The organism is Prodigiosinella confusarubida (assembly GCF_002847015.1).
GTDB classification, from domain to species: domain Bacteria; phylum Pseudomonadota; class Gammaproteobacteria; order Enterobacterales; family Enterobacteriaceae; genus Prodigiosinella; species Prodigiosinella aquatilis.
Window position 1 is genome coordinate 403,701 of record NZ_CP025085.1, and the last position, 57,671, is coordinate 461,371.

A 57,671-nucleotide genomic window follows, 5' to 3' on the forward strand; every position below is an offset into this window, starting at 1 on the left:
ATGCGATTGTGGTCGATATTCGCAATCGTGATGACTATCGTCGCGGGCACATTGCCAATGCGATTAACCTGATCCCCAACGACATTAAAAGCGGCAATCTGGGTGAGCTGGAAAAACATAAGTCTCAGCCAATCATTGTGGTCTGCGCCAATGGCCTGTCCTCCCGAGAATCGGCGGAAAACCTGCTCAAGGCGGGTTTTGTACGCGCGATGACGCTCAAGGATGGATTGACCGGCTGGAGTGGTGAAAACCTTCCGTTGGTCCGCGGTAAGCAATGATGTATGACGGCCAGGTAAAGGCTATATGCAGGACTAGACTATAACAATAGGTTGGCGTCTACTCCCTGTACCTGTATAGGGTGAAGCACGTCAAGGAAATCTAACAAAGGGTATTATTTAACATGTCTGAACAAAACAACGTCGAAATGAACTTCCAGATCCAGCGTATTTATACCAAGGATATCTCTTTTGAGGCACCAAAAGCGCCTGCCGTATTCCAACAAGAATGGCAACCGGAAGTAAAACTGGATTTGGATACCACTTCAAGCCAATTGGCTGACGATGTTTATGAAGTTGTGCTGCGCGTAACTGTTACCGCCAACCTTGGCGAAGAAACCGCGTTTCTGTGTGAAGTTCAACAGGGCGGCATTTTCACCGTTGAAGGACTGGAAGGTACTCAACTGGCGCACTGTCTGGGAGCTTACTGCCCGAATCTCTTATTCCCTTACGCACGCGAATGTATCACCAGCCTGGTGTCCCGCGGGACTTTCCCACAACTAAATTTGGCACCGGTCAACTTCGACGCACTGTTCATGAACTATCTGCAACAACAGACAGATGATGAAAGTGCGGCACCGTCTCTGGATGCCTGATGAACGCTGTTGAAGCTTCCATGACCGTGATTGGTGCCGGTTCCTACGGCACCGCTCTGGCTATTACACTGGCTCGTAATGGTCACCGGGTTGTGCTCTGGGGGCACGATCCGGCGCACATTCACGCCTTGCAAACCGCTCGCTGTAATCAGGCGTTTCTGCCGGATGTTCCCTTTCCTGATTCGTTGCAACTGGAAACCGATCTGACTCGTGCCCTGGCGGCCAGCCGCAATATTCTGGTTGTGGTACCGAGCCACGTGTTCGCTGACGTATTGCGTCAAATTAAGCCGCACTTACGCGCCGATGCGCGCGTGGTATGGGCAACGAAAGGACTGGAGGCGGAAACGGGTCGTTTGTTGCAGGATGTTGCACGTGAAGCGCTGGGAAACGATATTCCACTGGCTGTCGTATCCGGGCCAACCTTCGCCAAAGAGCTGGCCGCGGGGTTACCGACAGCCATAGCACTGGCAGCAACAGATCGTGAATTTGCTGATGATCTGCAACTGTTACTGCACTGCGGCAAAAGTTTCCGGGTCTATAGCAATCCTGATTTTATTGGTGTACAGCTGGGGGGCGCGGTAAAAAACGTGATCGCCATCGGTGCCGGGATGTCAGATGGCATGGGGTTTGGTGCCAATGCCCGTACGGCGTTGATTACCCGTGGTTTGGCAGAAATGACCCGATTGGGTGTCGCATTGGGCGCCGATCCCACCACCTTTATGGGAATGGCCGGACTCGGTGATCTGGTATTGACCTGTACCGATAATCAATCGCGCAACCGCCGCTTTGGCATGATGTTGGGACAAGGCATGGATGTGGATAGTGCCCAGGCCCAGATAGGTCAGGTGGTTGAAGGTTATCGGAATACCAAAGAAGTGATGGCGCTCGCCCAACGTTATAACGTAGAAATGCCGATTACCGAGCAACTCTGGCAAGTTTTATACTGCGGTAAAGACGCTCGTGAAGCCGCGCTGAGTTTACTGGGACGAGCCAGTAAAGATGAAAGTCCCCATGTATAACACGACAACACTGATGGGCTTCCGCGAGATGGTCCAATAGTATTTCTACCTGAGCGTAAGTAACCGATTAGCGTGGGATGTAGGGTATTTCAGAGGGTTGATGCAATGTCACATGAAGAACTGGAACTGGTCTGGCGAAACATTAAGGATGAAGCCCGTTGTTTAGCTGACTGTGAACCTATGCTGGCAAGCTTTTTTCATGCCACCTTGTTAAAGCATGAAAATCTGGGAAATGCCTTGAGCTATATGCTGGCAAATAAGCTGGCAAACGCTATTATGCCGGCCATTGCCATCCGTGAAGTAGTGGAAGAGGCATACCATGCAAACCCATCAATGATCATGTCCGCAGCCCGGGATATTCAGGCAGTATGTCTGCGTGACCCGGCGGTAGATAAATATTCCACCCCATTGCTGTACCTGAAAGGCTTTCATGCCTTACAGGCCTACCGTATCGGCCATTGGTTATGGAAGCAGGATCGTCAGGCATTGGCCATCTATTTCCAGAATCAGATTTCCGTGTCATTTGGCGTAGATATCCATCCGGCAGCCCATATCGGTTGTGGCATCATGCTGGATCACGCCACCGGCATCGTGATTGGTGAAACGGCTGTGGTGGAAAATGATGTTTCCATTCTTCAGTCCGTTACCCTCGGTGGTACAGGTAAAACCAGCGGTGACCGTCATCCCAAGATCAGAGAAGGTGTCATGATCGGTGCTGGCGCCAAGGTTCTGGGAAATATTGAGGTGGGTCGCGGTGCCAAAATTGGCGCAGGTTCGGTGGTATTACAGCCGGTTCCGCCCCACACCACCGTCGCAGGTGTTCCGGCCCGTATCGTCGGCCGTCCAGACAGCGATAAACCCGCCATGGATATGGACCAGTATTTCAACGGCACCAATCGTAGCTTCGAATATGGTGATGGTATTTAATCCAACGACCGATTAAGTCTGCTTTTCTATCTGACCATCCGAAACCGGGTGGTTTTTATTTTAAAGTTAAAAACCCTTCTAAAAAAACCAGGAGTCAGATCATCTGTCGAATTTCAGTATTGGAGGCTATTACCTTTGGCATCAGTAAACGACCAACGGCTGTCTTTTCAGGTGAAATGCATTCCCGACACTTATCACAACGACAGTGTGTTTTTTACCTGGCTGTGAGTTTTAACCATTCACACGCCGATTACCCGAACACAAGTGGACAAGTGGTTTAAATTAATACAAATGTAAACCATGTTGGCTGAAATTCATGCGGTAAAATCTATTACAATAGCGCCTTATACTACGTGTTATTGAGTGAGTCACACTTGTGCCATTACTGATTCTTACTACCATTCTATGGGCTTTTTCATTCAGTCTGATAGGTGAATATCTTGCCGGTCATGTGGATAGCTGGTTCTCCGTGCTGATGCGTGTTGGCCTGGCCGCTCTGGTCTTTCTGCCTTTTCTGCGCTGGCGCGGATATCAGCCTAAAGTCATTGGGTTATATCTGTTAGTGGGCGCATGTCAGCTCGGCATTATGTATCTATTTGTATTCCAGGCTTATCTCTACCTGTCAGTACCGGAGTTTCTGCTATTCACCGTGATGACCCCCCTTTATGTCACGCTGATTTACGATCTGCTGGGGCGTCAGCGTCTGCGCTGGGGCTACGCACTGAGCGCCCTGCTGGCGGTACTGGGCGCGGCGGTGATCCGCTACGATAGCGTCAATGGACAATTCTGGTGGGGATTGTTGCTGGTACAGGCGGCGAATATCTTTTTTGCAATGGGACAGGTGGGCTACAAACGTCTGATGGAAGTCTACCCCATGCCGCAGCACAGTGCATTTTCCTGGTTTTATCTCGGTGCACTGGCGGTTTCCGTGGTGGCCTGGTTACTGTTTGGTAATCCCCATAAACTCCCCACCACATCATTGCAGTGGGGTGTGTTGATTTGGTTGGGCATTGGAGCATCTGGCCTGGGATATTTCATGTGGAACTATGGTGCGACACAAGTGGATGCCGGCACGCTCGGCATTATGAATAACTTTCATGTCCCGGCCGGACTGCTGGTGAACTTTGCCATCTGGCAGGAACAGCCTCACTGGCCGAGATTTATCGTTGGTGCCGCTATCATCATATCTTCGTTATGGGTACACCGGCGCTGGGTCGTGAAGCGTCCCGCACAAACGGCAGATGCTCACAGGCATGCTGACGCGCGGAACGAATAAACGCCTCAATAACCGGTTGGCGCTGCTCGCCATCGCGTACAGCGGCGTACAATCGGCTCCATAAACCTTCTCCCAGGGTTTTGGTCACAATCAAACCCTGGCGTTCAAAACTTTCCACTACCCAATGTGGTAGCGCAGCAATCCCCATGCGAGCCGACACCATCTGAATCAGCAATAACGTATTATCAACACTTTTCAGCGACGGGCTGACACCAGCCGGTTGCAAGAAATGACGCCAGATATCCAGCCGCTGCCGCTGTACCGGGTAAATCATCAGCGTTTCCTGACTCAAATCTTCCGGCACAATGCGCTCTTTCGCTACCAGCGGATGATCCGGAGCAAGCACCAGACGAACCTCAAAATCAAATAACGGCGCATAGAACAAACCACTGCGCGGCAAAATATCAGAGGTCATCACCAGATCCAGTTCCCCCTGTTGCAGGGCCGGTTGCGGATCAAAGGTCACACCGGATTTGAAATCCATCACCACCTGTGGCCAGCTCAGATGAAAATTTTCCAGCGCCGGGGTCAACCATTGAATACAACTATGGCATTCAATCGCCAGTCGCAATGTAGTCTGATGCGGCTCATGACAAGCTTGAAGCGCTTGCTGTATCTGCGGCAATACCTGCTCGGCCAGCAGCAGCAGAATTTCACCCTGAGGTGTAAACCGTAGCGGCTGGCTCTTACGGACGAATAACCGAAATCCTAAACGTTGCTCCAAATCGCTGAACTGATGTGACAGAGCGGATTGCGTTTGATGAAGCTGTGCGGCAGCAGCGGCTAACGATCCCGTATTGCGCAGAGCCTGCAGCGTCCGTAAGTGTTTAAATTCGATCATGAGAGTCCTTCACAGTGACAGTGAATAAATTGCGCTTGTGCTTAATACACTACCTGCGGATTATAGATGTGTAAACATCTGGACGGCTAAATGGGAATCCAAGCATGACAATTTTAAATCACACCCTCGGTTTTCCACGCGTAGGGCTGCGTCGTGAACTGAAAAAAGCGCAAGAAAGCTATTGGGCAGGTAATACCACTCAGGAATCATTACTGGCAGTTGGCCGCGACCTGCGCGCCCGCCATTGGCAACAACAGAAAGACGCCGGTATCGACCTGCTGCCAGTCGGCGATTTCGCCTGGTACGATCATGTACTGACCACCAGCCTACTGCTGGGTAATGTACCAGCCCGTCATCAGAATGCCGATGGTTCCGTGGATTTGGATACGCTGTTTCGCATTGGCCGGGGCCGTGCACCGACCGGAGAACCCGCCGCCGCCGCAGAAATGACCAAATGGTTCAATACCAACTATCACTACATGGTGCCTGAATTCACCAAAGGGCAGCAGTTTAAACTGACCTGGACACAACTGCTGGATGAAGTAGACGAAGCGCTGGCGCTGGGCCACAAGGTGAAGCCGGTACTACTGGGGCCGGTTACCTACCTGTGGCTGGGTAAAGTGAAAGGTGAGTCATTTGACCGCCTGACACTGCTGAAAGACATCCTGCCAGTTTACCAACAGGTGCTGGCTGAACTGGCGAAACGCGGTATCGACTGGGTACAGATCGATGAGCCTGCGCTGGTGCTGGAACTGGAAGCCGACTGGCTGGCTGCATTCAAGCCGGCTTACGACACCCTGCAAGGTCAGGTGAAACTGCTGCTGACCACCTACTTTGACAGCATCAGCCAGAATCTGGCGACTATCAAGACACTGCCGGTACAAGGGCTGCATGTCGACCTGGTACATGGCAAAGACGACATCGCCGCACTCAATAACCAGTTACCCGCCGACTGGCTGCTCTCTTTAGGAGTTATCAATGGCCGTAATGTATGGCGAGCCGACCTGAACAACTGGTTTGATCACCTGCAACCTCTGGTGGGTAAACGCGCGCTTTGGCTGGGCAGCTCCTGCTCACTGCTGCACAGTCCAATCGACCTCAGCGTGGAAACCCGTCTGGATGATGAAGTGAAAAGCTGGTTCGCGTTTGCCCTGCAAAAATGTCAGGAACTGGCGCTGCTGACCAACGCGTTGAACAACGGTAACGGTCAGGAACTTGTCGCCTACAGCGCTCCTATTCGCGCCCGCCGCACTTCTCAGCGGGTGAACAATGCGGACGTGGCAAAACGTCTGGCGGCCATCGTGCCGCAGGATAGTCAGCGTCTGAGTGCTTATCCGGTACGCGCCAGCGCACAACGTGCTCGCTTCAATTTACCGGCATGGCCGACTACCACCATCGGTTCTTTCCCGCAAACTACGGAAATCCGCAGCCTGCGCCTGGACTTTAAACAAGGTCGTCTGGATAGTCAGAATTACCATATTGGTATTGCAGAACATATCAAGCAGGCGATAGCGGAACAGGAACGTCTGGATCTGGATGTACTGGTGCACGGTGAAGCCGAGCGTAACGATATGGTGGAATACTTCGGCGAGCATCTGGATGGCTTTGTGTTTACCCAGAATGGCTGGGTACAAAGTTATGGTTCCCGTTGTGTGAAACCACCGGTGATTATCGGCGATATCAGCCGCCCTGAACCGATTACCGTTGAGTGGGCGAAGTATGCACAATCGTTGACCGACAAACCGGTGAAGGGAATGTTGACCGGTCCGGTCACTATCCTGTGCTGGTCTTTCCCGCGTGAAGATGTCAGCCGTGAAACCATCGCCAAACAGATTGCATTGGCGCTACGAGATGAAGTGGCGGATTTGGAAAGCGCTGGTATCGGTATCATTCAAATTGATGAACCGGCTCTGCGCGAAGGGCTGCCACTGCATCGCTCTGACTGGAAAGCCTATCTGGAATGGGCGGTAGAAGCCTTCCGTTTGAATGCAGCAGTAGCGAAAGACGACACGCAGATTCACACACATATGTGTTACTGCGAATTCAACGACATCATGGATTCCATCGCCGCGCTGGATGCGGATGTGATTACCATTGAAACCTCGCGTTCCGATATGGAGTTACTGGAGTCATTTGAAGAATTCGAGTATCCGAACGAAATCGGGCCGGGTGTATATGATATCCACTCGCCGAACGTCCCGAGTGTGGCCTGGATTGAAGCGCTGCTGCGTAAAGCGGCACAGCGTATTCCCGCCGAGCGTTTGTGGGTAAACCCGGACTGTGGCCTGAAAACCCGTGGCTGGCCAGAAACCCGTCAATCACTGGCTAACATGGTGGAAGCAGCTAAACACCTGCGCGAAGCACAGGCCTGATGCTGGATATGAACCGGTGATCATGAGTGGGTGCATCAGGTGCAAAGGAAAGGGAATGCATGCGATAGTCACCAAAGGAACCCAATAGGACAACCGCTCATTACCACCACTGAATAAAACGGGGGAGACAAATGTCTCCCCGTTCTATTGCCGGGATAGTTCGATGTTAACTGAGACGGTGAAGATAAGGAGGCAGTGCAGGCTCGGGCAAAACAGACAGTACCTTCAATTTCTGTAATGTTCTGAGCTGCGCTCGTTCAAGGTGTTCATGCAAACTCATGGTAGCCAGATCCCAACTCCCTTTGAGCAACATATCATAGACAAGGCGATGTTCATCGATCATGGTGTCTTCAACGGGAACTACGAGGGTTTCGTAAAAAATGCGCGTCACGATTAACGGTGACTGGCTTTGACGCAGAATTTCGAGCATTGCCCGATTGCCCGCTGGCTCCAGGCAAAGAAGGTGCAAGTCGTCCTCGACGCGCTCCAACTCGGCTGCGGTAACCTTCCCGTTTTTTAGCTGATCCAGACGCCCCTGGCTGGCGACTATTTGTGATGGTGCGATATACGGTGCCGCCTTGCGCAACGCAGTTGTTTCCAAACTGGTACGGATTTCATAATGTTCGCGGATCTCTCTGGCCGTCAGTGGACCGGACAACCATTGGGAATAGGGTTCTTTTTCAACCAATCCCCGGTCACGCAGGCGCATCAGACTTTCACGAATGATATTTCTACTGACATTATAAAACTCCGCCGCATTTGCCTCACTGAGCTGGTAATGCCCGAACACCATGCAGGTTGACAACGCCTCTTGCAGATCGCTCAGTACCTTTTCGCCTACACTGCGGGTATCGACCAACTCCTGTTCCTGATCCCATCCCAGTAAGGTACGGTTAAGTGTGACACGCTGGGGTTCGACATCCTGCCCTTCGGATGCGACGATAAACCCTCGCCCTTCGAAACGAGTAATCAGCCCTTTTTCATGCAGCAATCCCAACGCTCGTCGCACCGGAACACGACTGGTACCGAATAATTCAGCCAGCGGCCCTTCTAACAAGACCAGCCCTGCGGGAACCGTTTTTGCCTCAATAGCTTGCAGGAGCATTTGATGGATCATCTCATACCGGGCAGCGCCCCGGACTCCGGCTTTCATACTTTCGCTTTTGTTTAACATCCTTTAGTACATTGCCCCCCGCAAGACTGAGTGCAGCATTATTACACACCATCAGGTGAAGTCAGTGACTCATGTTGGTGAAAGAACATGCATACCAATAGCACACCTGCACAACAATGGATCATTTAATTAAAAATACATTTATAAGTTATATTAACGTAACACCTTTATCTGCACTGCATGAAGTCATACCACCAAGTAAAATTCGCTTATTTCACGCATGTTTCGATACATTTATCACATAACAGAACAAATAATACTCATTTTTGTAACTATGCTGGCACCTATTTTGCTAGTTTAAAATGTACATTTAAATTAAATATACATTTAATAGGTGAATAAATGAACAAGTATGCCAATGATATTGTTACGCAAATGAGCCGAGGGAACGTTGATGCTTGTCAGTTGGCCGCGTTTTTCCGCACGGGTACGCTTTCACCCAGTTCATTGGCAGAAAAATTACTGTCCGCCGCCGCACAAGTGCCGGAAATGTTCATTGCCCTGACCCCGGAACGGGCACGGAAAGAAGCCGCAGCATCAACATTACGCTGGAAACAAGGACAACCGTTGAGCACATTAGACGGTGTACCCGTAGCGTGGAAAGATCTCTTTGATGTCAAAGGCACAATCACCACGGCGGGTTCGGCGACACGTTTGGCTATACCGCCAGCGGAAGAAGACGCCTCGCTGGTTAAACAACTCAGCCAAGCGGGCCTGGTCACCATAGGCAAAACCAACCTGAGCGAATTTGCCTTTTCAGGACTGGGATTGAACCCACATTTCGGTACCCCCTCGATTCTGGACAATCAGAACCTCCGACATGCGCCAGGCGGCTCCTCCAGTGGATCGGCCCTTGCCGTCGCCGCCGGAATTGTCCCTCTGGCAATGGGGACAGATACCGCAGGTTCGATCCGTATTCCGGCCGCGTTCAACGGATTGATCGGCTTCAGGAGCAGTCGCCATCGTTATGCCATATCTGGCGTGTTCCCACTGGCTGCCAGCCTGGATACGCTGGGGCCATTATGCAGAAGTGTGCGCGACGCCCTCGCTCTGGACGCCATTCTTTGTCCCCGGCAATATCAAACGCCATGCCAGACCACCACGCCGCTGACGCTCAGGGTGGACAGCACGCTACTTAATGCTGCCGATACCGAACCTGCTGTTCGTGAAAATCTGTATCTGTCACTGGATAAACTCGCCACTACTGGCGTAACCATCGATCTGCGCCCGGTAACAGCACTTCACGAGGCACTGGCATGGATTGCAGACCGAGGATGGCCCGGCGCCCGTGAAGCTTATCTTTTGCATAAACAACGACTCGATAGTCCGGCAGCGGACCTTATGGATCCACGGGTCAGAACCCGTTTGCTGGGTGCCCGGCATTTATCCCCGGAAATGGTCAGCGACTTTCTGCAATGCCGTTCTGATTGGCAGAAAAATATGGCGGAGGAACTGGGTAACAGCCTGCTGGTAACCCCAACGGTTTCACATACGGCTCCCACATTGCTACCCCTTGAAACTGATAATGAGTTATTCGCCCGCACGAATTTTACCACCTTGCGTCTGACGATGCCTGGCAGCCTGCTCGATATGCCGGGTATCACCCTGCCGACCGGCAAAGACCAGCGAGGTCTGGCAACCAGCATGCTGTTATCTCTGCCTTCCCGGCAGGATAGTCGTCTTCTGCTCGCCGCCAGAGATATCGAGCAAGCACTAGGGTTGTCCCCGATCATTCCTTATCCACACAGTGGCGACATAACCACTGTTATTCCGTCATACCTTCAGTAATAACCGGAGAAATAACATGGCTAAAGAAATCCTTTGTGCATTTGGTGTAGATGTTGATGCTGTTGCCGGCTGGTTAGGCTCATATGGCGGAGAAGATTCCCCCGATGATATTTCCCGTGGTCTGTTTGCCGGAGAAGTAGGCGCCCCTCGCTTACTGAAACTCTTCGCCGACAATAACCTGCGCACGACCTGGTTTATTCCCGGCCATTCAATTGAAACTTTTCCTGAGCAGATGCAGGCAGTCGCCGATGCCGGTCATGAGATTGGTGTACATGGTTATAGCCATGAGAACCCCATCGCCATGACCCCCGCACAGGAAGAGGTCATTTTGGATCACTGTATCGAGCTCGTCACCCGTCTTGCGGGTAAAAGGCCAACCGGCTACGTGGCACCGTGGTGGGAATTCAGCAATGTAACCAACGAACTGCTGCTGAAAAAAGGTATCAAGTACGACCACAGCCTGATGCACAACGATTTTCACCCTTATTACGTTCGCGTAGGTGACAGTTGGACGCGCATTGACTATAGCCAGCATCCCGATACCTGGATGAAACCACTGGTGCGCGGCGAAGAAACGGATTTGGTCGAAATTCCCGCCAACTGGTATCTCGACGATCTGCCGCCCATGATGTTCATCAAAAAATCCCCCAATAGTCATGGCTTTGTGAATCCCCGCCATCTGGAAGAAATGTGGCGCGACCAGTTTGACTGGGTATACCGCGAGAACGATTACGCCACCTTCACCATGACCATCCACCCTGACGTATCAGGACGTCCGCAAGTGCTACTGATGCTGGAGCGTCTGATTAAGTACATCAAAGGCCACGAAGGTGTTCGTTTTGTGACTTTTGATGAAATTGCCGACGACTTTCAACGGCGTAGCCCACGCAACGCGTGAATCCTTTGATCCTAATAACAAGAGTCATAACAAAATGAGCATTTACAAAAAATCGACTGTTAATGGCTGGCAGCCCCAGCAATTGACCATCAGGGATGTCAAATTTGCCACCTGGATTGCTTTTTTCGCATGGGTATTCGCCGTCTATGATTTTATTCTGTTCGGTACTCTACTGCCTGAAATAGGCAACCATTTCAGTTGGAATGAAATCGAACAGTCCGAGATAGCAACCTGGGTAGCGGTAGGTGGTGCGGTGATCGCACTGGCGATTGGTCCGTTGGTTGATAAGCTGGGACGACGTCTCGGTATTGTGGTGACCGTAGGCGGGGCCGCGATTTGTTCACTGCTGACCGCCATTGGCGGGTCGTGGGGCAAAGGGGCGCTGACCACTATCCGTTCTGTAGCCGGACTCGGTTATGCCGAACAGACTGTCAACGCCACCTATCTTACCGAGATTTATGCCGCGCTTGATGATCCGAAACTGAATAAACGTAAAGGGTTTATCTACAGTCTGGTACAAGGCGGCTGGCCGATCGGCGCATTGGTGGCCTCAGCCCTGACCGCCATTCTGATGCCAATCATTGGCTGGCAAGGCAGCTTTGTTTTTGCCGCCCTGCCCTCATTGATTATCGCCGTCCTGGCCCTGAAACTGAAAGAAACCCCGCAGTTTCAGATCCACCAGCATATTCATCACCTGCGAAACACGGGTAAAGAAGCTGACGCCCGTCAGGTTGCTCGGGATTATGGCGTTCACTATGAAGACCACCATAACGCTGGCCTCGCGGCTGCATTTCGCGGCACGTCTTTACGAGCAACGCTGGTGCTGGGAAGCGCCATCCTGCTGAACTGGTTTGCCATTCAGATCTTCAGCGTCCTTGGCACCACCGTTATCACCAAGACACACAGTGTTTCCTTTAACAACTCACTCCTGATTCTGATTTTGTCAAATCTGGTCGGGTATTGCGGCTATCTGGTGCATGGCTGGTTAGGTGATCGCTTTGGCCGCAGAAACACCATTGCCGCCGGCTGGATGATAGGGGGTATCGCTTTCGCTGGCATGCTTTTCTGCCCGGATAATTTTGCCGCTATCGTCGTGCTCTACAGCATCGGGTTATTTTTCCTGATCGGCCCGTATGCAGCGGCACTCTTTTTCATCAGCGAAAGCTTCCCGACGGCGATTCGTGCCACAGCCGGTTCGCTTATCAATGCCATGGGGCCGGTCGGTGCCATTATCGCCGGGATCGGAACCACCGCTACCCTGAGCATCGGCGGGCACTGGCAAGAAGCTGCGCTCTGGTTTGGCGCGGTGCCATGCTTTATTTCCGGCATCATTATTCTGCTGGCACGCCATGTCCCGGCACACCAGGTGAAATAAGCCCATAAAAACAAGGTAAATCAGCCAGGAGGGATGTTCCCTCCTGCCCTTTTTCTTAACAGGATCCCGTAATGACTAAACAGCTATCCTCAGCCCCCGTTGCAGTAATCAGCGGCGCTGCCAGTGGTATCGGGCTGTCACTGGCAAAAACCTATGCTCGCCACGGTGTTCGGATCGCGGCAGGCTTTTACCCAGCCGACCCGCACGACAGTGAAAAAGCGGCGGCAGAGATCATCGCAGCAGGTGGGGAGGCTATCTGGCTGCCTCTTGATGTCGCCTCGACGCCGTCGGTAGATAGGTTTGTCGAACAGGCTTGGCAACACTTTGGGCGTATTGATTACGTTATCGCCAATGCTGGCGTGTTACGTCGCTCTCCGATTGGGGAAATGAGCGACAGCCAGTGGAACGAAATGCTGAATGTCGATTTAACTGGCGTTATGCGTTGTTTTCGTGCGGCCTGCACTCACATGACCTCGGGCGGAAGCATGGTCGCAGTGTCTTCCATCGCGGGTGCGTTTTACGGCTGGCAGGATCACGCCCATTACGCCGCCGCCAAAGCGGGAGTACCGGGCATTTGCCGATCGATGGCAGTAGAACTTGCGCCTCGAGGGATTCGCTGCAACGCGGTTATTCCGGGACTGATTGAAACGCCGCAGTCACTGGATAAAGAAAACTCGTTGGGGCCGGAAGGATTGGCCAAAGCCGCCCGGTCGATCCCGTTAGGCAGGGTCGGCAAACCGGAAGAGGTTGCCAATGTCATCGGCTTTCTGACCAGTGACCAAAGCAGTTATATCACCGGCCAGAGTCTCATTATTGATGGTGGACTGACAGTACGCTGGCCAGACTGAGGAGATTATATGCAATTACAGGATAAACGCGTCGTGATCACTGGTGCAGCCAGCGGTATTGGTGCGGCCATCGCACTGCTATTTTCACGTGAAGGTGCCCGTCTGCTGCTAGCCGATCGGAATACCGTCGGCCTTGACCGTATCGTCGAGAGTTGCCGTCAGCAGGGCGCGCCATGCCATGCCAGCGTGTCTGACATCAGCACTGTCAAAGGCGCACAGCAAAGTGTTGATGACTGTATCAACCATTACGGTGGCATCGATATTCTGGTGAATAATGCTGGCATGCTGACACAAGCTCCTTGTATGGACATTACGCCCGCCATGTGGGATGACATGATGGCGGTGGATCTGCGAAGCGTCTTTATTGCTTCACAACGAGCCCTGCCGTGGATGCTTCAGCAACAGTGGGGCCGAATCATCAATATTGCCTCCCAACTGGGTATCAAGGGTGGAGCCGAGCTATGCCACTATGCCGCCGCCAAAGCTGGTGTCATCGGTTTTACCAAATCGTTGGCGCTTGAAGTCGCCAGCCAAAACGTGCTGGTGAACGCGATTGCGCCCGGCCCGATAGAAACTCCACTGATCGACGATATCAGTAGTGATTGGAAAATAGCCAAATCAGCAGAGCTGCCGCTTGGTCGGTTTGGAAAGCCGGAAGAAATTGCACCATCCGCCTTGCTGCTTGCCAGTGAACCCGGCGGAAATCTGTTTGTTGGTCAGACGATTGGCCCTAATTCCGGTGACGTGATGCCTTGATACAGGAGAAACGATATGTGCGGCATATGCGGCTTACTCGACAGCGGTCCCCAGTGGAGCGACGCGTTACAACAATCTTTACCCCGTCGCCAGCAACGACAACAGCAGTTGGCCGTGTTAAATCATGCGCTGGCGCCTTTCCGGCTGAAACTGAGTGATTTTCATGGCCATTGGATGTTAGCCAGTCCCACCGGTCAGCAAAGCATCATCAATAACATCGATCAAATCTGGAAAGAAGCTGAGGCGATGTTGAAACGAACTATTGATCCCCTTGACGATGATTATCTTTCCTCCCTGGTCGACAAGGTGTAACGATGGCAAAACAGGAAAAATTGCCGATCCATGTACTCAGCGGATTTCTGGGCAGCGGCAAAACGACACTATTACAGCGCTGGATGCGTGGTCAGAATCGAGAAGATGTGGCGCTACTGGTCAATGAATTCGGTGAAGTGGGCATTGATCATTTTCTGCTACAAGAAGTGGCACCAGATACCATCCTGCTACCCAGTGGATGTGTGTGCTGCCAGATCCGCGGGGAGCTCAAGCAGGCATTGCTGAAATTATATGAGCAACGGGAACGCGCGGAAGTACCGGCTTTCAGTAAAGTAATCCTCGAAACCACCGGGTTAGCCGACCCGGCGCCGATCCTCTCCACATTGCTGCATGACCGACAACTACAGTACCATTTTGCCCAAGGCACATTAGTCACGCTGGTGGATGCCGAACATGCCTGGGATCAGGCCCGGCGGCAACCCGAATGGCTGCTGCAAGTCGCCGCAGCAGATAGGCTCCTCATCAGCAAGGGCGATCGCGTCACGATGGATGAGATAGAAAGCCTGAAAGATTACCTGCGTCAACTCAACCCGCTGGCACAAATGATGGAAACGGGATACGCCGTTGACGAGCCTAACCAACTCTTTGCCGCACCGCTGGTACGCCACGACAAAAAAGCGCTGTATCGCTGGCTGGGAGATACGCCACCGGGTTTCGCCCTGACTAACACGGAGGGAGCGATAACCCAGAATGTAGTGCATCCGGTAACACATACCTGTGTTATTTCGCTGGAAGAAAATGTTAACTGGCCTGCTTTTGCCGTTTGGTTATCCATGTTATTACATCGACACGGTCAATCCATACTGCGCCTGAAAGGTATTCTTAAGGTGGACGAAAACCACACTCCGATTGTTATTCATGGTGTTCAGCATAGCCTTCATCCACCTGTTCATATGAATGATTGGCCGGGAACGCTGGAAATGTCTCAGTTGGTATTTATTATGCGTGACATTGAACCCACTCAGTTGAAAAAATCCTTTTTACGCTTTCAACACCCATTCATTACCAGGAATGCCACGTTATGAGTTCTGTTACCACATCCACCTCAGGTATCACACTGCGTGTATTAGGTACCTCCGTCACGCTACTGGAGCTATTGCGGCGCCGGGCCGAGCAGGATCTGGGGATTAACATCGACTATTTCGTACATAGTGTGAAAGACGCGCAGCGTATCGCCGTCATGTACCCCGATAGTTACGATCTTTACGATCAGTGGTTTCATAACATTGATTTTGTCTGGCCAGCACGGGCTATTCAACCATTGGAAATCAAACGGCTGAACTACTGGGATGAAATCAATAATCTGCCAAAACTGGGTTCACTTTTCCCCACCAATCACCTGGGAGATGGTAGCGTTCCGGTCAACCGGCTTTATGTCCAACACGATAATAATCTCGCCAGCCGACCCAGTGACTTTATCAGCATGCTGCCACTGACTCATAACGCGGACAGCTTCGCTTATCAGGCGGATCGTCTGCCAGAAATACTGAATGGTGAAGAAGAGAGCTGGGGATGGTTGCTGCATCCTGCCTTTTCCGGCCGAGTAGCGTTGCAGGACGACGCCGCGATGGGCTCGCTTGACGCGGTACTGGCCATGCAAGGTGCAGGGCTTGGGCAATTCGCCAATGTGGGGAATCTCACACTGGAAGAAATCGATACCCTCACCAGCGTACTGGCGAATCTGCGTCGGCATGGACACTTTGCCGCGTTCTGGTCTACCCATGATGAAGCAGGCGACCTGATTGAAAATCAGCACGTGGGAATACAGAGCCTATGGGCCCCGACATACTTCAAGCACCACTTTCGGCAAACTGGCTACAAACTGGCCATGCCTCGTGAAGGTTATCGAGCCTGGTATGGCGGGTTGTCATTATCACGTTGCGCCGTCGGTAAGGTAAAGGACGCCGCCTATGACTATCTCAACTGGTGGCAATCTGGCTGGCCGGGCGCGGTGATGGCAAAGCAGGGATATTACATATCAAACCCGCAGAGAAGTCGGAAATTCATGTCAGACGCCGAGTGGGATTTCTGGTATGGCGGCAAGGCCGCAACGGAAACACTGCTGGATGCTTATGGCCAACCGCTGATAAAAAAAGATGAAGTACGTGATGGTGGTTGTTATGAACAACGCATGAGCCACATTGCTGTCTGGAATTCCGTTATGGATGAGCATAATTATCTGGTCAGACGCTGGCAGGATTTTCTGCACGCCTGATAGTGTTAGTGGCTGGCAACCACAGTAATTCAAAATACAGGAAAGCGGAATGTATGATTCCGCTTTTCAGAAAGCTATCAAATCACGTTATAACGCGAAAACCATTCCAGCATGCGCTGCCAGCCATCCTGTGCTGATTCGGCATGATAACTGGGGCGGTAGTCAGCATAAAACGCGTGACCCGCATCCGGATAAACGATTATCTCAGCATTCGCATTGGCCGCTCGCAACGCCTGACGCATCGTCTCTACCTGTTCCAGCGGAATACTGTCATCCTGCGCCCCATAAAGGCCAAGCACTGGCGCCGCCAGATCTTTGGCGATATCCACCGGATGGTCCGGGTTATTCAGCGTTTTATTACCGGTCATCTTGCCATACCAGGCAACAGCCGCCTTCAACTGTGGATTGTGGGCGGCGTACAGCCAACAGATGCGTCCACCCCAACAAAAACCGGTAATACCCAGTCGGCTGGCGTCACCACCATGTTTAATCGCCCAGTTGGCGGTATGATCCAGATCAGCCATCACCTGACTATCTGGCACATTGCTGACCAGACCCGTGATCAATTGCTGAATATCGGTATACTGCTGCGCATCCCCCTGACGAAAATAGAGTTCAGGCGCAATCGCCAGATACCCCTGTTTCGCCAGACGGCGGCATACATCGCGGATATGTTCGTGGACGCCAAAAATCTCCTGTACTACCAGCACCACGGCAAACGGACCCGTTTTGTCAGCCGGTTTGGCGATATAAGCCGGTAAAGCATCGCCTTGTGAAGGAATAGTGGTTTCCCCGGCAGTGATACCCACGGTATCCGTTATTATCGCGGAAGAAGCCAGCGGTGCGACGGCGGGGGTAAATCCACTCGCTGTCGATGCAGGGATAATCAGTTCATCTGTTTTCATGGCACTTTCCTTAAATTAAACCGGGTGATTTCAAGCTTAATACAAATTCTTTCCACGCTTAAAGAATGTACAGCCAAGCGGTGTTGATTCATTATAGGAATAATGCGATTTATCATTCGCTGTCTTACCGGGAAAGTCATGCGGTACTGCTGGAAAAACCATTTACAGCGATCGGAAACCATTAATAACGTGATTTAAATAACATTACTAGTGCAAATAAAAGGTCGTTACTTTTTAACAAACGATTTATATCACTAAAAACAACAATATCTTGCGCTAGGATCAGATCGGTACCCCGACGTTAATAAATTGCCTGGGAGGCGATGATGTCTGCATCTGATGTGTTTCACCTCGGTTTGACGAAAAATGATTTACAGGGAGCAACGCTGGCGATTGTTCCCGGTGATCCGGGACGGGTGGAAAAAATTGCCCAACTGATGGATAACCCGGTATTCCTGGCGTCACAGCGTGAGTTTACCTCCTGGCGAGCCGAGCTGGCCGGGAAAGCCGTCATGGTGTGCTCCACCGGAATTGGCGGCCCCTCCACATCCATCGCCGTGGAAGAACTGGCTCAATTAGGTATTCGTACCTTTTTACGAGTCGGTACGACAGGCGCCATCCAGCCACATATTGCCGTGGGTGATGTGCTGGTTACCACGGCGGCAGTACGTCTTGATGGTGCCAGCCTGCATTTTGCTCCGCTGGAATTCCCGGCGGTGGCGGATTTCACCTGTACCTCGGCACTGGTGGAGGCGGCTCAAGAGGCAGGAACCACGTTACACATAGGTATCACCGCATCTTCAGATACTTTCTATCCGGGACAAGAGCGCTACGATACGTTTTCAGGCCGTGTGGTACGTCGCTTTCAGGGCTCAATGGCCGAGTGGCAGAGCATGGGCGTGCTGAACTATGAAATGGAGTCCGCCACGTTGTTAACCATGTGTGCCAGTCAGGGGCTGCGTGCGGGTATGGTGGCGGGGGTTATTGTTAACCGCGCTCAACAGGAGATTCCTGATACAGCGACCATGAAACTGGCAGAAACTGCGTCGGTGAATGTGGTACTGGCCGCAGCCAGTAAACTGCTGGCATGATCCGTTACTGATGATACGATAAGCACCGGGCTAGCATAACGCTAGCCTTGATGATCCAATCTCCCTGATTTTTTTACCGACGCCCCGTATTGTGCGTGGCCGTTTTCGATAACGCCAAGGAGAGATATGACTGCACCAACATTGCTCCACCCTTCTTTGCTTCCACTTAAAGGCGGAATCAATTTCCGCGATTTGGGCGGTAATCGTACCGCCGATGGTCGCTACATTCGCCACGGAAAACTATTTCGCTCCGGTTCATTAGATTTACTCAGCGAAAGTGATTGTACACATCTGGCCGGCGTTCCGGTGGCTCACGTTATCGACTACCGCGACCCGGATGAAGCGGCACTCCGACCAGATATCTTATGGTCTGGCGCGACTTATCATCCCGCGCCCGCCAATCCGATATGCCACCAAGTGACCGCCAATCTGGAGTCGCTCGGTCAGGAAACCCTGGCAGCGTTTGATTCCCGTGGATTTATGCTGGAGCTATACCGGCATCTGCCGTTTGATAATCCGGCCTACCATCATTTGGTGAAGCTGCTGCAACAGCCGGAGGAAGGCGCACTGGTACAGCATTGTGCCGTAGGAAAGGATCGCACGGGCATAGGGTCCGCACTGGTACTATTCGCTTTGGGGGCTGACGAACAAACGGTACTGGAAGATTACCTGCTGACCGAAACCACCCTGATGCCATTTCGCCAGCAGTTGTTGGAAGAATTGTCCCAGACAATGAATGGGGAAGCGCTGAAGCAGTTCTCGTTTGTGTTATCGACACAAGAGGAATTTCTGGCTACCGCATTGAATGCAATCCGTGTTCGACATGGCTCAATAGACAGCTGGCTGGAACAGGATTATGGGCTGGATCAGCAAGCACGCGAGGTATTGCAGGATAAGTATCTTATCTAGCATGTGCCTAATCAGATGCTGGCGGTGACATTGAACACCCACCGTTGTGAAAGTGTAGAAATTCCGCCACATAGCCTGCCGCCAAATACCCGTAATCAGGCAATCAATCGCACCAATGATCTCGGGCGCTCAGATTGGTTACGGGTTCGGTCAATATTTGGATTGGCACACTCGTCACTTGTTGCGTCAATATCACGACATCATCGCCTTACCACTCATGACCCGTTTTTGACCGCTTAATGAGCACGGATTGCCGCTCACTCATCTTACCTCTTCGTGCTCTTCGGGCCCGTTGTATGTTAGCTCCAGGTAAATCCTGGAGATAATAATTATGCAACATGCGATTACGTTCGTTATTGCGACCCTTTGTATTCTAGTGATTTGTTATCGTCTGTACGGTGTCTTTTTTGTACGTAAGGTGCTGCAAGCGGATGATAATGAGGTCACGCCTTCTCATGTATTTGAAGATGGTAAGAATTATGTCCCGACAAAAAAATGGGTGAATTTTGGTAGTCACTTCGCCGCCATTGCCGCAGCAGGCCCGTTGGTGGGACCGGTGCTGGCAGCGCAGTTCGGCTATCTGCCTGGTTTTTTATGGCTGTTGATTGGCTGTGTGGTAGGCGGTGCCGTACACGATACGGTGGTGTTGTTTGCCTCCATGAAACATCAGGGGAAATCCCTGTCTGAAGTCGCAAAATCTGAGCTGGGCCCGGTTGCCGGTTGGTGTACTGGTCTGGCAATGCTGTTCATCATCACCATTACCATGGCAGGCTTATCGATGGTGGTGGTACATGCGCTGGAACGTAACCCCTGGGGCACGTTCGCGGTGTTCATGACCATCCCTATTGCTATCGGTGTCGGGCTGTGGGAACGGGTGACTGGCAGCATGAAAGGCGCCACCTGGGTCGGTATCGCGGCCATCATGGCGTGCGTTATCGCTGGCCCCTATATCCAGAACTCGGCATTCGGTGAATGGCTGATGCTGAAATCTGAAACCGTCAGTGTAGTTTTGCCGATATACGCCTTCTTTGCCACGGCGTTGCCAGTGTGGATGTTGTTAACCCCGCGCGGTTATCTCTCCAGCTTTATGAAAATCGGTGTCTTCGGCGCGCTGGTGGTTGGTGTGGTGTTTATTAACCCGGAAATCCAGTTCCCGGCGGTAACCCAGTTTATCCACGGCGGTGGCCCGGTTCTGTCTGGCCCGGTATGGCCGTTTATCTCCATTACCATTGCCTGTGGCGCGATTTCCGGCTTCCATGCGTTTATCGGTTCCGGTACGACACCGAAACAGATTGATAAATGGAGCGATATCCTACCAGTCGGTTTTGGTGCCATGCTGGCGGAATGCGTGGTCGGAGTAATGGCGTTAATCGCCGCTACCGCCCTGCATCCGGCAGATTATTTTGCCATCAACTCATCGGCGGCATCCTGGCAGGCACTGGGGATGAACGTGGTGAATTTGCCGATGCTGAGTCAGGAAATCGGTCTGGATCTGTATGGCCGTACCGGCGGCGCGGTAACGCTGGCGGTAGGGATGACCGATATTTTCATTCGTGTACCTTGGTTCAGCCATCTGGCCTCGTATTTCTTCCAGTTTGTGGTGATGTTTGAAGCGGTATTTATCCTGACGGCTGTCGATTCCGGTACCCGTGTCGCTCGTTACCTGTTGCAGGATTTTCTGGGCGACCTGTGGGCACCGCTGAAACGGACTGACTGGCTGCCGGGCGCCATTGGCTGTAGCATTCTGGCCTGTGCACTATGGGGTTATCTGCTGAACTCCGGTGATATCAACTCGGTATGGGCACTGTTCGGGGTATCTAACCAGTTGATGGCCTCTGTCGGGTTGATTATCGGTGCCACCATTATCCTGCGTCTGGCAACCAAACGTATCTATATGCTGACCTGTGTGATTCCGCTAGCGTATCTGTTTGTCACCGTAAACTACGCGGGTTACTGGATGGTGAAGTACGTTTACTTCAATCCACAAGCCAAAGGCTACAACCTGTTTAACGGCTCCATCTCTATCATTATGCTGGTACTGGGCATGGTGATTCTGATTTCCGCACTGAAGAAATGGCGCGAACTGCTGAGCCGCCCGCAGACGGAACTGAGCAGCCCGGTCACCGCCAATATGTAAGCCGATCAGAATATCCATCCATAAAAAAAGCCGATCAGAATATCCGATCGGCTTTTTCATATCCGGTCAATTCAGCCGGTTCCCCGGTCTGAATACGTTATAAGTTAACCGGTGTTCCGCATACCGGCAGCCACACCGGCAATAGTAACCATCAGCGCCAGTTCCACTTCCGGCTCCGGCTGTTCCTGCTGACGAGAACGGTGCAACAGCTCTGCCTGAAGTACATTCAGCGGGTCAGTGTAAACATTACGCAACGCAATAGACTCGGCAATCCATGGCAAGTCAGCCATCAGATGATCGTCATTGGCGATAGTCAGCACCACGTTGATATCCGCCGCCAGCTGTTCACGCAGTTTTTTACCCAATGGCCACAGTTTTTCCTCCACCAGGCGCTGGTCGTAGTATTCCGCCAGCCACAAATCCGCTTTGGCAAAGACCATTTCCAGCATACCAATACGGGTGGAGAAGAACGGCCAGTCGCGGCACATGGTTTCCAACTGATCCTGCCCTCCGTCTTCAATCACTTTCTGCAATGCCGCACCGGCGCCAAGCCAGGCAGGCAACATCAGGCGGTTCTGCGTCCAGGCGAAAATCCACGGAATGGCGCGTAAACTTTCAACCCCACCGTCGGGACGACGCTTGGCCGGGCGAGAGCCCAGCGGCAATTTACCTAGCTCCAGTTCCGGTGTCGCCGCCCGGAAATACGGTACAAAATCCGGATTATCCCGTACATAACTACGGTACATATCACAGGAAACGCGGGATAACTCATCCATGACATGGTGCCACTCTTTTTTCGGCTCCGGCGGCGGCAGCAAGTTGGCTTCCAGAATGGCGCCAGTATACAGCGCCAGGCTGCTGATAGTGACTTCCGGCAAACCGAACTTGAAACGGATCATCTCGCCCTGCTCCGTTACTCGCAGGCCCCCTTTCAGGCTTCCTGGCGGTTGAGACAACAACGCCGCATGCGCCGGTGCGCCGCCGCGGCCAATAGAGCCGCCACGACCATGGAACAAGGTCAGCGCTATGCCGACTTTCTCGCAGGTTTTGATCAAGGCGTCCTGTGCACGATACTGCGCCCAGGAGGCAGCCATTCCTCCGGCATCTTTGGCGGAATCGGAATAACCGATCATCACCATCTGTTTGCCCTGAATAAAACCGCGATACCAGTCAATATTCAGCAACTGCGTCATGACACTGTCAGCGTTGTTCAGATCGTCCAACGTTTCAAACAACGGCGCCACCGGCAGAGCGAACGGGCAACCCGCTTCTTTCAACAGCAGATGCACCGCCAGCACGTCAGACGGTGTACGCGCCATGGAGATCACATAGGCGGCGATGGAACCTTGCGGGGTTTCCGCGATAACGTTGCAGGTTTCCAGCACCTCCTGCGTTTCGGCACTCGGTTTCCACTGATGTGGCAGCAGCGGGCGTTTTGAACTGAGCTCACGAATCAAGAACGCCTGCTTGTCAGACTCGGACCAGCTTTCATAGTCACCCAGTCCCAGATAACGAGTGATTTCCGCCAGCGCATCAGTATGGCGGGTACTTTCCTGACGCACGTCAATCCGCACCAGCGGGACACCAAAACAGCGCACACGGCGTAAAGTATCCAGTAATTGACCGTCGGCGATAATGCCCATGCCACAGGCATGCAGAGACTGGAAACAAGCGTAGAGCGGTTCCCATAACTGGTCATTGGTAACCAACAGGTCCTGCGGTCTTGCCCGTTGTTCACCCCTCAGCCGCGCCTCCAGATAATTAAGCGTATTAGTCAACTGGGTACGCAGATTCTTCATGACCGCCCGGTAAGGTTCCTTCTCACTCTCTCCGCCAGCTAACTGTTGTAGCTCCGGCGTACACTGTGTCATGGATAATTCGGAAACCAGGAACTGGATATCACGCAGAAACAGATCCGCCGCCTTCCAGCGGCTGAGCAACAGTACATGGCGAGTGATTGCTGACGTAACGTTTGGATTGCCATCACGATCACCGCCCATCCATGACGTAAAGCGCACGGGAACGGAATCAACCGGTAAGCGATAACCAAACGACTGTTCCAACTGTTCGTCTAACTCACGCAAAAACGCGGGAACACCTTCCCACAGACTATTTTCCACGACCGCAAAACCCCATTTGGCTTCATCCACCGGTGTAGGGCGAATTTTACGGATTTCATCCGTATGCCAGGATTGGGCAATCAGTTGCCGCAGACGACGCATGATCTGATGGCGCTCATAATCAGCCAGATCATTGTGATCCAGTTGCTTGAGGCAGGTGTTCACTTCTACCAACTTATGAATCAGGGTGCGGCGGGTAATTTCTGTCGGGTGCGCAGTGAGAACCAGCTCAATGGAGAGTGACTCCACCGCATCACGGATATTTTGCTCCGTCAATTTGTCGCAGTCTTTCAGTCGCTGAAAGACTTTTGCCAGATTTTCCGGGTTACTGACCGCTTCACCATGGGGCGAGATACTATGATATTGCTCAGCGGTGTTAGCCAGACTCAAAAACTGGCTAAATGCGCGAGCGACTGGCAACAGTTCGTCATTAGACAGATTTTGCAGTGTCGTCAGCAGTTCTTTCCGATGCTTTTCACTGCCGGCACGGGATGACTTCGATAACTTTCGGATTGTTTCAACACGCTCAAGAATGTTTTCTCCCAATGCATCCTTAATCGTATCTCCGAGCAGTTTGCCAAGCATACTGACATTGCTTCGCATTGCGGAATATTGTTCGTTCATATTTACCCTGACCCATCTCTCGTTATTTTGTAAATTTATTACACTCACAAAAAGTGTGGTTGCTGTCTTTTATCTAGCCACGCCCAGCCGTATTCGTCAATTAACGTTCATTACTCTTACAGTTGTACCTTTTTCTAGGGCATAAAGGCAATTTGTGAAATTTAATTACAAAAGCTTGCATATAAGCGAAGCTTATTATTGTGTGATAGTGATCATGTTTTTGGCCTGCACGGTGGCAGGCCGGAAAGTGGTTCAGTGCTGACAGAAATGTTGAATTAACTGGGCAATCAGCGAACGTGTCGGCTGGATAAACGCGGTATCAAGATATTCATCCGGCTGATGCGCTTGATTGATGGAACCGGGCCCCAGCACTAACGTTGGGCACATCGTCTGAATAAACGGGGCTTCAGTACAATAGTTGACCACTTCGGTCGGCACTCCCAGCAGTTTTTCCACCACTTGCGACAATGGGTGTTCAGCAGCACATTCGTAACCTGGAATCGGTGGATGCAGTTCACTGACGGTTAAACGCCCTGGCCAGCGCTCACTCACCGGGGCCAGCGCTTCGGTAACCAGCCCGTTAACATCGTTCAATGCCATACCCGGCAGTGGCCGAATATCCATGTGCAAATCACAGCAGGCGCAAATACGGTTGGAAGCATCACCACCGTGGATATGACCAAAATTCATGGAGGGGTAAGGAATATGGAATGCTGGATTGTGATAGCGCTCCTGCAATGTATTGCGCAACACCATCAGATGGGAAATCGCTTCATGCATCAGTTCAATGGCGTTAACCCCCCGCGACGGATCACTAGAGTGGCCGGATTGCCCCTGAACACGAACAGCTTTGGACATATGGCCTTTATGAGCACGCACCGGCTTCAATGACGTCGGCTCCCCGATAATGGCGCAGTCTGGACGCACCAGGGCAGATTCAGAGAAATACTTTGCTCCTGCCATGGTCGTTTCTTCATCCGCCGTAGCGAGAATATATAAAGGTTTGGTCAGCGTTGCCGGGTCAATATCCCGAATGGTATCCAGAATAAAAGCAAAAAAGCCTTTCATATCTGCCGTACCCAACCCGTATAACTTATTATCGTGTTCGGTCAAGGTGAAAGGATCTCGCGTCCAACGACCATCATCAAACGGAACGGTGTCGGTATGCCCGGCCAGCAGGAGGCCGCCAGAACCTTCCCCGATACGGGCTAACAGATTAAATTTACGATTCGTACCAGGAACCGGCTGAACGTCAACATGGAACCCCAAATCGGTAAACCAGCCGGCTAGCAAATTGATTAAGGTTTCATTACTTTGATCCAGGGCACGATCGGTCGCGCTGATGGATGGAGTAGCGATCAATGCCCGGTACAGCTCAATAAAAGGGGGTAAACTCATCTTCACTGTTGACAGCCTCTGGTTAGGATAGTATCAATATTCATGCATTTATTTTGAATAAAAATACAATAATGCTGGGTAAAAAGATATCATAAGGTTCGGTGCCGTAAAACGCACCGGACGGGTGATTTACCCGGCTTCGTGGGTGAGCAGCGTGGCTGCGCTGATGAACCCTGCTACCTGTTTCACTGAACAAGCAAGAAGGTATACAGATCCCATGCTGAATACGTTGATAGTTGGTGCAAGTGGTTATACCGGCGCAGAGCTGGCACTGTACCTGAACCGTCACCCACAGATGAACATAACCGCTTTGGCGGTTTCAGCGCAAAGTGTAGATGCAGGAAAATTGATTTCCGATCTTCATCCCCAGCTTAAAGGCATTGTTGACTTGCCCGTGCAACCCCTGATCAGCGTTGCCGACGCAGCCAAAGGTGTCGACGTGGTTTTTCTGGCCACCGACCATAAAGTCAGTCACGATTTGGCACCGCAGTTTCTGGACGCTGGCTGTACAGTCTTTGATCTCTCCGGTGCTTACCGGGTACAGGACGCTGAATTTTACCGCCGTTATTACAGTTTCGAACATCAGCATACCGACTGGCTGGCTAAAGCCGTGTACGGGCTGGCGGAATGGCAGGCGGAACACATCAAGCAGGCCCAGCTTATCGCCGTACCGGGTTGTTACCCCACCGCCGCCCAACTGGCATTAAAGCCATTGGTGGAAGCACGCCTGCTGAACAGCGATCAATGGCCGATCATCAATGCTACCAGTGGTGTGAGCGGCGCCGGACGTAAGGCCAGCATGACCAACAGTTTTTGCGAAGTCAGCCTGCATCCTTATGGTATTTTTAACCATCGCCATCACCCGGAAATTGAAAGCCATCTGGGGATCCCGGTAATTTTCACACCGCATCTGGGTAATTTCCCGCGCGGGATACTGGAGACGATCACCTGTCGTTTGCAACCGGGCGTGACCGCGCAGGATATCGCCGAGGCCTATCATAATGCCTATCACGACAAGCCGTTGGTTCGCCTGTATGCTCAGGGCGTTCCGGCTCTGAAATCCGTGGTAGGGTTACCCTTCTGTGACATTGGTTTCTCCGTACAGAATGAACATTTGATTGTTGTGGCGACCGAAGATAACCTGCTGAAAGGCGCGGCAGCACAAGCCGTACAGTGCATGAATATTCGTTTCGGATTCCCGGAAACCCAATCTTTACTCTGATAACCCCTTAGAGGCGCAAAGACCCCATGAACCCGTTAATTATCAAGCTAGGTGGCGTATTACTGGATAGCGAAGAGGCGCTGGAACGCCTGTTCACCGCGCTGGTTCAGTATCGTCAACAACATCAACGTCCGTTGGTTATCGTCCACGGCGGAGGATGTCTGGTTGACGATCTGATGAAAAAATTGTCGTTACCCACGGTGAAGAAAAATGGTCTGCGCGTCACACCCGCCGATCAGATCGATATTATCACTGGCGCACTAGCCGGTTCCGCCAATAAAACCCTACTGGCATGGGCAAAAAAACATGATATTAATGCTGTCGGATTGTGTCTGGCGGATGGCGGCAGTACCGAGGTAACCCAGTTGGATGAAGCGCTGGGTTATGTGGGCAAAGCCCAGGCTGGTTCTCCCATGCTATTAAACACACTACTGGCGTCAGGCTATCTGCCAATAGTCAGTTCTATTGGTATTACCGCACAAGGTGACCTGATGAACGTCAACGCTGATCAGGCGGCTACCGCAGTGGCGGAAACACTGGGTGCAGACCTGATATTGCTGTCAGATGTCAGCGGTATTCTGGACGGTAAAGGCCAGCGCATCGCAGAAATGACGGCGCAGAAAGCGGAACAGCTCATCACGCAGGGTATTATTACTGACGGCATGATCGTCAAAGTCAATGCCGCACTGGATGCCGCCCGCACGCTGGGCCGCCCGGTGGATATCGCCAGTTGGCGCCATGCCGATCAGCTACCGGCGCTGTTCAACGGCGAACCTATCGGCACTCGCATTGTGGGGTAATAACGACAGCAGCATCCGTTATCCCGTTGCGGGAAGGGCGGTACAGAAAACGCATTATGGAAGCGGGTCAGATCATCATACGGATGGGATTCTACCCGCATTTATTTGAATACCGGGAGTAATGTTATGGCTTTGTGGGGTGGTCGGTTTAGTCAGGCAGCAGATCAGCGTTTTAAACAGTTCAACGACTCACTGCGGTTTGATTATCGTCTGGCAGAACAAGACATCGTAGGTTCCATCGGCTGGTCCAAAGCGCTGGTTACCGTTAATGTACTGAGTGCGCAAGAACAACAACAGTTGGAACAAGCGCTAAATACACTGCTGAAAGAAGTACAGGCCGATCCGGAAGCGATTCTGCAAAGCGATGCCGAGGATATTCACAGTTGGGTGGAACAGCGCCTGATCGAAAAAGTGGGTAATCTGGGTAAAAAATTGCATACCGGACGCAGCCGTAACGATCAGGTAGCCACCGATCTGAAGCTATGGTGTAAAACGCAAATCAATGAATTGATTCAGACTATTCGCCATCTGCGCCAGGCGTTGGTCGTTACGGCAGACGCTAACCAGGATGCGGTAATGCCCGGTTATACTCACATGCAACGCGCCCAACCGGTAACCTTTGCACACTGGTGTCTGGCTTATCATGAGATGCTGGCACGAGATGAAAGTCGGCTGGAAGACACGTTGAAACGTCTGGATGTCAGCCCGTTAGGGTGTGGGGCGCTGGCGGGAACCGCTTATTCCATCGACCGTGAACAACTGGCTGGCTGGCTGGGCTTTGCGTCCGCGACCCGTAACAGTCTGGATACCGTTTCCGATCGCGATCATGTACTGGAACTGCTGGCCAATGCGTCTATCGGCATGGTGCATCTGTCACGCTTCGCCGAAGACCTGATTTTCTTCAACAGCGGTGAAGCAGCCTTTGTTGAGCTTTCAGACCGCGTCACGTCCGGTTCTTCCCTGATGCCACAGAAGAAAAATCCAGACGCCCTGGAACTGATTCGGGGTAAATGTGGCCGAGTACAAGGTGCCCTGACCGGCATGATGATGACGCTGAAAGGGCTGCCACTGGCGTACAATAAGGATATGCAGGAAGACAAAGAAGGCCTGTTTGATGCACTGGATACCTGGCGTGATTGTCTGATGATGGCGGCACTGGTGCTGGAAGGCATTCAGATCAGGCGCCCACGTTGTCAGGATGCGGCAGAGCAAGGCTATGCCAATGCCACAGAACTGGCCGACTATCTGGTTGCCAAAGGTGTGCCGTTCCGTGAAGCACACCATATTGTTGGCGAAATTGTCGTCGAAGCCATCCGTCAAGGCAACGCGCTGGAAGCACTGTCTCTCACTGATTTACAGAAATTCAGTGCGGTAATTGCCGAAGACGTTTATCCCATTTTGTCATTACAGTCCTGCCTGGATAAACGTACTGCTCAGGGCGGCGTTTCTCCTCAGCAGGTAGCGAAAGCCATCGCTGAGGCAAAACAGCGTCTGGCCTGAATATTGTAAACACCGAGTCGAATATGATTTAGATACCGGATTACAAGCGACGAACTCCAGCTTACGCAAAGATGATGGGAGCAATAAACGTCGTAGTAACTTCAAGGCATAGCATGTGCTATGCCTTTCACCTTTCAATCACCATAAAACGACACGTTGCGTCGTTATTCTTCGTCATCATCCCGCAATGGCACAATCAACATATCGATGTGAACGGTATTGATCAGTTGGCGCGCAGATGACATCAGTTTGCTCCAGAAATCCTGATGGTGACCGCACAACACCAGATCCACACCGTATTTCCGAATAGCATCCACTAATACCTGTCCTAAATCACCGCTACCACTCAGCGTTTCAGTAATCGGATAACCTGCATTCTGGGACAGATCTCGCAGTGCATTCTGCGTTTCTTCAGAAATACGCTGTTGCATATCGCCCAAATTGACATCAATCAACCCGGTATAAAGATCGGAGTAATTCACATCTACATGAATTAACGAAACTTTAGCATCATACGGCCTTGCCATTGAAACAGCTTTTTCCACTAACACCTTGCTTTCCGGTGACAGATCAACAGCGATAAGAATGTGTTTGTAAGCCATAATAAGCTCCTTCCGTAAAGACTAATTAGTGAGTCAGCAGATATTTATCCTGCCAATCTGATAATTAATGGCGATCTGTAGATTAGCACCCTTGAAGAAGAGGGATATGTTCAGCAGATCACAACGCGGTATATTCCACATCTAACAGGCAAAAATCCAATAACCTCTACTAAATATCTTGAAGTTATGGTCTGTACAAGCCGATAAAAAAAGCATCAACGTAAAACTACGCCCTTTCTTTAATGAGTGTAGTTTAAAAGTGGCATTTTTTGTGTCCAAAAATTCGGCACGGAATCACAGAGAATAGCGATGTTTTTTTTCATCAAATAACGACATCAAGGCGACGTTATAGTAAAAAAAGTGGATTCCTCTTCTACAATAAAGATTGAGGGGAGGTCTGTCATTCCGGCAAGCCACCTTGAAAAAGGAAAGCAGGGGTGAAGAAGACATAAAGGGCTTTCGTCGCGATATTCCATATCCGACCGACCGCCCGATAAAATCGCGTGAATAACGTGTGGCATAAATATTCTCAGCTGGCTGTTACCGTGATCCGGCAGCATCCAACACGCTGATGAATAACAAACCGGGAGGGGAAGCATGATGAGTACATTGGCGCTTTTCTGGGCTTTATGTGTCGTCTGTATCATCAATATGGCGCGATATTATTCTTCATTACGCGTACTACTGCTGATACTGCGGGACTGTGATCCACTCCTGTATCAATACGTAGATGGAGGCGGTTTCTTTACCTCTCACGGTCAACCAAGCAAGCAAATCCGGCTGGTACGTTATATCTACACCCAACGCTACATTGAACATCACGATCCAGAATTTATCCGCCGCTGCGAACGGGTCCGCGGCCAGTTTCTGCTGACCACCGCGCTTTGCGGACTGGTGATAGTTAGCTTGATTGCCATGTTAATCTGGTATTGATATTGGCATGTCTGGAGGAGGGAAATGCGGGAGTGTCTTTTTGGTAACCTGAAAGTAAAAGGCGACCTTTACAGGGTCGCCTTTCTTATTCTTCATGGTAAGCACATGGGCTAAATCAGTTTCAACATCAACCAATAGATCACACCAGAAAGTACCAACGATACCGGCAGCGTGAAGACCCACGCCAGCATGATATTTTTCACGGTCCTGCTCTGCACTCCGCCACCATCAACAATCATGGTTCCCGCCACGGCGGAAGAAAGAACATGAGTGGTCGATACCGGCATCCCGGTATAGCTGGCAATACCAATCGACAATGCGGCGGTTACTTGTGCGGCAAGCCCCTGCGCATACGTCATGCCTTTCTTGCCAATCTTCTCACCGATAGTCGTGGCTACACGTTTCCAGCCCACCATCGTACCCAGTGACAGCGCCATCGCTACAGCGACAATGATCCAAACCGGCGCATATTCGACCGTTTTCAGCAAATCCTTACGCAAATTGCTCAACAAGTGCTGATCTTCTAACGAAGTTTCCGGCAACTTGATGGTGCGATCAATAGAATCAGAAATACACATCAGCAAGCGACGCACTTGAGCACGACTGTCGCCAGAGAGCTCATCGTAGCTTTTCAGATTACCCAGCAGACGCATTGTGTGGTCAATCGCCATCATCACGCGGGAACTATCACAATGAAACCCCGGCAGACCGTTGCCTGGAATGGTTTCATTCGGTGACGGAATCAGCGGTTCCGAGAGAGCAATCACGTGCGCCAACTCGGCCCCATGAGACTGGTAATATTCCTGCAGGTTAAACACGGCATCACGGGTGCGGCTAATGTCATAGCCAGAAGCATTCAGATTGACGACGAACCCGGCCGGCGCCACACCAATCAGCACCAACATGATAAGACCAATACCTTTCTGGCCATCGTTCGCACCGTGGGAAAAACTCACCCCCACGGCAGACAGAATCAGCGCAGTACGAGTCCAAAACGGTGGCTTCCGTTTACCATCCTGTTTTTCGCGTTCGGCAGGCGTCATGTGAATGCGCAGCCGCTTTTTATTGCCACTCCAGTAGCGACGCAACAGATACACCAACAATCCAGCCATCACCAGGCCGACAATCGGAGAAAGGATCAACGACAGGAAAATACTGATCATTTTCGGAATGTTGAGTGCATCCACTACCGAAGTATCCGTCAGCAACGCATTGGTTAAACCAATACCGATGATGGAACCGATCAGTGTATGAGAACTGGAGGCCGGCAGACCGAAATACCAGGTCCCCAGGTTCCAGATAATCGCCGCCAGCAGCATGGAAAATACCATCACCAGACCGTGGACAGAACTGACATTCAGCAACAAATCCGTGGGAAGCAGGTGAACAATCGCATACGCGACGCTAAGCCCCCCCAGAAGTACACCAAAGAAGTTAAATACCCCGGCCATCACAACAGCAAGCTGTGCACGCATAGCGCGGGTATAGATAACGGTAGCGACCGCATTGGCTGTATCGTGGAAGCCATTAATCGCTTCATAGATCAATACAAACAACAAAGCCAGTATCAACATCAGACCGGTATGAAAATCAATGCCGGCAAATAAATGTAGCATAAGCGTTAGGCCATTAGGTGGTCATGAACGCGGCGCATTATCGGCGACAAGCAGGGGTATGGAAAAGCGAAATATGACATTATTTTGACTTACTCTACGTTAACCTTTTGCGGATATGGTATTTAATCAATAAAAATCAATGCATTAAATATTATTACCAAATTATATATTTTTTTACACTGGTCAGAGCATGCCGCGAACACTACAATTTGCCGCCCTGAAAGGCCATCAGGTTGCAGGCCGGGCCGTTATTTATTACCGGGAGAACAAGCGTGGAACAGTTTGACGTAGTGGTTATCGGTGCCGGTGCCGCCGGGCTTTTCTGTGCCGCACAGGCCGGTCAACGTGGACTACGAGTGCTACTGGTGGATAATGGTAAAAAACCCGGGCGTAAAATATTAATGTCCGGCGGCGGGCGCTGCAACTTCACCAATGTACACACCGAACCGGCTGCTTACCTGTCCCACAATCCCCATTTCTGCAAATCTGCGCTGGCACGCTACACCCAGTGGGATTTTATCGATCTGGTGAACCGCCACGGCATCGCGTACCACGAGAAAACGCTGGGACAATTGTTCTGCGATGATTCGGCACAGCAGATTGTCGATATGCTGATGAAAGAGTGTGAATATGGCAATGTCACCCTGCGGTTGCGTAGCGAAGTGTTATCGGTAGAGAAACAACAACAGTTTCAGGTTCAGCTCACACAAGAGATGGTGCAGACACCGGCGCTGGTGATTGCCAGCGGTGGACTTTCCATGCCAGGGCTTGGTGCCTCGCCGTTTGGTTATCAGTTGGCCCAGCAGTTTGGCATCAACGTACTCCCCACCCGGGCCGCACTGGTGCCCTTTACGTTGCATAAACCGCTGCTGGAACAGTTGCAAACCCTCTCTGGCGTTTCGGTACCCGCCATCGTGACAGCCGAAAACGGCACCAGCTTTCGCGAGAATATTCTGTTTACTCATCGCGGCCTCTCTGGTCCGGCGATCCTTCAGCTTTCCAGTTACTGGCAAGCGGGAGAATTCGTCACCATCAACCTGCTTCCCAACATCGATCTGGCGGCGCGTATCAATGCTGAACAACTTGCACACCCCAATCAAAGCCTGAAAAACACGCTGGCACAGTGGCTACCCAAGCGGCTGGTGGAATGCCTGCAAACGCTGGAACAACTGCCGGATATCACCCTGAAACAGCTTAATCCTGCCCAGCAGACACAATTGGAGAACGCGCTACAACGTTGGCGGGTTCAACCCAACGGCACCGAGGGTTATCGCACGGCAGAAGTGACACTGGGTGGTGTGGACACACGGGAGCTGTCCTCCAAAACCATGGTAGCCAACAAGGTTCCGGGACTTTATTTTATCGGCGAAGTGGTGGACGTCACCGGCTGGCTCGGCGGCTACAACTTCCAGTGGGCCTGGAGTTCAGCCTGGGCCTGCGCACAGGCGCTGGGGTGATTATACAAGGACAATACGTTAGATTTTCTGTGGGAACACAATATCAGTTGTTGGCATATTAACTGATCATTTTTTTGGCAATCACTTAATAGTAGCAATCGCTATAACTATGGAAAGATAAAAAATAAAAATAGAGAATTAAAAATGCATCAATGATGGACAAAGGTTTGATTTATTCAACAACGCCAATAATACCTTGAGAGATAATGCATTAATCTGTTTAATGTAATTGGGTGAGAATAGATCACGAATAAAAAAGATGAACGTTAACCAGACTCTCAGCCCCGATCTGGACGAGTGGATAAATGCGCAAAATCCTATCGTTTCTATGTCTAAAGAGTATCCAGCGGGCCACAACATTACCTTGCATCAGCACAGCCGTGGACAACTGGTTTATGGCTGCTCCGGGATGATGGAACTGCGCACCCGAGATGAGTATTGGATGCTTCCTCCCCTTCGTGGCGTCTGGATACCACCACAGGTGGATCATGCTATGGTCGCCCGAACTGCGGTATCTTTGCGTACCCTTTATGTCAATATCAAGGCGTTTTCTATTGCCTTGCCGCTTCATCCGATGGGCATTAATGTGTCACCTCTATTACGAGAGTTGCTCGCTCAGGCCTCAAAATTTCATTTAAATTATCCACCAGAAAGTTTTGAATCACGTTTACTTTCATTAACTTTGGAGGAAATGCAACGTTCCGCCGAGAATGGTCTTCGATTACCCATGGGTCGAGACAAACGGCTACGCAGCATCTGTGATGCGCTTTTTGCGCATCCAGGTGATCCACGTTCCTTATTCGAGTGGGCAAATGAGGTTGGTGCAACAACTCGGACACTCACGCGATTATTTCAAAATGAGACGGGAATGCCATTTGTCCATTGGCGTCAGCAGTTACGTATTGTCGATGCAATTCCAAGGCTCATTGCAGGCGAACGCATTAGCCAAATTGCCGATAGTTTAGGTTACAACTCCCAAGGGGCTTTTACCGTGATGTTTAAGCGAGTGACTGGCAAAGTGCCCAGTGATTATTTTAGTTGATAAGTCCGATTCGACGATAAACCTGTCTCATTCAAAAGAAACTAAAAATAGTTAATCCATATACTGTTCTGATTAATGAAAATTAATTGGGGAACAGATGAAAACCTCTCGAGTGGCAACGATAAACCAATACCTTTTGTTAGTAATCATATCCACTTTTCTACAAGGTTCCTCTTTCGTAAGCACCAAGATAGTTATGAGCGATGTCCCACCACTCTGGACAGCCTCTGCTCGTTTCTTTGTTGCGGCACTAACGTTATGCCCTTTTGTCTTTTTACTGATGCGCCGCCAACAACTAAAGTTACGTGATCTACCTTGGGTACAGCTTTTCTTAATCGGCTCATTACAAACAACGGGTGTTATGGCATTCCTGAACTTTGGATTACTGTCTACGTCTCCCTCTACTGCTGCGATTTTAATGGCAAGCAATCCCTTATTAGTCGTCCCGCTGGCATGGATTTTTCTGGGTGAGCGGTCATCAATGCTGGCGTTGGTTGGATTACTTATCGCTTTTATAGGCGTGATAATTTGTATCGGTATCAGCCATTCCGGAAACGGTATTAATTATGGTGACGGGCTGGTCATGTTGGCATCAGGGTGTTGGGCATGCTCCACGGTGCTTAATAAAAAGTTTGATTTTACCCTTTCACCATGGATAGTAACATTTTGGCAGATGTTGCTTGGAGCCTTGGTTTTGGCAATTGTTGCCATAGTAAGTAAACAACATCCCGCGCTGCCTTCCACACCTTATAAATGGGGAATGTTTTTTTGGTTGGCCATCCCAGCGTCAACAGGAGCAATGGGATTATGGTTCGCGGCCCTGAAAATTGGCGGCTCTGTACAAACCAGCGGTTTTTTGTTCCTGTGTCCATTATTTGCTGCATTAATCGCTTTCGCATTGACACGGCAAACCCCAGCGCTGCACGAAGTTATTGGTGGCGTACTAATTGGCGTTGGACTGTATATTATGTCTCGCTGGCGCTATGCCAGCGAGGAAGAGGGGGCCAAACAGAAAAAAGCATTAGAGGAAATAAACGATTAACAGCGTTCCACAATCATAGCGATGCCTTGTCCTCGGACAGCTCTAATTCCGCTTTTGAGCATACTTGTTGAGCAGCCATACTATGAGTAGCACACAACATTCCAATACCAAACCCAGTCATTTGCATCAGTGTTAACAAACTAAATATCGGTAATCGTAGGCTCTCAGGTTCGTTTTGTACTCGCGAAATGAGGCTCACTTTTGCCAGGCCATTGCCGATTCCAGCCCAGATAATAAAAAACAAAGGCCATGGCATTTCCATCTGTTGAAAGGTACAAATAAATCCAATAGACATCAGGGCCACGCCAGCAAAGAAGATGTTTTCAATGCCCATTCTTCCGCTCCTACGAAGCCAATAACCAGCAAGCCTGGCACCAATGAATTCCCTACGGCCCAGATGGCTAATAGTAGCCCCATTGTTTTAGCTGCAGTATCAGGCGTTAGCAACTTGGACAGAATTAGAAAACCGACATTATACGCTGCACTTCCCAATGTATCTGCCATGCTGATTATCAACATGCCGGCAACTTTTCCTCGTTCGATGCCGCTTTGCTGGTGCGTGACCCTCGCGGGCGCTATACGCTGGCATCAGCGAAACAGATTCTGGAAGTCGCGCGCCTGGTCATCAACCAGAAGATGCAGCGCGGCACCGAGTTCAATTCACCTTTTGCGGTCAAGGAGTATCTGCGCGCTTCGCTTGCCTACGGTTCGACACACAAGGGCGGCCGTTGCCATGTTCAGCCGTTTCCCACCGATGTTCCATCACAAAGATCGGGGGCTTGGCCTTTTTCTCTGCAAAAAATGTTGGAGCAACCCAACCCATGATTTTTTACACGAGCTATGTCTTACAAACCTGAGCTGACGCATGTAACCTTGTCAGAAAAGTAATGAACACAAAAATGAAGCTCATATGACAACGCCTACTCAAATTGACACTACCAGCTTGCTCACCATATTAGGCGTTATCGCCGCCGTCTGGGCGTTGATTTCTCCTACCAACAGGCTTCGTTTTCGCTTCTGTATGACTTGGAGAGATTGGTTTGTCGGTGGCGTAGTTTTTCTCCTCATTCACTATTTAGTTTTTGCTCCGGCCTTAGAAAGACTTGGGCTGTACTACAGCCTAGGGCCGTGGAAGTGGGGGCTTGATAGTTCAAGCGCGGTTTACCTGCTTCTCCTATCCGTTGCCTGCTACTTCTTTTGGCGTACAAGATTTCCTACTCTTGCCCGAGGTAGAGTCCACATATTCCGTGAACTGATTGAAAACCTGCATCTCACCAGGCGATATGACGAGTTGGTATTGCTTGTCGAACCTCAACTGCCGAAACTGATTTCCTTGGCCAAGCAGCAGTCTTTGCTCGTGCGCTGGATTGATCATTTCGACAGGCAAAAAATTGACATGGCCGCTCTGTTTCGCGGTGATAGACCACCAGTACTACCTGCATGGCGAAAGCGTTTGAATTCCTTACTTCAAAAATTGAAGTCGTGGAGTTTGGCCCGTGATGATGCCAGCACGCAAGCCCGTGAGGTCCTCTTAAATATGGTCACTTCTCCAGAGCTGACGATCCATCTGGCGGTGGCGCACCCACATTTTTGCCTCAGGCTTCTTGAATCCAATGAAGCGATAAACTCCGACTTTATTGACCACTACATAGATGCACTGCTCGATGCTCCTGGGAGTCGTCTCTATGTGGAGTTGAAAAACAATCAAAACCTCAGTGTTGGTAGTAGGTTATATCTTCCTGAAAATAACAGATTGCTTCGATTTTTCTTTGCCGACGCCGAGATGGCGTTGAAGAACGGTCTGGATAAGGCCATTGGTGAGGCTGTATGCAGACGGCTCGATGAAGATAATGAGTTGGTCGAGAAACTCAACAAACCACTAGGCTCCTACTATGACGCAGGCAGGTTCCGCTGCCCAATCAATTCGGGAATAACACTTTTCGAAATCATGATCCATGAGGGCATCCATCAGGGTCTGCACAATCATATGTGGTTGCACTATTTTGGGCACTTCGCGGAAAAGATCCTCAAGCAAATGACTGTGCAGCCGGATGAGGAAAGCTATCAAGAGTGGCCGACACCTTTTCACTATCTTCTCTACCGCTTGGTCAGCGTTGCCACGGATTGGGCTGAACAGTGTGCGCGAATTACGGACTCTGAGATACCCGAGGCTACCCGTGCTGCTGATGGTTTTGATCGGCACTATATTTCTAAGGAAGCCACCAAGGTGCTTGGCTCGATGCTAGGAGATATCATTCCAAGTGAGAAAATCTCGGCACAGTTCAAGACATATTTGCTGGAGGTCGTCGTTCGCAGCCATATCAAGATTCAGCGTGACGCTAATTTGGCGGATGTCTCCTCGTCGTTTATTACTGCAGTGATCTCGGGAGCGAACATGCCGACCAAGAGCTCATATCGCGTGGCCTTGAAAAGCGAATTTCAAAAGATTGACCATGTAATTAGAAGTGATGCATCAGCATTTGGGCAAGCTCTCGATGCTTCCCTTTTGTGATATTGATAGAGGCTTAATACGAATAAGTCAGTGGTGCATTAGTAGTTATTTGTCTTTTGCTGATTTAATTAGTTCGCATGTCTGACGTTTGCGGTCGGCACGACTTGATTGAGGCCATAGCCCGTGCGCTCGTCCCCTTCGGAAACGAGTCGCATCATGGCCTCACGCATTTCACTCGATATAGGTGTACTCGCCTCTTTCCGCCTGCACGACTTATGGTAATAAATCCCTGAAAAACGAAACTCAGCAGACCGTTAAAACCAAAATCGTTAAAGGGAAAACTACGCAGCAGGAAATCTTGGCTGCATTTGGGGAGCCGCAAACACGCGCAACCAATGATGGTCAGGAAATGTGGTCTTACTCCAGTATGTCAGGCGAGAGTCAGATATCGAACTATGTTCCCGGTCTGGCCTTGCTGAAGAACAGCAACACCGCTCATATGAACTCCCTTGAAATCTGGTTTAAAGGGAATGTTGTTGATCGATATAATTTCAGTCAGACGGCAAGTAAGGTTTCTCGTGGGTTGTTGGATTAAAAATATCTGATACAGAGCCTACAAAACAAAATCAGTCGCTGTCGGAAGAGATTTTTGGTGAGCATAAACAATAATGACATCGAGACATTTAAAGAAAAAATTCTGAAAATCAGAATGTTATCGCACCATCATATATAGAAATGACTCGTGAAGCTATTTTATACAGGACCAAAAATACAAAGGCCAAAACAGTCATGATATCTAATACCGTAGGCATTACCTCCACTAACGTATTCAAAATAAACGATTTATATCCGCATCAAGTCCGTAAACAGGCATCTGTTCGTCAGTTTGTGGATTTCTATGGGCAGTGAGACCGGTAGGGGGAACCGGTACACAAATAAAAATGACTCGTGCCGTTATTGAAGCTGGTGTGTCGCACTATTTTCCGTGGCAATTCGGTGTTGATTATGACCGAATAGGAAAAGGAAGCGGGCAACCCGTCTGGGATGAGCAACTTGCTGTCCGGCAGATTTTACGAAACCAGCAACAGACAAAATGGGTTATCGTCTCCACGGGTATGTTTACCCGTTTTCTTTTTAAACCCGATTTTGGCGTGGTTGATATACCTGGCCGAAAAGTACATGCACTGGGCAATGCAAACTTTGCGTTAACGCTCACGACGCCTGAAGATATAGGGATACTGACAGCAGAGATATTTTTCCAAACCCCAGCTATAGAAAATAGGGTCATCTATATAGCAGGTGACACGATTACATATAGGCAACTGGCTAATATACTGAGCCAACAGTACCGGTCTTCTTTTGCTCTTGAAGTGGATAACATTCGAACGCTTCAAAACACCGTAGAAAGCTCACCAAATGATGTATTCGCAGCCTACCGACTTGCTTTTGCACGTGAAGATGGGGTCGCCTGGGATAAATCGATTACTTACAATGCACAACGCGGGATTCACGTTACCGATGTGGGAAAGTGGCTGGAAGAAAATAAGCACGATTATTGAATACTGGCGGTGAAGCGGGCCTTATCGGCCCGCATGTAATAACTCACTTTCCTACTTTTGCTAATTCTGTTTCTACCATTTTCTCAAACTGATCATAAGGAACATAACCTGACAGCAGGGTGTCGCCGATCAGTATTGCCGGTGTTCCCTGAATCCTCAGTTTATTGGCCAGGGCGAGATTCGTTTTGATGGTTTCCAGACTTCTTTTGCTTGGTTCATTGACCGTCACGCCCACTGTCTTCTCGGCAGCTTTAATACTGGCGTCATCGTGATAACCCTTTTTGGCCATTAAGCGGTCGTTAAAGGCAAGGAAGCGATCCGGCTGTGTCTCCCATACGGTAAGCGCATCCCTGGCCGAGGTAAGCGAACTTGCGGCACGAAACGGCAAAAATTTAAACACCACTTCCACCTCCGGATGCGCCTTTATAATCTTCTCCATATACGGATCGAACTGCTTGCAGTACGGGCAGTTATAATCAGTAAATAGCACCAGTGTCAGTTTGGGTTTGCTGGCGCCAATATGTGGAGAGCCAGAATCATTGTAGAGAGCATCTTTATTCTGGCTGATAATCTGCTTCACTTCGTTCTGTTGTTGTTGCTCAGCCTGCTGGTTATAGGCGTCAGCTGCCTGCGCCAAGATGCTCGGGTTCTCTATCAGGGTTTCTTTGATTAGCACTTTGATTCTGGCTTCCTGTGCTGGCGTAAAAGGTGGCGCAGCCCAGAGAGGGGTGGAGATCAACATTAAAGCAATAGCGAGTTTTTTCATTAACGTGTTCCTTTAGCCGCATTCAGCGTTTTTAATAAATTTTCACTGTCGAGAAGAGGTGGTAGCACAACACCGTCCGGTTTACCCGGACCGTAAATCTGGTTGAAAGGTACCGCTACTCTTCCGCGACGTTTGAGAAAGTCGGTGATTTCTTTAGCCGGTTTTGTCCAGTCTCCACGAAGAGCCACTACGTCATCCTGTTGCAGAGCCTGACGGACATCTTCACGATCCAGCACCCGGAGTTCATTAACTTTACAGGTGATACACCAGTCAGCGGTGACATCGATAAACACACGCTTATGATTCATCAGCGCCTGATTAATTGCCTCTTCACTCAACGGTTGCCAGGCAATTTTTTCCCTGGCCTCTGTTTGGGATACACCTGAACCGGAAACGATAAGTGATTTGGTCAGATAACCACTCACAAACATCACAAGAAGCAACGCGATGTAAAACATCCGGGCATAGTTTTGGGTTTTCTTGCCGATAAGGATCGCGGTAAGTAACACCATAAATACCGCAATCATAATGACGATGTCAGTGCCGACATAGACATTTATCAAACTCAGCAACCACAAGCATGAACCGAACATCATAAGGCCAAGACCGGTGCGTAACCAGTTCATCCAGCGTCCTGGTCCGGGTAGCCACATCGCCATTGCCGGCCACAATGCCACCAGCAACCAGGGGAAACTCATTCCGAGCCCCAGCGCCAAAAACACGACCCATAGCTGCGTCAAGGGAGCTGCGAGTGCAAACGCTACCGCCGTTCCCAAAAATGGTGCCGAACAAGGCGTGGCGAGCAGTGTTGCAAAAACCCCCTCACAGAAGTTACCGGCGATGCCGCGTCCACCAACCGTGGCCAAACGGCTATTTAAGGCAGAAGGCAGGGCGAAATAAAAAACATCAAACAAGTTTAGGCTAAAGAGGAAAGTAATGAGCACCATGAAGGCAATAAACCACGGACTTTGAAACTGTAGGCCCCATCCGATAACCGAGTGACTTAAACGTAACGAGGTCATCAGTAGCGCCAACGCCATAAATGAGACCATGATTCCGGCTGCAGTGGAGAGAAACCTGATACGTATATTGCCTCGTACACGGTTATCCGCATGCAGTACCGAGCCGAGTTTCATACCCAGCACCGGCAGCACACAAGGCATCAGATTCAGGATCAACCCACCGGCAAGCGCCATGAGTAGAATGTTCCAGAAAGGCAGTACATTCCCCATCTGCGCTCGAGCGATTAAGGTTTTACTGTGCTGCGCCATATCCTGATCGGCAATGACCAGTGACAGGCTTTGTCCGGTCAGATCAGGTGGTGTGTCACCCCACGCATCAGTCACCGGAACCGTCACCTTCAGGTGATGTCCGTTAATATCGGTCACCGGTTTGCCCAGGCTGGCATCGCTTAGGGAATCCAGAAACACTTCCGGGGCTTTCCATCCGCGAGGGTTTTCCGCCGTAATGAGCAGCTTCCCATTGGTATAGGACGCTTTCACATCACTCATCATGCCGCTTTGGCTGGGAACCCGACCCATCGCGCGAGTAAAATCATCATCAAACGACTTATCATTCGGCAAAGACAAGTCAAGGCGGAATGGATAGTCAGTCAGAATACAGACGTTACTGCATGTTGGAAGCGTCAGTGTACCCGCAAGAACGGTGAGATGTTTCTCCGTCATGACCATCGGGATAGTAACGTGGTCATGGTATCCCTGAGTCGTTAACCCTGAAATATCGGAACGCGTCGGAACCGGCCAGAACCATTTGGCAGTAAGGTGATCCTGCCAGCTGATTTTTGGCGCCACACCGCCATCACCAGGGGATCGCCAGTAGGTTTTCCAACCAGGCGCCAGTCTGACGTCAAGCAAAACACGTAGGTCGCTCTTTGACGTATCAGCGCGAACGCGTACCTGCGCATGGCTGTTCTGCGCATCCTGTAACCAGCCGGTATCTGCCGCCTGAGCAGCGGATATGCTGAACAACAACAGGAGAAAAAATCTCCTGATAAAAATGTACATAATTAATCTCCGTAAATGAGTAGTTCAGAACCGTCAGAAACGGTCTGTCATTCACGGAAAACGCAATTTTTAAGGTGTATTCGCAAAACCGGTGGCGGATGTTCACGCTCCGGTGGATAAGAGGTTAGTTGTTTTATTGGCTGGATAAAAAAGGCGAGGAAAGCCAGCAAACTTCCCAAAAAAAGGAGCGGACTCTCAAAAAAGAGTGGTTGTGTCATCAGCAGTGAATGAGCGCTCAACTGACAGGGGGAAACGGGCGCTATCTTGTCTGACTGGTCTGCAAGCGTCACCATCTCATGCGCATGGCTAAGGTACAAAGAATGCTGGTTAGCAATACGCTGCGCTATGCAGGCGAGGAGGATGATACCGGCCAGCACAAGAAAACCTTTTCCGATCTGATGACGTTTATGCATAGCGATATCTCTTACTACAGACCGGATGTATCGTAAAGGAACATCATCAAATTACAAGAAGACATAGTGTAAGGATCTGTTTTACATTTCATCCATGTGGGAATGACAGCCGGCATCAAAAACAGAGAAATAATAGATAAACGCGCAACACCTGATTTTAAAAAAAACCGGGATTACCTGGGAAACAAACCTTTATTCAACTAGTAACAGAAAATCTATTCTTTGTTCATCATGCATGGCGTAGCCTTTCTCACCCTATGCGCACGCATGAGCATCCGAGGACAAATCATGACATTCAAGTGCAGGGCATTAGCAGGAATATTGCTGGCTTCTTTGCCTTTTGTGGCCGCACAGGCTGAGTCGTCACCATGGACATTGGAAAAGGTGGTTGAGGTCAGCCGCCATGGTGTCAGGCCGCCGACAGAGGGCAACGCCAAAGCCATTCAGGAAGGCACTGGACGCAAATGGCCCACCTGGCTGACCCCCTTTGGCGAACTGACAGGGCACGGCTACGCCGCTGCGGTACTGAAAGGTCAATACGAAGGGAATTATCTACGCCAGCATGGATTACTCAAACCAGGGTGTCCATCACCGGGAGAAGTCTTTGTCTGGTCCAGCCCATTACAGCGCACACAGGAAACCGCGCATGCGCTGATGGATGGTGTATTTCCGGGCTGTGGCGTCATGATTCATGCCACAGCCAGTGAAAAACAGGACACGCTGTTTCATGCGGAAAAAGCGGGGCTGAGTGTTGATCCGGCCAAAGTACGTGCCGATCTGATGAAAGCGATGGACGGCAAAACAGCGGAACAGATTCAATCCGCACTGAAACCGGAGATTGATCGCCTGCAACAAGCGCTATGTCTGCCGGATAAGCCCTGCCCGGCATTTACTACGCCGTGGAAACTGCATGAAAATAAAAAGGGCAACATCGCGCTGCGTGGCCCCGACGTATTAGCCAATATGGCGGAAACCATTCGTCTGGCCTACAGCAACAATATGCCACTGAGTCAGGTTGCTTTCGGCAATGTACATAATGCCGCAGATGTTGGTGCCCTGATGCCGTTACTGACCACCAATTACGATTTCACCAATGATCTGCCTTATGTGGCGCGCCGCGGCGGATCGACATTGATGAACCAGATTGCCCTGGCGCTTGAACCAGGTAAACAAACCGGCGAACCGCCACAAGCGGCCTGGCTGCTATATGTAGCCCATGATACCAATATCGCCAAACTGCGTACCATGCTGGGCTTTACCTGGAAAATGGCCAACTACCCGCGTGGCAACATTCCACCCGCTGGCAGCCTGATTTTTGAACGCTGGCGCAATAATCAATCCGGACAGCGTTTCCTGCGCATCTATTTTCAGGCGCAATCACTGGATCAGATTCGCTCACTGACACCGCTGGATAACACTCATCCACCGCTGCGTACCGAATTCCAGATGCCGGGTTGCCACCTGACAGACGTCGGCACGCTGTGTCCGTATCTTTCGACTATCAAGCGCATCAACGCGTCTATCGATCCCACCGCGCTACTTGCTGTGCATTACACGATGTAACCTGAAACCGGCTTTCAGACCATTGACAAACCTATGTATGGCGTCAAAACGGTGATAATGGGAGAGAAGAGTAAAGCATCCGCGCCAGTGATGGCGCGGCTTGAGCTTACAAGGACGCACTTGCCCCGTCTTTACGATCTCCTCATTATCGCCGCGATACACACTTTGCCATGATGCTTCGGGTCGGTTTCCGGCCCTTTTCCCATCGCTAACACATGAACCGTTATTGCCGTTTCCATAACACCGCCACGACAGCCAACAGAGTCAGTCCGATGGCAAACACCGCAACCAGTGACCAACCGCCATGCATCCAGGCAGCCATCGCACCAGTGGAGCCCAACGCGCCCCCCAGGAACATCCCCCCCATAAACAACGTGTTGATTCTGCCTCTGGCCGCCTCCCGCAGGCCGTAAATCACATGCTGATGGGCAACGAGCGCACTTTGTACCCCCAGGTCCAGCAAAATGACCCCGACAATCAGACCGGTGACGGAAGTCCAGATACTGAAAACACCCCATGACAACAACGTCAGCAGCACCCCAGCGATAATCACGGGTCGGCTCCCTACACGGTCGGCCATGCGTCCGGCAAACGGCGCAGCAGTAATACCCGCGACACCGATTACACCAAATAGTCCGGCCGCCGCCGCACCCAGAGGATGGCTGCCCACGCTGAGGTACAGCGCCAACACACTCCAGAACGCACTGAACGAGGCAAACAGCACGCCCTGAACGAAAGTCGCTTTGCGCAACGCGCGTTCTTCCCGCCACAGTGTCAGCAGGGAACGCATCAGCGTGACGTAACGAACAGATTGTTCGGGCATGCAAGCAGGCAACATTCTGGCCATGAATGCGGCACCGGCCAGCGCCAGCGGCACACTCAGCCAGAACATCATCCGCCAGCCAGCCGCGTCAGCAACCAATCCCGCCACGGTACGGCTCAGCAGAATACCGCTCAACAAGCCACTCATCACCGTACCCACCACCGCTCCTCGTTGACCAACCCCACTCATTGAGGCGGCAACCGGTATAATCTGCTGAGCGGCGGTGGCGCCACATCCAATCAGCACCGAGACTATCAATAATAGCGGCGCAGACGGTGACAGCGCTGCCAACACAGACGCCAGCGCCAGCAATAGAAATTGCCAGACAATCAACCGACGCCGATCAAATTTATCCCCCAGCGGCACCAACAACAGTAATCCCAGCGCATAACCCAACTGGGTGGCGGTGGGAATCAACGCTATAGCACGACTGCCGGGGAAACTGGCCGTCATCACTTCCAGCATGGGTTGGTTGTAATAAATATTGGCAACGGAAATGCCACTGGCCGCTGCCATGGCAAAAATAAGTGGTTTACCGAGCGTGGATGACGTCCGAACGTCTGTTCCACTGAGTAATGTGCTCATGATGATACTCGTCTGGTTAATGACTGCCGAAAGTGGCAGACCTGTCAGACAAAGCATAAGGAGATAGACTTCATCCCGGTAGAAAGGAAAATAACATAGCATCTATTCCATAATGGAATAGATGCTACTTATTCAGTCCAAACCCGACAAAACACCGGTCACGCTACCTGCGACAAAATCAGTGAAGGCTCTGGCCCGGGCAGATGTCAACCGACCACCCGGATACACCGCCCACAAATCCATCGTGCCAATGTGCCAGTCATCCAGCGCGGTAACAACACGTCCATCGGCCAGTTCCGGCGCAAACATCCATTCAGAAGCCACCGCCAAGCCGTCACCCGCCAACACCGCTGTTCGCACACCCTCGGCAGCAGAAACCCTGATTCGGCCAGCAAGGGTAACCCAACTCTGCGTGTTACCACGACTGAACTGCCAACGGCTGGGAGTATCAGCTTGCAAGTAAACCACGGCATCATGACTCGTCACTTCATCTGGCGAATGCGGTGTACCGTGCGTGGAAAAGTACTCAGGTGTCGCCAGCAACCGCATCGAACAAGTATCGATTCTACGGGCTGTCAACCCGGAATCTTTCAATGCTCCCAGGCGCAGCGAAATGTCAATGCCTTCGGCAATCAGGTCTACTGGGCGATCATCCAAAATCATGTCCACCTTAAGATGTGGGTGCGCAGACATAAACTCATGCAAACGCGGCATGATATGCAACCGGGCAAACGTCACCGGCGCGCAAATGCGTAAACGTCCAGACAACTGCGTACCACCATGGCGCACGCGGTCTTCCGCCTCCCGGATCATATTGATGGCTGGCGCAATATGTTCATAGAACTGCTGTCCCGCTTCGGTTGGCGTCAGTCCACGGGTAGAGCGCAGCAATAAGGTTACTGAAAGCTGCCGTTCAAGCTGCATGATGGCTTTAGAGATCGCCGGTTGGCCAATCCCCAGACGTTTGGATGCCGCAGAGAACGACCCACATTCAACGACACAAACAAACGTTTCCAGCGTACCCAAACGATCCATTGTTCACCTTTTATCAACAAATAATTATCAACCACACAATAAGTGGTTACTTTTCATTCTTCTTAAGTCTCTCTTAATGGTATGTGGCTAGCATGCAGCTATCGCATTCAGAGAGATAGCTCTATGACCGTTAACGCACCGTACCATTTATTCTGGGCTGACAACGCTACTCGTCAGGAAACCTGTCGTAAATTCATCCAGCATGAATATCAACGGGAGTTCGATGCGGTGATCCCTCACTTTCTGCCTTATCTACTGGGTATGACCCAGGCGGACGGCACGCTGGTGGCTGCTTGTGGCATTAAGCCGGCCACAGAAGGGAAACTTTACCTGGAGAGCTATCTGGATGCACCAATCGAAGACGTCGCGCACCAGCAAAAAGGCATAGAGCTTTACCGCAGCGGATTGGTGGAAATCGGTAATTTCGCCACCATTAATGGCAGCAGTAATGCCCGTATCATGTTTGCGGCGCTGTGCCTGATATTAAACCAAAGCCACTTTCGGCACATCGCGTTCACCGGCACCCGAAAGTTGCGCAATATCTTTTCACGCCTGAGTCTGTCTCCGATTGAACTGATGGAGGCCAGACCAGAGCAACTGGATGATGCAACCTGCTGGGGCAGCTATTACACCCAGCATCCACAAGTCATGATGGGCGATCTGATCCATGGTCATGAAGTGTTAAGTAAAAACAGTTTATTACTTTCACTTTTTGATTCGATTCCCTCGTTTCCCTTCAACACTCAGGAATTGAAACATGACGCTTTTTGCCGCAATTAAACACTGGGCCACGACGTCCCCTGAACGCATCGCATTAAATAACGGCGAACAGCAACTAACTTACCGCCAGTTGAATGAGAAAATTAATAATCTGGCGCAGTTATTGACGCAACAAGGCATCACCCGCCTCGCCCTGCAACTGGATAACAGCATCGAATGGGCACTGGTAGATTTAGCCTGCCTGAAGGCGGGAATTATCATCATTCCGATGCCGCTATTTTTCAGCCAGGAGCAGCAGACATGGTTGTTGGAAAACAGCGGTGCCGACGCGCTGATTGGTGCGGAACGATCCGGCTGGGAAGCGACACCTATTGGTAGACTGCCCTTGTACCGATATCAACCACAGCAGGTGCCGACAGTACCGGCCGGCACCGCTAAAATCACCTACACCTCCGGCACCACGGGTCAACCCAAAGGCGTCTGTCTGAGTCTGCGTGGAATGGAACGCACCAGTCAGTCACTGGCCGAGCGTATTGACCATCTTCCGCTTCATCGCCACCTGACCCTGTTACCTTTCGCCACCTTGCTGGAAAACATCACCGGGTTGTACGTTCCGCTGCTGCTAGGTGCGGAAAGCGTCATTCTTCCACTGCATCAGGTGGGGTTTACGGGTTCCAGCCAGTTCTCCATTGATGTTCTGGCGCAGGTATTGAGCCAGTGGCGTCCTCACAGTCTGGTACTGGTGCCCGAATTACTACGATTATTAACCAGCCTGGCAGGCAAAAATCGGGAATGTGTTTCCTCACTGTGTTTCGTCGCCGTAGGTGGGGGCAAAGTGGCTCCAGACCTGCTACTGCTAGCCCGTCAAGAGGGTATTCCAGTTTATGAAGGCTACGGATTATCCGAGTGTGGCTCTGTCGTTTCTCTCAATATTCCCGGTGATGATCAGCCTGGCAGCACCGGACGTCCGCTGCCTCACTGCGAAATCTCGTTCTCCGCGCAACATGAAATTCGGGTAAAAGGCGCGTCCATGCTGGGTTATCTCGGCGGTGATACCGTGCCGGAGAGCATTGCCACTGGTGATCTCGGCCGGCTGGATGACGCTGGTTTTCTGCATGTTGACGGACGTCTGAAAAATGTACAGATCAATGCATTCGGGCGCAATTTTTCACCGGAATGGATCGAGACTGAAGCCATGCTGTATTCCGCCATTTCCCATTTGGTGGTATTCGGTGATGGCCTGCCCGTCAATGTGGCGCTGGTACATCCTGTCCCCGGCAAAGAAAAAGATCTCTCAACCCAAATCGATACACTAAATGAAAAACTGCCGGATTATGCTCGTATCCACCATTTTATTGTCACCAACTTATCCAACTCTGCTTTGATGACCAGTAATGGCCGCCTGCGTCGTGCTGCTATTTATTTACGGTTTCAGGAGCAAATTCAACGTGCTATTCAGGAGTAAGACATGGGTTTCTATCAACAATTACAAACCAGTACGGCTTCATCGCAGCAGAAAATGATGTCCGCCCCGGTCATTGAAGCGTGTCGTTACGGCAATATCACCCGTGAAATGTATATCGCTTTTCTGACCCAGGCTTATCACCACGTCAGTCATACCGTACCGCTGTTGATGGCGGCAGGTAGCCGATTACCCATGAGTTATGAATGGGTGCTCAGCGCCATCGCTGAATATATTGACGAAGAGTACGGCCATCAGGAGTGGATCCTGGATGATATCCAGGCCTGTGGCGGGGATGCGCAAGCGGTACGTCACGGTCATCCTCATCTCTCGATTGAATTAATGCTTTCTTTTCTTTATGACCGCATCAATCGCGGTAACCCGATGAGTATTTTCGGCATGGTACACGTTCTGGAAGGAACCAGCGTCAATATCGCCACCAGCGTCGCCGAACAACTGGAGCAAGGTCTGAAATTACCGGCCAGCGCCATGAGCTACCTGCGTTCTCACGGTTCACTGGATCAGGAACATCTGAAGTTTTTCGCCTCGCTAATGGATAAGGTCAGCGAGCCACATGATCAGGAAGCCATCGTTCATTCCGCGCATGTTGTTTATCAACTGTATGGTGACATGTTGCGCAGCCTGACGGAGCGCTAACTTATGGATCTCAAAGACAAACGCATCATGCTGACCGGCGCCAGCGGTGGTATCGGTCAGGCATTGGCTCATGCGCTGGCCGCCAAAGGGGCGAAGCTTTATCTGGTTGGTCGCCATGAACAAGCACTGCTGACCCTGCAAAGTCAGTTACCGGAACCCAATCACCATAATATTCTGCTGGCGGACCTCTGTGACGAACAGGATCGTAACGCACTGGCGGAGTGTTTCCCCGCCCCCACGCGGCTGGATATATTGATTAACAATGCTGGTACATCCACCTTCAGCCTGTTTGAACATCAACGACATGAAGACATCCAGCACCAAATCGCCCTGAATGTGGAAGGGCCGATGCTACTGACCCAATCCATGCTCAATAGCATGAGCTCGCCGGGTATTATCATGAATATTGGTTCAGCGATGGGTGGCATCGGTTACCCCGGCTACAGCGTCTATTGCGCGACCAAATTCGCTTTACACGGCTTTAGCGAAGCGCTCCACCGTGAGCTCTCTCCACAGGGAATCAACGTGCTGTACCTGGCCCCTCGGGCTACAGACACCCCACTAAACTCCCCCGCCGTTAACGCCATGAATAAAGAACTGGGCAACAAAAGCGATCGTCCTGAATGGGTGGCGGCACAGATTGTCACAGCACTGGAGAAAGAGGCCGTACGACGCTGGCTTGGTTGGCCGGAAAAGTTTTTCGTCAAACTGAACGCACTACTGCCATCACTGGTGGATGGCGCCATTATTCGTCAACTTCCGATCATTCGCCGTTACGCTCGCGGCAAGCATAAATAGAGAGAATGTATTGCATGAAAAAATTATTTATCTCCGCCTGTCTGCTGGTGCCAGGTCTGGCCCATGCAAGTGGCTCACTGCCGGACATTCAGAAACAGTGGGCGATATGCGAGTATAGAACCCTCAGCTCCCAGCAAGACAATTGCTTTTCCACACTGGGATCAAGAGTACAAGGCCTGGTGAGTAGCCAGCCGACAAATGCCAAATATCTAATCTGGTCCGCGATTATAGACAGCAGTTGGGCTGGCACCAAAGGCGGTTTAGGTGCGCTGAGTTTGGTCAAAAAAGCCAAGGGTGCTCTGGAAAAAGCAATCGCCCTTGATCCTAACGCATTGGAAGGTTCAGCTTATACCAGTCTGGGGGTCTTGTATTATCGGGTGCCGGGTTGGCCGATTGGCTTCGGTGATGACAAAAAAGCGGAACAATATCTGCAAGCCGCGCTGAAAATGAACCCAAGTGGTATTGATCCCAACTATTTCTATGGTGACTACTTGCTCAAGCAGGGACATAAAAAAGAAGCAAAACAGTACCTTACTATTGCACTGGCAGCGGCTCCCCGCGCGGGAAGAGAAATTGCCGATCAAGGGCGTAAAGACGATATTCAGAAAGATTTGGCGCTGCTTAAAAAATAGCGATGATACATCAGGGCATCGGCCATGCATGGCTGGTGTCCCGTTGAAAGAGAATGCAGCCAGTCCCCATCCATGTGTTCCTTCTCGGCGGTTCCGCAGCTTTGATTTCGATATCAGTCTGAGGGATCGTTATATGGGCCATCGTAGTTATACGGCGTGGTATAACTAAACCTTCCGGCTGTAAACGGGTGATACTGATAGATAACAGGCAATAAAAAACCCGCCAATCCAAGCTGGATGCGGGTTTCTTTGTACTTTCCGGCGATATCCGTCTATTCCAGATGCCTGCCGAAAGTCGATTGGTCGGTGAGAGAGGATTCGAACCTCCGACCCCTTCGTCCCGAACGAAGTGCGCTACCAGGCTGCGCCACTCACCGAATGCGGGGCGCATCTTACTGCTACCTCTGAAAGGCGTCAATCCCTTTTTAGCGAAAGCCACAACGCGGCAGCTAAAGTGCCTGAATCACCGATAATCAGCGCTATCAGCATGCTATGCCAGTGATTTTCATCAAAGTGTTGGCTTCGCTTATCCTGCTTGGATCTATTATTGCCACCGCCAGCTAATGTATCGACATCTGTGGGTCTGGCTCAAGGATATCTCTCACCAAGAATCACATCTTCATATACTGAGCATGGCGCTTAAATGATCAGCACTACCTCATGAGGCATGGTTTTAGCGCACTCGCTGTTTTTTGGGTCAATTCCTTTGTAAAAATGTCATTTTATACCCTGTTGTATGAGCCAGTTAATGAACCGCACAATTTCAGGATGATACAAAAACTCCCGAATCCTTTGCGCTCTTTTCACACCAATCCCTTGAAATTGCCGCCACTCTTCTGTTGTCCGACGTTGTAGCTGCTGCCATGAGCGTTCATCCAATGCCTTCAAGGCAGCCCGGGGGACAGGGATCCCTAACGCCTGTAACCACAGTTGTAGTGGCTGTTGTCGGGTCAATTGGAACCGCTGGTAAATCCTGGCTGCCTGTTTCTCACCAACGCCAGCAAAGCTGCCAATTTGTTGCTGGCTCAATGTCAACCATGACAGAATATCCGGCAGTTTCCCCTGTTGCATGAAACGCCGCCACATACCGTTACTTACACCTTTAATGTTCAAGCCGAAGTTCCCGCTTAACCAGACGAGGCGAGACAGGAACTGTGATTGACAGACAAGACTCCACTGAAAACAGCTAAAATCATTGAACAGTGATTGTTCTGGAGCCTCAACAGGCTGACGTACCGAACTCCGCCAAACGACCTTGTCCAACCGGGGAATACCTTGTCCCGCCAAACTGATACTCACTTGATCGCCCGGTAATACATCCCATTGTTGCCAGCGGGATACCGAACCCACGTTCACACGGCTGACAGATTTATCATCCAGGTGTAGTGGCTCAAGATTCAGCACAACCGTTATTTTCCCGGTGCGGCCAATCTCGAAATCGACACCATTTACATTCGTAACTTGGCTGACCAACGGATATTTCCAGGCAATTGCCCAGTCAGCAGGGGTATTCTGCCAGTAACGGCCTTGTGGTTCCTTCTCCTGACGGATTACGACACCATCGGTGACAAAAGGCAGCGGTGCCCGATACCAGTTATCACGCCATGTTTCCGCCTCGGACAACATTGATATTGCGTGGGTATATTCTGCTGTCAGGCCGAAGCCCATCTGCCGTAGTTGCATAAGACGTTGCGGCATGGCATCTGGCCCATCAGGCCATTCCCAAATAAAAATTCCTATTTGCGATAACACTGAGGAAGGCTGTTTGCGACGCATTTCACCGGCCACAATCGAGCGGGCATTAATACCACCGGCTTGGGATTGTCGGTGTTCCTTCACCTGAAGGTACAATTCTCCCTGTAGCACCAGCGACTTCTGGGTATCCCCGATCTGCTGTGGAACCGAAGGCATTTGCCTCACTTTCTCCGTCCAGTCTTCCCCTTTAAGCCCATTACCCCGACTAACGGCAGAGACCAGCCTTCCCTGGACATAAACCAATGTCACCGCTACACCGTCTATCTTGGGCTGAATCCATAAATTATCGTGCTGCGCTATCCACTGTCGAAGCTCATTAACCTCCGTGAGTTTTTTCAAACCCGTATGAGCAACCGGATGTGACTTTTTACCATCATCCGGCAGGTGAACAGGAAAAGGTACGGCTTGTGGTTGAAAACAGCCTTGCCACACCGCCAGTTTTTTTCGCAGTTGATCATAAATCTCATCATCCACCAGACTTTGGCCCGATTCATAGTAGGCTTTATCCCAGTGCGCCAGTTGCTGCTCCAGTATCTCAATTTCATGGTTGGCTTGCGTTGACGCCCAATCAGGACACGACATTGAAGCCATGGCAGACAGACTGAGCAAACCAGTCAGCAAGGTAGTAACCATCCAATATCCATATTTCATCTTTCCCTCCCCCAGGCTGGATAACCGATGGCAGTAAAACGCAATCTGTAAGAAGGAACGAGCGGACCATAAGCAAAATGCAAAAGGGTTCGCAAAGTAGACAACGGATTTATGAAACAGAAAAAAAGATTGGGAAAAAGTACGCAGCAAACCGAGATAAGGCTTGGTGGCTGGGGTTTCTGGTGACATAAGCTACAGACATACAGCAGGAATGGTTACATAACGCGACTGACGGCAGCACGATGTGTATAATACGATTAAGAGTCTTTCCATCAGACACTGGCACAACTACCACTGCTATTTGGAAATAGAGGCGATACAGGCGTTTTGCTGCATCGATTATCTCAACCACCGTAACCGTAATAGAAACATTCACTATGGTCCAAGGCACGTTATATATTGTTTCCGCACCCAGTGGGGCCGGGAAATCCAGTTTGATCCAGGCATTATTAAAAACACAGCCGTTGTACGATACGCAGGTATCGATTTCACATACTACCCGGGCGAAACGGCCAGGTGAGAATAACGGTGAACATTATTTCTTCGTTTCGACCGATGAGTTCAAACGGATGATCGAGAATAATGATTTTCTGGAGTACGCTGAAGTTTTCGGCAATTATTACGGTACATCTCGCGTTACTATTGAACAAATTCTGTCAACCGGCGTCGATATTTTTCTCGATATAGACTGGCAAGGTGCACAGCAAATCCGCACCAAGATGCCGATGGCCCGTAGCATCTTTATTCTTCCTCCATCTAAAGAAGAATTGGAACGCCGCTTACGTGGCCGCGGCCAAGACAGCGAAGACGTCATTGCCCGCCGCATGGCTCAAGCGGTTGCGGAAATGAACCATTACGCCGAATACGATTATTTAATTGTGAATGATGATTTCAATCTGGCCCTGATGGATTTGAAAACCATTATTCGCGCCGAACGCTTGCATTTGAGTCGGCAGAAAGTACGGCATGGCGCTTTAATCACCAAACTATTGGCAGACTGACGACACTTTCAGTATGATGCCCAGTCATTTTATTTCCTGTGGAGTAGCACATTATGGCACGCGTAACTGTTCAAGACGCTGTAGAGAAAATTGGTAACCGTTTTGACCTGGTGTTGGTCGCTGCTCGTCGCGCCCGTCAGCTTCAGATCGGTGGCAAAGATCCGCTGGTACCAGAAGAAAACGACAAATACACGGTTATCTCACTGCGCGAAATCGAAGAAGGATTGATCACCGCTCAAATTCTGGATACCCGTGAACGTCAGGAACAGCAAGAGCATGAAGCCGCAGAAATTCAGGCGGTTACCGCAATTGCTGAAGGTCGTCGTTAATTACAGAACGAGTCGCCCTTGTATCTGTTTGAAAGCCTTAATCTGCTGATTCAGCGTTATCTGCCAAAAGAGCAGATAAAACGTCTCCAGCAGGCTTATCTTGTTGCTCGTGATGCTCACGAGGGACAGACTCGCTCCAGCGGTGAGCCCTACATCACCCACCCTGTCGCTGTTGCTTGTATTCTTGCTGAGATGCGTCTCGATTACGAAACATTGATGGCAGCGCTGTTGCACGATGTAATTGAAGACACCCCCGCCACTTATCAGGACATGGAACAGCTCTTTGGCAAGAGTGTTGCTGAACTGGTGGAGGGCGTCTCCAAGCTCGACAAGCTGAAATTCCGCGACAAGAAAGAAGCTCAGGCAGAAAACTTCCGCAAAATGATCATGGCGATGGTGCAGGATATCCGCGTCATTTTGATCAAACTGGCTGACCGAACCCACAATATGCGCACGCTGGGCGCCCTGCGTCCCGACAAGCGTCGCCGTATTGCCCGTGAAACGCTGGAAATCTATAGCCCTCTGGCCCACCGTCTCGGTATTCACCACCTGAAAATCGAACTGGAAGAGCTGGGATTCGAAGCGCTTTATCCTAATCGTTACCGCGTGATTAAAGAGGTCGTCAAGGCCGCCCGTGGTAACCGTAAGGAGATGATCCAGAAAATTCTTGCCGAGATTGAGGGACGCCTGACAGAAGCGGGTATCACCTGCCGCGTCAGTGGGCGGGAAAAACACCTTTATTCTATCTACTGCAAGATGCATCTGAAAGAACAGCGCTTCCATTCAATTATGGATATTTACGCCTTTCGGGTAATCGTAAAAGAAGTCGATACCTGTTATCGCGTATTGGGTCAGGTGCATAGCCTATACAAACCCCGACCTGGCCGGGTGAAAGACTATATTGCCATTCCCAAAGCCAACGGCTATCAGTCACTACATACATCATTGATCGGGCCGCATGGCGTCCCCGTCGAGGTACAAATCCGCACCGAGGATATGGACCAGATGGCAGAAATGGGTGTCGCAGCACACTGGGCCTATAAAGAAGGTGAAAGCAGCAGTACCACGGCACAGGTTCGCGCCCAACGTTGGATGCAGAGTCTGCTGGAACTACAGCAAAGTGCAGGTAGCTCGTTTGAATTTATTGAAAGTGTGAAATCCGATTTATTTCCAGATGAAATTTACGTGTTCACACCCGAAGGCCGTATTGTTGAATTACCCGCGGGTGCTACTCCGGTAGATTTCGCTTATGTCGTGCATACCGATATCGGTCATGCCTGCGTGGGTGCCCGAGTCGATCGTCAACCCTATCCGTTGTCACAGGCACTGGCCAGCGGGCAAACCGTTGAAATCATTACTGCTCCAGGCGCGAGACCAAATGCGGCCTGGCTGAATTTTGTCGTCAGTTCCAAAGCACGGGCTAAAATCCGTCAGATGCTCAAAAACCTTAAGCGTGATGATTCCGTCAGTCTGGGCCGTCGTCTGCTGAGTCACGCGTTAGGCAATGGGCGCAAGCTTTCCGATGTTCCGGAAACGAATATCCAGCGTGAACTGGAAAGAATGAAGCTGCCTTCACTTGACGATCTGCTGGCAGAAATCGGACTGGGTAACGCCATGAGTGTCGTAGTGGCGAAGAACCTGTTGGAAGAGCATTCGGAACTGAACGATGCCGGGATCCGAAAACTGCCAATTAAGGGTGCGGATGGCGTACTGGTGACGTTCGCCAAGTGCTGTCGTCCGATTCCGGGGGATCCGATCATTGCCCACGTCAGCCCAGGTAAAGGATTGGTCATTCACCATGAATCCTGCCGTAATATTCGTGGTTACCAGAAAGAACCCGAGAAATTTATGGCCGTAGAATGGGACAAAGTGACCGAACAGGAATTCATGACGGAAATCAAGGTGGACATGTTCAACCATCAGGGTGCGCTGGCCAACCTGACAGCCGCTATCAACGCCGAAAATTCCAACATCCAGAGTATTAATACGGAAGAACGGGATGGCCGGGTATATAGCGCCTTTATCCGTCTCACCGCGCGCGACCGTATTCATCTTGCGAACATCATGCGTAAAATCCGCGTGATGCCCGATGTGATTAAAGTTAACCGTAACCGAAATTAACCTGTTATGACCTCAGAACGTTATGCGCGCATCCGAGAAATGCCCAACCACCACCAGCCTGATCTGACGGTATGTATGGAGCCGGTGCATAGACCACATAATGTTTCAGCCTTTATCCGTATTGCTGATGCCGTTGGCGTACACCTGATGCATACGGCATGGCCGACCAACCGCATTTCTGCCAAAACAATAGACTTTCGTTATGTCGATTACACCTGCCCAACGTGCATCTTG

General features: G+C 50.8%; 53 protein-coding genes and 1 tRNA gene (2 of these 54 cut by a window edge). 39 read left to right on the forward strand and 15 right to left on the reverse strand.

From position 1 onward, the window contains the following. The 5 genes from CWC46_RS01875 to CWC46_RS01895 form a co-directional block, all read left to right on the forward strand. Positions 1–278 carry the 3' portion of a rhodanese-like domain-containing protein gene (locus tag CWC46_RS01875; RefSeq protein WP_021013856.1) on the forward strand. The gene continues 157 nt to the left of window position 1, outside the view, so only the last 278 of its 435 coding nucleotides appear in the window; the start codon falls outside the window, past its left edge; its stop codon occupies positions 276–278. A 122-nt stretch (positions 279–400) separates the two neighbouring features. Continuing rightward, positions 401–871: a protein-export chaperone SecB gene (gene secB, locus CWC46_RS01880; protein WP_021013855.1), complete on the forward strand. Its 471-nt coding sequence runs from the start codon at positions 401–403 to the stop codon at positions 869–871. Continuing rightward, entirely contained in the window at positions 871–1,890 is a 1,020-nt protein-coding gene (gpsA, locus tag CWC46_RS01885; RefSeq protein ID WP_021013854.1) for an NAD(P)H-dependent glycerol-3-phosphate dehydrogenase, read from the forward strand. The genes secB and gpsA overlap by 1 nt, the downstream gene beginning before the upstream one ends. Positions 1,891–1,995: 105 nt before the next feature. Continuing rightward, the gene (gene cysE / locus CWC46_RS01890) at positions 1,996–2,817 is read left to right on the forward strand and encodes a serine O-acetyltransferase (protein ID WP_021013853.1); all 822 of its coding nucleotides are present in this window, start codon (positions 1,996–1,998) and stop codon (positions 2,815–2,817) included. A 376-nt stretch (positions 2,818–3,193) separates the two neighbouring features. Further along, positions 3,194–4,093 carry a carboxylate/amino acid/amine transporter gene (locus tag CWC46_RS01895; RefSeq protein WP_021013852.1) on the forward strand — a complete coding sequence of 300 codons (900 nt, stop codon included), beginning with the start codon at positions 3,194–3,196 and terminating at the stop codon, positions 4,091–4,093. Here CWC46_RS01895 and metR read toward each other — a convergent pair. Beyond that, entirely contained in the window at positions 3,999–4,934 is a 936-nt protein-coding gene (gene metR, locus CWC46_RS01900; RefSeq protein WP_021013851.1) for an HTH-type transcriptional regulator MetR, read from the reverse strand. The two genes, CWC46_RS01895 and metR, sit on opposite strands and share 95 nt — an antisense overlap. 104 nt (positions 4,935–5,038) lie before the next feature. Between metR and metE the strand changes: the two genes are divergently transcribed. Next, a complete protein-coding gene (metE, locus tag CWC46_RS01905) occupies positions 5,039–7,306 on the forward strand; it encodes a 5-methyltetrahydropteroyltriglutamate--homocysteine S-methyltransferase (RefSeq protein WP_021013850.1) in 2,268 nt (755 codons plus the stop codon). Between the two features lie 166 nt (positions 7,307–7,472). Here the strand turns inward: metE and CWC46_RS01910 are convergent, their stop codons facing one another. After that, positions 7,473–8,480, reverse strand: a complete 1,008-nt coding sequence (locus tag CWC46_RS01910; RefSeq protein ID WP_021013849.1) for a GntR family transcriptional regulator — start codon at positions 8,478–8,480, stop codon at positions 7,473–7,475. A gap of 342 nt (positions 8,481–8,822) precedes the next feature. Here CWC46_RS01910 and CWC46_RS01915 point away from each other — a divergent pair, with 342 nt between their 5' ends. From CWC46_RS01915 to CWC46_RS01950, 8 genes are all read left to right on the forward strand, one after another. Beyond that, positions 8,823–10,268 (forward strand): amidase, encoded by a 1,446-nt coding sequence (locus tag CWC46_RS01915; protein WP_021013848.1) that lies wholly within the window; start codon positions 8,823–8,825, stop codon positions 10,266–10,268. 16 nt (positions 10,269–10,284) lie between these two features. After that, the gene (locus CWC46_RS01920; RefSeq protein ID WP_021013847.1) at positions 10,285–11,166 is read left to right on the forward strand and encodes a polysaccharide deacetylase family protein; all 882 of its coding nucleotides are present in this window, start codon (positions 10,285–10,287) and stop codon (positions 11,164–11,166) included. A 34-nt stretch (positions 11,167–11,200) separates the two neighbouring features. Next, complete coding sequence (locus tag CWC46_RS01925; RefSeq protein WP_021013846.1) at positions 11,201–12,541, forward strand: MFS transporter; 1,341 nt, start codon at positions 11,201–11,203, stop codon at positions 12,539–12,541. A gap of 71 nt (positions 12,542–12,612) precedes the next feature. Next, positions 12,613–13,389, forward strand: a complete 777-nt coding sequence (locus CWC46_RS01930) for an SDR family NAD(P)-dependent oxidoreductase (protein ID WP_021013845.1) — start codon at positions 12,613–12,615, stop codon at positions 13,387–13,389. 9 nt (positions 13,390–13,398) lie between these two features. Further along, a complete protein-coding gene (locus CWC46_RS01935) occupies positions 13,399–14,145 on the forward strand; it encodes an SDR family NAD(P)-dependent oxidoreductase (RefSeq protein WP_021013844.1) in 747 nt (248 codons plus the stop codon). Positions 14,146–14,160: 15 nt separating this feature from the next. Continuing rightward, positions 14,161–14,457, forward strand: coding sequence for a hypothetical protein (locus tag CWC46_RS01940; RefSeq protein ID WP_021013843.1), 297 nt, complete (start codon positions 14,161–14,163; stop codon positions 14,455–14,457). Positions 14,458–14,459: 2 nt separating this feature from the next. Further along, entirely contained in the window at positions 14,460–15,503 is a 1,044-nt protein-coding gene (locus CWC46_RS01945) for a CobW family GTP-binding protein (RefSeq protein WP_021013842.1), read from the forward strand. Continuing rightward, positions 15,500–16,693 (forward strand): ABC transporter substrate-binding protein, encoded by a 1,194-nt coding sequence (locus tag CWC46_RS01950; protein ID WP_021013841.1) that lies wholly within the window; start codon positions 15,500–15,502, stop codon positions 16,691–16,693. Before CWC46_RS01945 ends, CWC46_RS01950 begins: the two co-directional genes overlap by 4 nt. A gap of 77 nt (positions 16,694–16,770) precedes the next feature. On the opposite strand, the gene CWC46_RS01955 is transcribed toward CWC46_RS01950, so the two are convergent. Beyond that, positions 16,771–17,598, reverse strand: coding sequence for a dienelactone hydrolase family protein (locus CWC46_RS01955; RefSeq protein ID WP_021013840.1), 828 nt, complete (start codon positions 17,596–17,598; stop codon positions 16,771–16,773). A gap of 326 nt (positions 17,599–17,924) precedes the next feature. Between CWC46_RS01955 and udp the strand changes: the two genes are divergently transcribed. From udp to CWC46_RS01970, 3 genes are all read left to right on the forward strand, one after another. After that, the gene (gene udp / locus CWC46_RS01960) at positions 17,925–18,689 is read left to right on the forward strand and encodes a uridine phosphorylase (RefSeq protein WP_021013839.1); all 765 of its coding nucleotides are present in this window, start codon (positions 17,925–17,927) and stop codon (positions 18,687–18,689) included. Positions 18,690–18,815: 126 nt separating this feature from the next. After that, on the forward strand, positions 18,816–19,598 hold the full coding sequence (locus tag CWC46_RS01965) for a tyrosine-protein phosphatase (protein WP_021013838.1): 783 nt from the start codon (positions 18,816–18,818) through the stop codon (positions 19,596–19,598). A gap of 331 nt (positions 19,599–19,929) precedes the next feature. After that, the gene (locus CWC46_RS01970; protein ID WP_021013837.1) at positions 19,930–21,735 is read left to right on the forward strand and encodes a carbon starvation CstA family protein; all 1,806 of its coding nucleotides are present in this window, start codon (positions 19,930–19,932) and stop codon (positions 21,733–21,735) included. Between the two features lie 104 nt (positions 21,736–21,839). Here CWC46_RS01970 and ppc read toward each other — a convergent pair whose 3' ends face one another. Both ppc and argE read right to left on the reverse strand, forming a co-directional pair. Next, the gene (gene ppc, locus CWC46_RS01975; RefSeq protein ID WP_021013836.1) at positions 21,840–24,479 is read right to left on the reverse strand and encodes a phosphoenolpyruvate carboxylase; all 2,640 of its coding nucleotides are present in this window, start codon (positions 24,477–24,479) and stop codon (positions 21,840–21,842) included. A 252-nt stretch (positions 24,480–24,731) separates the two neighbouring features. After that, positions 24,732–25,883, reverse strand: coding sequence for an acetylornithine deacetylase (argE, locus tag CWC46_RS01980; protein ID WP_021013835.1), 1,152 nt, complete (start codon positions 25,881–25,883; stop codon positions 24,732–24,734). 211 nt (positions 25,884–26,094) lie between these two features. Here argE and argC point away from each other — a divergent pair, with 211 nt between their 5' ends. From argC to argH, 3 genes are all read left to right on the forward strand, one after another. Beyond that, positions 26,095–27,099: an N-acetyl-gamma-glutamyl-phosphate reductase gene (argC, locus tag CWC46_RS01985; RefSeq protein ID WP_021013834.1), complete on the forward strand. Its 1,005-nt coding sequence runs from the start codon at positions 26,095–26,097 to the stop codon at positions 27,097–27,099. 26 nt (positions 27,100–27,125) lie between these two features. Beyond that, on the forward strand, positions 27,126–27,899 hold the full coding sequence (gene argB / locus CWC46_RS01990) for an acetylglutamate kinase (RefSeq protein ID WP_021013833.1): 774 nt from the start codon (positions 27,126–27,128) through the stop codon (positions 27,897–27,899). Between the two features lie 126 nt (positions 27,900–28,025). Next, on the forward strand, positions 28,026–29,399 hold the full coding sequence (gene argH / locus CWC46_RS01995; RefSeq protein WP_021013832.1) for an argininosuccinate lyase: 1,374 nt from the start codon (positions 28,026–28,028) through the stop codon (positions 29,397–29,399). A 164-nt stretch (positions 29,400–29,563) separates the two neighbouring features. Here argH and uspA read toward each other — a convergent pair whose 3' ends face one another. Continuing rightward, positions 29,564–30,001 (reverse strand): universal stress protein UspA, encoded by a 438-nt coding sequence (gene uspA / locus CWC46_RS02000; RefSeq protein ID WP_021013831.1) that lies wholly within the window; start codon positions 29,999–30,001, stop codon positions 29,564–29,566. 597 nt (positions 30,002–30,598) lie between these two features. Here uspA and uspB point away from each other — a divergent pair. Next, the gene (gene uspB, locus CWC46_RS02005; protein WP_021013830.1) at positions 30,599–30,934 is read left to right on the forward strand and encodes a universal stress protein UspB; all 336 of its coding nucleotides are present in this window, start codon (positions 30,599–30,601) and stop codon (positions 30,932–30,934) included. A 110-nt stretch (positions 30,935–31,044) separates the two neighbouring features. On the opposite strand, the gene pitA is transcribed toward uspB, so the two are convergent. Next, a complete protein-coding gene (gene pitA, locus CWC46_RS02010) occupies positions 31,045–32,550 on the reverse strand; it encodes an inorganic phosphate transporter PitA (protein ID WP_021013829.1) in 1,506 nt (501 codons plus the stop codon). Between the two features lie 272 nt (positions 32,551–32,822). On the opposite strand from pitA, the gene CWC46_RS02015 reads away from it, so the two are divergent. The 3 genes from CWC46_RS02015 (at position 32,823) to CWC46_RS02025 (ending at position 36,091) form a co-directional block, all read left to right on the forward strand. Beyond that, a complete protein-coding gene (locus CWC46_RS02015; protein ID WP_021013828.1) occupies positions 32,823–34,007 on the forward strand; it encodes a BaiN/RdsA family NAD(P)/FAD-dependent oxidoreductase in 1,185 nt (394 codons plus the stop codon). Positions 34,008–34,266: 259 nt separating this feature from the next. Then, complete coding sequence (locus CWC46_RS02020; RefSeq protein WP_021013827.1) at positions 34,267–35,049, forward strand: AraC family transcriptional regulator; 783 nt, start codon at positions 34,267–34,269, stop codon at positions 35,047–35,049. A gap of 97 nt (positions 35,050–35,146) precedes the next feature. Next, entirely contained in the window at positions 35,147–36,091 is a 945-nt protein-coding gene (locus CWC46_RS02025; protein WP_021013826.1) for a DMT family transporter, read from the forward strand. Between the two features lie 13 nt (positions 36,092–36,104). Here the strand turns inward: CWC46_RS02025 and CWC46_RS23150 are convergent, their stop codons facing one another. Together CWC46_RS23150 and CWC46_RS23155 are read right to left on the reverse strand one after the other, a co-directional pair. Further along, the gene (locus CWC46_RS23150) at positions 36,105–36,425 is read right to left on the reverse strand and encodes a hypothetical protein (RefSeq protein WP_021013825.1); all 321 of its coding nucleotides are present in this window, start codon (positions 36,423–36,425) and stop codon (positions 36,105–36,107) included. Next, positions 36,386–36,610 (reverse strand): hypothetical protein, encoded by a 225-nt coding sequence (locus tag CWC46_RS23155; RefSeq protein WP_021013824.1) that lies wholly within the window; start codon positions 36,608–36,610, stop codon positions 36,386–36,388. The genes CWC46_RS23150 and CWC46_RS23155 overlap by 40 nt, the downstream gene beginning before the upstream one ends. 30 nt (positions 36,611–36,640) lie before the next feature. Between CWC46_RS23155 and CWC46_RS23750 the strand changes: the two genes are divergently transcribed. From CWC46_RS23750 to CWC46_RS02050, 4 genes are all read left to right on the forward strand, one after another. Further along, positions 36,641–36,916 (forward strand): hypothetical protein, encoded by a 276-nt coding sequence (locus CWC46_RS23750; protein WP_051391442.1) that lies wholly within the window; start codon positions 36,641–36,643, stop codon positions 36,914–36,916. Positions 36,917–37,001: 85 nt separating this feature from the next. Further along, positions 37,002–38,603 carry a hypothetical protein gene (locus CWC46_RS02040; protein ID WP_021013823.1) on the forward strand — a complete coding sequence of 534 codons (1,602 nt, stop codon included), beginning with the start codon at positions 37,002–37,004 and terminating at the stop codon, positions 38,601–38,603. 184 nt (positions 38,604–38,787) lie between these two features. After that, entirely contained in the window at positions 38,788–39,138 is a 351-nt protein-coding gene (locus tag CWC46_RS02045) for a hypothetical protein (RefSeq protein WP_037380462.1), read from the forward strand. Positions 39,139–39,484: 346 nt separating this feature from the next. After that, on the forward strand, positions 39,485–40,102 hold the full coding sequence (locus CWC46_RS02050; protein ID WP_071790840.1) for an NmrA family NAD(P)-binding protein: 618 nt from the start codon (positions 39,485–39,487) through the stop codon (positions 40,100–40,102). A gap of 43 nt (positions 40,103–40,145) precedes the next feature. Here CWC46_RS02050 and CWC46_RS02055 read toward each other — a convergent pair whose 3' ends face one another. Further along, on the reverse strand, positions 40,146–40,868 hold the full coding sequence (locus tag CWC46_RS02055; protein WP_021013820.1) for a DsbA family protein: 723 nt from the start codon (positions 40,866–40,868) through the stop codon (positions 40,146–40,148). Next, positions 40,868–42,892 carry a protein-disulfide reductase DsbD family protein gene (locus tag CWC46_RS02060; RefSeq protein ID WP_021013819.1) on the reverse strand — a complete coding sequence of 675 codons (2,025 nt, stop codon included), beginning with the start codon at positions 42,890–42,892 and terminating at the stop codon, positions 40,868–40,870. Before CWC46_RS02060 ends, CWC46_RS02055 begins: the two co-directional genes overlap by 1 nt. 320 nt (positions 42,893–43,212) lie before the next feature. On the opposite strand from CWC46_RS02060, the gene CWC46_RS23455 reads away from it, so the two are divergent. After that, complete coding sequence (locus CWC46_RS23455) at positions 43,213–43,341, forward strand: hypothetical protein (protein ID WP_255401354.1); 129 nt, start codon at positions 43,213–43,215, stop codon at positions 43,339–43,341. A 252-nt stretch (positions 43,342–43,593) separates the two neighbouring features. Next, positions 43,594–44,868 (forward strand): histidine-type phosphatase, encoded by a 1,275-nt coding sequence (locus CWC46_RS02070; protein WP_021013817.1) that lies wholly within the window; start codon positions 43,594–43,596, stop codon positions 44,866–44,868. Between the two features lie 223 nt (positions 44,869–45,091). Here CWC46_RS02070 and CWC46_RS02075 read toward each other — a convergent pair whose 3' ends face one another. Further along, on the reverse strand, positions 45,092–46,276 hold the full coding sequence (locus CWC46_RS02075; protein WP_021013816.1) for an MFS transporter: 1,185 nt from the start codon (positions 46,274–46,276) through the stop codon (positions 45,092–45,094). A 132-nt stretch (positions 46,277–46,408) separates the two neighbouring features. Next, complete coding sequence (locus CWC46_RS02080; RefSeq protein WP_021013815.1) at positions 46,409–47,311, reverse strand: LysR family transcriptional regulator; 903 nt, start codon at positions 47,309–47,311, stop codon at positions 46,409–46,411. A gap of 123 nt (positions 47,312–47,434) precedes the next feature. On the opposite strand from CWC46_RS02080, the gene CWC46_RS02085 reads away from it, so the two are divergent. Genes CWC46_RS02085 through CWC46_RS02105 form a run of 5 tightly spaced genes read left to right on the forward strand, consistent with a single transcriptional unit; the run spans position 47,435 to position 51,580 of the window. Continuing rightward, positions 47,435–48,091, forward strand: coding sequence for a thermostable hemolysin (locus tag CWC46_RS02085; protein WP_021013814.1), 657 nt, complete (start codon positions 47,435–47,437; stop codon positions 48,089–48,091). Then, positions 48,069–49,496, forward strand: coding sequence for an AMP-binding protein (locus tag CWC46_RS02090; RefSeq protein WP_021013813.1), 1,428 nt, complete (start codon positions 48,069–48,071; stop codon positions 49,494–49,496). The genes CWC46_RS02085 and CWC46_RS02090 overlap by 23 nt, the downstream gene beginning before the upstream one ends. A 3-nt stretch (positions 49,497–49,499) precedes the next feature. Further along, positions 49,500–50,150: a TenA family transcriptional regulator gene (locus tag CWC46_RS02095; protein WP_021013812.1), complete on the forward strand. Its 651-nt coding sequence runs from the start codon at positions 49,500–49,502 to the stop codon at positions 50,148–50,150. 3 nt (positions 50,151–50,153) lie between these two features. Continuing rightward, complete coding sequence (locus CWC46_RS02100; protein WP_021013811.1) at positions 50,154–50,948, forward strand: SDR family oxidoreductase; 795 nt, start codon at positions 50,154–50,156, stop codon at positions 50,946–50,948. Between the two features lie 5 nt (positions 50,949–50,953). Further along, entirely contained in the window at positions 50,954–51,580 is a 627-nt protein-coding gene (locus CWC46_RS02105) for a tetratricopeptide repeat protein (protein ID WP_051391440.1), read from the forward strand. 300 nt (positions 51,581–51,880) lie between these two features. On the opposite strand, the gene CWC46_RS02110 is transcribed toward CWC46_RS02105, so the two are convergent. Further along, a tRNA-Pro gene (locus CWC46_RS02110) sits at positions 51,881–51,957 on the reverse strand. A 340-nt stretch (positions 51,958–52,297) separates the two neighbouring features. Continuing rightward, positions 52,298–53,986, reverse strand: coding sequence for an NAD-dependent DNA ligase LigB (gene ligB, locus CWC46_RS02115; RefSeq protein WP_021013808.1), 1,689 nt, complete (start codon positions 53,984–53,986; stop codon positions 52,298–52,300). A 377-nt stretch (positions 53,987–54,363) separates the two neighbouring features. On the opposite strand from ligB, the gene gmk reads away from it, so the two are divergent. The 4 genes in view from gmk to CWC46_RS02135 are tightly spaced (at most 53 nt apart) and all read left to right on the forward strand, a layout consistent with a single transcriptional unit that may run on beyond the window. Then, positions 54,364–54,987, forward strand: coding sequence for a guanylate kinase (gene gmk, locus CWC46_RS02120; RefSeq protein WP_021013807.1), 624 nt, complete (start codon positions 54,364–54,366; stop codon positions 54,985–54,987). A 53-nt stretch (positions 54,988–55,040) separates the two neighbouring features. Further along, on the forward strand, positions 55,041–55,316 hold the full coding sequence (gene rpoZ / locus CWC46_RS02125) for a DNA-directed RNA polymerase subunit omega (RefSeq protein WP_021013806.1): 276 nt from the start codon (positions 55,041–55,043) through the stop codon (positions 55,314–55,316). 18 nt (positions 55,317–55,334) lie between these two features. After that, complete coding sequence (gene spoT, locus CWC46_RS02130; RefSeq protein ID WP_021013805.1) at positions 55,335–57,437, forward strand: bifunctional GTP diphosphokinase/guanosine-3',5'-bis pyrophosphate 3'-pyrophosphohydrolase; 2,103 nt, start codon at positions 55,335–55,337, stop codon at positions 57,435–57,437. A 6-nt stretch (positions 57,438–57,443) separates the two neighbouring features. Beyond that, positions 57,444–57,671, forward strand: partial view of an RNA methyltransferase gene (locus tag CWC46_RS02135; protein ID WP_021013804.1) — the 5' portion only. The gene runs 192 nt beyond the window's last position; 228 of the gene's 420 nt are visible here — the first part of the coding sequence; the start codon lies at positions 57,444–57,446; the stop codon falls past the right edge of the window.

Coding starts and splice junctions, on each gene's coding strand:
- secB (WP_021013855.1), top strand. CDS start 401: ATGTCTGAACAAAACAACGTCGAAATGAACTTCCAGATCCAGCGTATT.
- gpsA (WP_021013854.1), top strand. CDS start 871: ATGAACGCTGTTGAAGCTTCCATGACCGTGATTGGTGCCGGTTCCTAC.
- cysE (WP_021013853.1), top strand. CDS start 1,996: ATGTCACATGAAGAACTGGAACTGGTCTGGCGAAACATTAAGGATGAA.
- metR (WP_021013851.1), bottom strand. CDS start 4,934: ATGATCGAATTTAAACACTTACGGACGCTGCAGGCTCTGCGCAATACG.
- metE (WP_021013850.1), top strand. CDS start 5,039: ATGACAATTTTAAATCACACCCTCGGTTTTCCACGCGTAGGGCTGCGT.
- CWC46_RS01910 (WP_021013849.1), bottom strand. CDS start 8,480: ATGTTAAACAAAAGCGAAAGTATGAAAGCCGGAGTCCGGGGCGCTGCC.
- CWC46_RS01915 (WP_021013848.1), top strand. CDS start 8,823: ATGAACAAGTATGCCAATGATATTGTTACGCAAATGAGCCGAGGGAAC.
- CWC46_RS01920 (WP_021013847.1), top strand. CDS start 10,285: ATGGCTAAAGAAATCCTTTGTGCATTTGGTGTAGATGTTGATGCTGTT.
- CWC46_RS01925 (WP_021013846.1), top strand. CDS start 11,201: ATGAGCATTTACAAAAAATCGACTGTTAATGGCTGGCAGCCCCAGCAA.
- CWC46_RS01930 (WP_021013845.1), top strand. CDS start 12,613: ATGACTAAACAGCTATCCTCAGCCCCCGTTGCAGTAATCAGCGGCGCT.
- CWC46_RS01935 (WP_021013844.1), top strand. CDS start 13,399: ATGCAATTACAGGATAAACGCGTCGTGATCACTGGTGCAGCCAGCGGT.
- CWC46_RS01940 (WP_021013843.1), top strand. CDS start 14,161: ATGTGCGGCATATGCGGCTTACTCGACAGCGGTCCCCAGTGGAGCGAC.
- CWC46_RS01945 (WP_021013842.1), top strand. CDS start 14,460: ATGGCAAAACAGGAAAAATTGCCGATCCATGTACTCAGCGGATTTCTG.
- CWC46_RS01950 (WP_021013841.1), top strand. CDS start 15,500: ATGAGTTCTGTTACCACATCCACCTCAGGTATCACACTGCGTGTATTA.
- CWC46_RS01955 (WP_021013840.1), bottom strand. CDS start 17,598: ATGAAAACAGATGAACTGATTATCCCTGCATCGACAGCGAGTGGATTT.
- udp (WP_021013839.1), top strand. CDS start 17,925: ATGTCTGCATCTGATGTGTTTCACCTCGGTTTGACGAAAAATGATTTA.
- CWC46_RS01965 (WP_021013838.1), top strand. CDS start 18,816: ATGACTGCACCAACATTGCTCCACCCTTCTTTGCTTCCACTTAAAGGC.
- CWC46_RS01970 (WP_021013837.1), top strand. CDS start 19,930: ATGCAACATGCGATTACGTTCGTTATTGCGACCCTTTGTATTCTAGTG.
- ppc (WP_021013836.1), bottom strand. CDS start 24,479: ATGAACGAACAATATTCCGCAATGCGAAGCAATGTCAGTATGCTTGGC.
- argC (WP_021013834.1), top strand. CDS start 26,095: ATGCTGAATACGTTGATAGTTGGTGCAAGTGGTTATACCGGCGCAGAG.
- argB (WP_021013833.1), top strand. CDS start 27,126: ATGAACCCGTTAATTATCAAGCTAGGTGGCGTATTACTGGATAGCGAA.
- argH (WP_021013832.1), top strand. CDS start 28,026: ATGGCTTTGTGGGGTGGTCGGTTTAGTCAGGCAGCAGATCAGCGTTTT.
- uspA (WP_021013831.1), bottom strand. CDS start 30,001: ATGGCTTACAAACACATTCTTATCGCTGTTGATCTGTCACCGGAAAGC.
- uspB (WP_021013830.1), top strand. CDS start 30,599: ATGATGAGTACATTGGCGCTTTTCTGGGCTTTATGTGTCGTCTGTATC.
- pitA (WP_021013829.1), bottom strand. CDS start 32,550: ATGCTACATTTATTTGCCGGCATTGATTTTCATACCGGTCTGATGTTG.
- CWC46_RS02020 (WP_021013827.1), top strand. CDS start 34,267: ATGAACGTTAACCAGACTCTCAGCCCCGATCTGGACGAGTGGATAAAT.
- CWC46_RS02025 (WP_021013826.1), top strand. CDS start 35,147: ATGAAAACCTCTCGAGTGGCAACGATAAACCAATACCTTTTGTTAGTA.
- CWC46_RS23150 (WP_021013825.1), bottom strand. CDS start 36,425: ATGGGCATTGAAAACATCTTCTTTGCTGGCGTGGCCCTGATGTCTATT.
- CWC46_RS23155 (WP_021013824.1), bottom strand. CDS start 36,610: ATGTTGATAATCAGCATGGCAGATACATTGGGAAGTGCAGCGTATAAT.
- CWC46_RS02040 (WP_021013823.1), top strand. CDS start 37,002: ATGACAACGCCTACTCAAATTGACACTACCAGCTTGCTCACCATATTA.
- CWC46_RS02050 (WP_071790840.1), top strand. CDS start 39,485: ATGACTCGTGCCGTTATTGAAGCTGGTGTGTCGCACTATTTTCCGTGG.
- CWC46_RS02055 (WP_021013820.1), bottom strand. CDS start 40,868: ATGAAAAAACTCGCTATTGCTTTAATGTTGATCTCCACCCCTCTCTGG.
- CWC46_RS02060 (WP_021013819.1), bottom strand. CDS start 42,892: ATGTACATTTTTATCAGGAGATTTTTTCTCCTGTTGTTGTTCAGCATA.
- CWC46_RS23455 (WP_255401354.1), top strand. CDS start 43,213: ATGCTGGTTAGCAATACGCTGCGCTATGCAGGCGAGGAGGATGATACC.
- CWC46_RS02070 (WP_021013817.1), top strand. CDS start 43,594: ATGACATTCAAGTGCAGGGCATTAGCAGGAATATTGCTGGCTTCTTTG.
- CWC46_RS02075 (WP_021013816.1), bottom strand. CDS start 46,276: ATGAGCACATTACTCAGTGGAACAGACGTTCGGACGTCATCCACGCTC.
- CWC46_RS02080 (WP_021013815.1), bottom strand. CDS start 47,311: ATGGATCGTTTGGGTACGCTGGAAACGTTTGTTTGTGTCGTTGAATGT.
- CWC46_RS02085 (WP_021013814.1), top strand. CDS start 47,435: ATGACCGTTAACGCACCGTACCATTTATTCTGGGCTGACAACGCTACT.
- CWC46_RS02090 (WP_021013813.1), top strand. CDS start 48,069: ATGACGCTTTTTGCCGCAATTAAACACTGGGCCACGACGTCCCCTGAA.
- CWC46_RS02095 (WP_021013812.1), top strand. CDS start 49,500: ATGGGTTTCTATCAACAATTACAAACCAGTACGGCTTCATCGCAGCAG.
- CWC46_RS02100 (WP_021013811.1), top strand. CDS start 50,154: ATGGATCTCAAAGACAAACGCATCATGCTGACCGGCGCCAGCGGTGGT.
- CWC46_RS02105 (WP_051391440.1), top strand. CDS start 50,954: ATGTATTGCATGAAAAAATTATTTATCTCCGCCTGTCTGCTGGTGCCA.
- ligB (WP_021013808.1), bottom strand. CDS start 53,986: ATGAAATATGGATATTGGATGGTTACTACCTTGCTGACTGGTTTGCTC.
- gmk (WP_021013807.1), top strand. CDS start 54,364: ATGGTCCAAGGCACGTTATATATTGTTTCCGCACCCAGTGGGGCCGGG.
- rpoZ (WP_021013806.1), top strand. CDS start 55,041: ATGGCACGCGTAACTGTTCAAGACGCTGTAGAGAAAATTGGTAACCGT.